This window comes from Streptomyces piniterrae, assembly GCF_005048155.1.
GTDB classification, from domain to species: Bacteria; Actinomycetota; Actinomycetes; order Streptomycetales; family Streptomycetaceae; genus Streptomyces; species Streptomyces piniterrae.
In genome coordinates, this window is sequence record NZ_SUMB01000005.1 from 224,796 (window position 1) to 282,466 (window position 57,671).

Consider the following 57,671-nt stretch of genomic DNA (forward strand, 5'->3'; position numbering starts at 1 on the left):
CGGTCCTACTGCCGGTAGAAGATCCGGTCCGCGTACGCGCCCATCACCCGGGCGTTCCAGTCGTGTCCGCCGTCGACGTTCCCGGAGCGCAGCAGCGGCGGGTCGATGCCCCGCTCGGCCAGCGCGGCCGCCGCCGTCGCCACCACGGCCTGCATGATCGCGCTGGTGACGACCGTGGAGGCGGGCGCGAACGGCGCGTCGATGCCGGGCAGCGTCAGCTCCGCGTCACCGACCGGGATCCGGCTGTCGAGCACGATGTCGCAGTGGTCCTTGAGGTACGTGCCCGAGGCGTGCCGGGACTTGGTCTCCTCGGCGTACGCCACCGACGTCACACCGACGACCTTGATGCCGAGCGCACGGGCGTTCATCGCCATCTCCACGGGCAGCGCATTGCGCCCGGACAGCGAGATGATCACCAGGACGTCGCCCGGCTCCAGTGGACTGGTGTCCAGCACCGCCCCGGCCAGCCCGTCGACCCGCTCCAGCGCGCTGCCGAGGGTCGCCGGCCGTACGTCCACGCCCACGACCCCGGGGACGGACAGCAGGTTCATGACCGCCAGGCCGCCCGCGCGGTAGACGGTGTCCTGCGCGGGGAGCGAGGAGTGTCCCGCGCCGAAGGAGAAGACCCGGCCGCCCGCCTCGACGGTGTCGGCGATCAGCCTTCCGGCCTCGGTGATCCGGCCGCCCTCCTGGTCGCGGACCCGCCGCAGCAGGGTGATCGCGGCGTCGAAGTACTGCCCGGCCGGCCGGTCGCCCGGGTCGCTCCGGTCGCCTGCGCTGCTCCCGTTGCTCCCGCCGCTGTCAACCATGGGTGTGGGGCCCCTCTCGTTTTGTCGGGTGTCGTCGGCCGTGGTGACATCCCGGGAATTCCCGTCTTCCGCCTCGGATTCCCGGGGCGCCGCGCCGGATTCCACCGGCGTACGGACGGCCTCCGCACGGTGCGTATGCGCCGCTCACCCAGGCGGAATCCGCAGGGCGGGCGGTCGTGGCGCGGATCACGTTGCGGTCTGGACCAGTGCCGTGTCAATACAGGCGCGACGTCCGGTGTGCGGACGAGTAGGCACCGTTGTCAGTGGGATGCGTCAGAATTGGGTTCAGGGCCACCGCACGACATATCGAGGGGCACGCATGTCCGGACTGATCGACACCACGGAGATGTATCTCCGCACCATCCTCGAATTGGAAGAGGAAGGTGTGGTGCCCATGCGCGCCCGCATCGCGGAGCGGCTCGAACAGAGCGGCCCGACGGTCAGCCAGACCGTGGCGCGCATGGAGCGAGACGGCCTGCTGACGGTCGCGGGTGACCGCCATCTGGAGCTGACCGAAGAGGGCCGGCGGCTGGCCACCCGCGTGATGCGCAAGCACCGCCTCGCCGAGTGCCTGCTCGTCGACGTCATCGGGCTGGAGTGGGAGCAGGTGCACGCCGAGGCGTGCCGCTGGGAGCATGTGATGAGCGAGGCGGTCGAGCGCCGCGTCGTGGAACTGCTGCGCCATCCGACGGAGTCGCCGTACGGCAACCCCATCCCCGGCCTGGAGGAGCTCGGCGAGTCCTCCGAGGCTGACCCGTTCCTGGACGCGGGCATGGTGAGCCTGATGGATCTGGACGCCGGGTCCGACGGCAAGACGGTCGTGGTGCGCCGCATCGGCGAGCCGATCCAGGCGGACGCCCAGCTGATGTACACGCTGCGGCGGGCCGGTGTGCAGCCGGGCGCGGTGGTGAGCGTGACCGAGTCGCCGGCCGGCGTGCTGGTCGGCAGCAGTGGCGAGGCCGCCGAGCTGGACGCCGAGATCGCCTCGCATGTGTTCGTGGCCAAGCGGTAGGGCCTGACCAAGTGGCCAGGGCCGGACCGGCCCTGGCCGCCGCGGCTCGTCCGGGGTGCGTGCGGTGGCGGTGCCGTCGGGGCTCGAGCGGTAGCGGTCGGGCCGTCATGCCCCCGCCGGGGCTTGGGTCTTGACGGCCGTGTGCCGCTCTCATGGCCGGCGCGGGGGCCGGTTCGGCGGTGGTGGTACGGGGCGCGAGGCCGTCCCCTTCGCTTCTCTTTTCCGCATTCTTTCCGTCTGCCTTCGTGAGCCCGTTGAACTGCGCCGATGCGCCGTTCGGCGGGCTTCGCAAGTGCATGCGCGTTGAACGGTCTTGTGCGAATCGGTGCGATACGGCCGGTGTCGTGCCACGCTTGCGCTGACGCATTGGCATATGTCGGCACGAGGCGGGGGCGCCCGCCGTCGGCTCTCCGGGGTGGGGAGGAGGCTCGTGTGCGTCCACTGGGTCCGCTGAGTCCGATGACGATCAGGGCCCCGGCGCTGCGAGCAGCCGGGGCCCTGCCTCCCCATGTCCCCCCGCAAAGACCCGGAGCCCCGAGCTCCCAGGGTCTTTCCCCTCGGGCCCCCTTCCCGGTAGGGCCCGCCTCCCGGCAGATGTCTCCCCGTGGGGAGCGCGGCCAATCCTTGAGCGCCGTCACTCGAACGAGGGGTGTTGGGCGCGCTGACGGTGCGTTCGAATAGAGGTTCGATAGTGTGGGGCTGCTCAAGGGACGATTGGGGGTGCCAGGGCATATGGTGCGGCGCATCGATGTGACAGGGGCCGGCGGCATTCGGCTTGCCGCCTGGGAGTTCACCGACCCGCCCAAGATCGGTGGCGGGCTGGAGGAGACCGAGCGCGGCCCGGGTGTGCTGCTGCTCCACGGCCTGATGGGGCGCGCGGCGCACTGGGCGGACACCGCGCGCTGGCTCGGCGCGCGATATCGCCCGGTCGGCCTGGACCAGCGCGGGCACGGCCGCAGCGAGAAGCCGGGCGACGGCCCGTACGACCGCTCCGCCTATGTCGACGACGCGATCGCGGCCATCGAGCAGCTCGGCCTGGCCCCGGTCGCCCTCGTCGGTCATGCCATGGGCGCCCTGACGGCGTGGCAGTTAGCGGCCCGCCGACCGGATCTGGTCAGTGCGCTGGTCATCTGCGATATGCGGGCATCGGCGCTCGGCGCGGCGTCGCAGCGTGAGTGGACCGAGTGGTTTCGGTCGTGGCCGGTGCCGTTCGCGACGCTGGCGGATGTCCGCAGGTGGTTCGGCGAGGACGATCCGACGCTCGAGCGGCCGAGGCCCGCGCGCGGTGAGTTCTTCGCCGAGGTGATGGCCGAGCGGGCCGATGGCTGGCGGCCGGTCTTCTCCCGTCGGCAGATGCTGACGGCCCGTGAGACCTGGGTCCATGACGCGCACTGGGAGGAGCTCGGCCAGGTGCCGTGCCCGGCGCTCGTCGTGCGGGGGCTGGACGCCGAGTTGGGGCGTGCGGAGGCGCAGGAGATGGTGCGGGTGCTGCCGCGGGGGGAGTACGCCGAGATCGCCGATGCGGGGCATCTGCTGCCCTGGGAGCGTCCGGAGGAGTGGCGGCGGGTGGTTGAGGGGTTTTTGGGGTCGGTGGTTTGAGAGGGCGGTGGGTTTGAGGGGGCGGTGGTCTGGGGGCGGTGCGCGAAGGGGATCGGTGATCTGAGGCGGGGCGCCGCGTCGGCTGGTGCCGGTGTCAGTGCTGGTGCTGGTGCCGGTGCCGGTGGCTGGCGGTCGGGCGGTGGGCGTCCTGCCACGGGCGGCCGAGGCCGCCCGTGGCGCCGTTGCAGTCCCGCAAATCCTCGCGGAAACAGGACGGCGGGCCTCCACATCGTGCGGCCATCGGGGCGGTGTGCCAGGCGAGTTGGCCGCAACCGGCTTCGTTACGATGCACTGCCGTGGCGCGGTGGTCGCGCGGCTTGGTTAGGGCGGTGCTGCACTGCGCGCCCGGTCGACGGGGAAGGCCCGCAGATGGACCCCTTGCTTCAGGACGATCCGCAATCCCTCGGGCCGTACCGCCTGTTGGGCCGGATCGGCGCCGGCGGCATGGGGCGGGTGTACCTGGCGCGCTCGGCGGGCGGGCGCACCGTCGCGGTCAAGGTCGTCCGGCCGGATCTGGCCCAGGACACCGCGTTCCGCGGGCGGTTCCGGCAGGAGGTCGAGATAGCCCGCGCGGTGTCCGGCCGCTATACGGCGCCGGTCGTCGACGCCGACACGGACGCCGCACTGCCCTGGCTCGCCACCGCGTTCGTCCTCGGGCCGTCGCTGACCGAGGTGGTCGACGAGCACGGGGCGCTGCCCGAGCACAGTGTGCGGGCGCTGGGCGCGGGGCTGGCGGCCGCGCTCACCGAGATCCACTCCGTCGGCCTGGTGCACCGCGACCTCAAGCCGTCCAATGTGCTGCTGGCGGCCGACGGCCCCCGGGTCATCGACTTCGGGATCGCCCGTGCCGTCGACGGAGACCGGATGACCCAGACCGGCGTGGTCGTCGGCTCGCCGGGCTATATCCCGCCGGAGCAGGCCCTCGGCCAGCCGGTCGGCACGCCCGGCGACGTCTTCGCGCTCGGCGCGGTCCTCGCCTACGCCGCCACCGGCCGCACCGCCTACACCGACACCACCCCGGCCGCCGTCCTCTACCAGGTCGTCCACGGCGAGCCGGATCTCACCGGCGTACCGGAGCATCTGCTCGCCCTGGTCACGGCCTGCCTCCAGCGCGATCCCGCCCAACGACCCACCCCCGCCCAGGTGTGGGAGACGCTGGCGCCCAAGGGCACCGGAGAGGTCTTCACCAACTGGCTCCCGGGGGCGGTCGCCTCGACCATCGCCACCCATGCCGCGCGCATCCTCGACCTGGAAACTCCGGAACACGGCACGCCCGTACCGGACGCCGCCGGCCCCGGCGCACCCGGTGGGCAGCAGGGGACGCCCGTGCCGCCCGGTGGGGCTCCGGGCGGATTCGGCACCGCGCCGACGTACGTCCTCGGCGGGGCGTCGAACTCCGGCCGGCCGACGGCTCCGGGCGGTGTGCCCACGGTCGCCGACGCGCCGGCGGCCGCCGCGCCCACCATGCCCGCCGCGCCTTCCCGGCGCCGGTTCTTCGGGCTCGCGGCGGGCGCCGCGGTCGGTGTGGCGGCCCTCGGCGGCGCGGGGATCTGGGCGCTCGGCGGTCAGGACAAGGACAAGGGCGAGGCGGACGGGAAGGGCGCGAACGGCCCGGAGCCCGGGGACGCCGGGGCGGAGAAGTTCACCACCCCGCCGCCCGGGACCGCTCCGCAGGTGCTGTGGCACCGCACCGCCGAGACGGACTCGCTCACCTCCGGCCAGCCGCTGCTGGCGCACAACGGACTGCTGTTGATCAGCGGCGATCCCCTGGTCGCCCGGCATGTCGGCGGCGGCAAGACGAAATGGACGCGCAAGGGCGTGGCGCCCGCCGGGGCGCCGCTGATCTTCGCGGCCGGCAAGCTCTTCTTCGTCAGCACGGAGTACGACGGCGACGTCATCGGGCTCGATCCGGCCACCGGCAAGGAGGTGTGGCGCAGCAGGCTCAACGGCGCGCTGACCGTCGAGCACATCCTCGCCGCCGACGAGCAGCGGATCTACGTCATCGCCTCCGTGCGGACGGAGGACACCACGGTCCATCTCACCGCGATCGCGGCCATCAACATCCGTACCCGCAAGGTCGACTGGCGCAAGCCGCGGGACAAGGGCACCAAGGACTACGACCTCGAAGGCGTAGCCGTGGACGGCCGGCTCGTCTACACCGACGGCCGGCGCAACGTCACCGTCCGGGACACCGCGAACGGCACCCAGCTGTGGACGCAGAAGATCGGCGACGACATCGCCTGGCGCCCGGCCGTGCACGCCAAGCGCGTGTTCCTGGGCGGCGACCGGCTGCGGTCGGTGCACATCGACACCGGCAAGCCCGACTGGTCCCTGTCCTCCGAGGGCCGCCGCAGTTTCTACCAGCCCATGATGGCCGGCGGGGTGCTCTACGCGGGCGACCACAGCGGCGGGGTGTGGGCGGTGGATCCCGTGCGCGGCAAGAAGCAGTGGCTGTGCGAGGACGTCGGCGCGCGCCGGGCGCCGACGGAGTTCGTGCGGGTCGGCGACAGTCTCTACGGCGCCTCGTACGACGATGCCGGCGGGATCTTCGCGCTGGACCCGAAGACCGGCAAGGCCCGTTGGAACTACAACGACAACACCGGGAGCATGGAGGAGTGGCGCATCGCCGCCGCCGGGAAGCGGCTGCTGGCCACCCACGGCGACGAGATCTACGGCCTGCCGGCGGTCTGAGCGGCCGCGCGTGCGGTCATCCCAGGGTCCGGGTGAAGTCGCCGCGCTGGACCCGTGCGGCAAGGGTGTCCTCCTCGGTGAGCAGTGAGCCGTAGCCGGTGACCGCCCAGAGGCTGTCGTCGGCGGGGACCTCGAAGTACGGGACCGGGCGGCCGTCCCGGTGGTCGGTGAGGACCTCCGGGGCGCGACGGGACCGTACGGCGCGTATGCAGGGGTCGCAGGCGGCGACGCGGAGTTGCTCGCGGCGGCCGAGGGGGCGCCAGGGTATGCGGCGGGCGGCGGGGCCGTGCAGCGGGTGGAAGAAGCACAGGGGGAGCGCGTCCGGGGCCTGGGAGAGGGCCGCGCGGCCCTCGGCGACCAGCGCGAACACACCTGCCAGGTCCGGGATTCCGCGCGCCTGGTCCAGGACCGTGCCGGCCGCGGCGTAGGCATCGAGGGCCCGCTCGACGGATGTCGCGGCGCCCTGGGCGGCGTGTGCCTCCTCGCCCAGCCGGATGACCTCTTCGGCGGCGCGGTCGCGGAGCCCGGCCTCGTCGGCCCTGCGCGCGGCGGCGAAGACGGAGCGCGGCAGTGCGAACGGTGTCGAGAGGTCGCGCAGTCGGGCGCGGCGGCGCAGCAGGAGACCGGCCGCGGCGAGCAGCAGCACCGGCCCGACGGCGAGGGCCAGGATCCGGCCGAGCGGGGAGTCGGACGCCTTGCCCGAACCCGTCGTGCCCGCACCGGACGTGCCTGAAGCGGCGCTGCCTGTCGGGGAGTTGAGGTCGGCGGTGGCCTTCTCGTATTCCTTGTCGCCGTCGCCCGCCTTGATGATGTCGATCGCGCGGGCGAGCCGCTTCGGCAGGCCGGCGCCGTGCATGTCGTCCTGGTGGAAGACCGTGGCGGCGGCCGATTGCGCCTGGTGGGCGTCGGCCGGCCATTCGCGGGCGGCGATGTCGTCGTGGTACGTGCCGAGCGTGAGGAGGATGGACGGGCCGCCGCCCATCCGGTCGTGGACCACCTCGGCGAGCTGGCGGGGATCGCCGCCCCAGCTGTCGCCCTCCACCAGCGGCACCAGCGCGACGCGGATCGGCAGGCCGGTGCGCCGGATCCGGTCGATCAGCTCGCGCTGCTGGGCGGGGCCGACAGCGGAGGAGAGGGACGGGTCGACATAGACCGGGGACTTGCGCAGCGCGCCGGCGATCTTCTGCCCCGGGCTCTCGGCCGCCATGCCGGGCGACGCGGCGCAGAGCAGCAGCGCGACGGAGGACGTGGCGACCGCGGCGGCGGTCCGCAGGCGGCGGCGGAGGTCAGTGGACACCGAAGTGCTCCCGTACATCGCTGGTGAGTTGGTCTGTCGAGGCGCCGTCGCCGAGGGCGGCCAGCGGTCCGGGAAGCGTGGGGTAGGGGACATACGGGTCGCCGCCCCCGGTCGTCGAGGACCGTAGCCGGAGCATCGGGCCCGGCGTCTCCCGGCAGGCCTCGCACACCGGGATCACCCGGCCCAGGACGTCGCTGTCTCCGTCAGGTTGTATCTCCCGGCGCCCGCGGGCCGCGCCGTGCAGCGGATTGCGCCCGCAGACGTGTGGTCCGGCGTCCGGGTCCTCGGTCGAGGCCCGGCCCGCGCGGGTCAGCACGATCGCACAGGCGAGGTCGGCGGGGCCGGCGTCGGCGTCGATCCGGCCGTCGCTCTCGCCGTCGATCAGCAGCGCCGCGGCGTCCAGGCACTCCCATGCCCGGCGCCGGCGCTCCTCCGACAGCGAAGTCGCGGACTCCAGGGCGGCGGTGAGGGCGTCGACCTCCCGGCGGGCCGTGCGCCGCAGCCAGGAGAGGGAGGGCCGGTCCGGGGCCTCGGGAGTCCGGGCTCCGGAGACCTCGGGAGTCCGGGCCGGTCCTGACGGCCGGGGACGCAAGCGGCGGCGGCCGGCGCGGCCGACGGCGCACCCCGCTGCCACCAGGCCGAAGAGCAGGCCCGCCGCAAAGGTGCCGACGAGCAGCCCGGCATCGAAGTCCCCGGCGAAGAGGCCGGGCAGCGCCCGCTCCGTGACCGGGTCCTCCGCGGGCGGCGGGGGGTACGGCGGGTGGCCCGGTGCGGCCGGCGGAGTCCTGGCGACGAACGTGAGCAGTGTGTCCAGGCGGGGGCCGAGCCGGGGGTCGGCGGAGCGGGGGTATTCGATCTCGCGCGGGCGCTCGAGGAAGTAGTCGTCGCCGATCCGCGCACCGTAGTTGAAGAGGTCGATCATGCCGGACGCCGGATTGGCGATCACGTAGAGGGCGTCGCGGTGCAGCCGGTCGTGCAGCGACTTGGCCAACAGCTCCGCGCTGCCCCGGGATTCGTCTTCGAGGGGGGTGGGGACGGCCGCGATCAGGACCGGGATCTTCAGCGAGCGGAGCCGGTCGCGGAGGTGGGCGCGCTCGGCGGCGTCCAGCTCGGACGGGGTCTCGGGATCGACGTAGAGCGGGTCGCGGCGCAGGCCGTCGGCGAACCGGTCGATGCGGGCCCGCATATCGGCGGCCGTCGGACGTGCGCCGTCGCCGCTGGTGGTGTCGTCATAGATCTGCGAGGCGGTGAAGGCCAGCAGCCCGGCGACGGCGAGGGCGGCCGCCCCGAGGGGGATCAGACGTGCGCGGGGGAACGGCCCGGGACCGGCCGTGCCGGGGGCGTGCCGGACCCGGTGCCGCTGCCACGCGTAGATCGTGATCAGCAGGGCGGAGAGCGGGATCCCGGTGACCGCGATACCGGTCAGAAAGCTCTGGTCCTCACGGTCGGTGTGGGAGGTGTGCAGATTCGACGGCTCGTCCGACGCGTCCGGGCCGCCGTATCGGGCGCGGGCCGCCTCGGCGCGCTGGGGGGCCTGCCCCGAGACGAGGACGTCGACGAAGTGCCGGAACGTCTCGCGGGCCGTGGCGTCGTACGGCAGCTCGTACAGCGTGGCCGTGCTCGCGTCCTTGGCGGGCAGGCTCACCCCGTAGGTCTCCACCTCGTCCAGCCCCGACTCGCTCACCGCGACATACAGGCCCTTGCGCCCGAGCCGGTCGTGGATACCGGCGAGCAGACCGGAGGTGTCGACGGTGAGGGAGGACCGCGGGAGCACGACGACATACGTCGGAACGCTCAGCCGCCGGGCCTCCCGGGCGAATTCGGGGGCGGTGGAACGAGGGACCTCGCGCGGGATCTGATCGCTGATGTAGACCGGGTTCTCCCGGAGCCGCTCGGCGAGATACGCGGCCTGGGTCGGTGCCTGTTGCCCCACGGGCGCGGCCTGCGCCCCGCCGGCGGTGAACAGCACCGCCAACCAACCCACCACCAGCAGCATTCCGGCGCGCCGCACCGCCCCCACCGCCCCTCGTTCACATCTCGTTGATATCGCTGCCCCGACGCTACCCCTCGCGTCGACCGGCCGGTTGAGCCTGTGGATAACGTCGCGGCAACGCCCGCTCCGCACCGGCCGTTGTCCACAGGCCGCCCGCCCGCACCGGCCCCCTCAGACCGCCTCCCGCTTTCCCCGGGGCAGGAACAGCGCAGGCAGGAGGGCCAGTGCCACCAGCGCCACGGCCCACACGTAGGTGTGCTGGAAGGCTTCGGCGAGTTGTGGCGCCAGGCCGCGCACCGCACCGGCGGGCAGTGCGTGGACGGCCTCCAGGCCGCCGGCCATCGTGCCCGGGAGCCGGTCGGCGATCGCCCCGGCGAGCAGGACGGACATCAGCGCACCGCCGATCGACGACGCGATCTGCGGAATGATGCTCAGCGTCGTGGAGGCGGCCGGGATCCGGTCGTTGTCGACGTTGCGGGTGGCCGAAGCCATGGTCGGCATCATCGTCATACCGACCCCGATGCCCATGACGGCGAGCGCCGCGAGCAGCACCGCGTACGGGGTGTCGGCGGCGACCTGGGTGGTGAAGGCGAGGAACCCGGTGGCGGCCAGGGCCACTCCGGACATGATGAGCCGGCGCGGCGCCACCTTGTCGACCAGCCGGCCGGCGAACTGCATGGTGATGCCGGTGGTCACGACCTGCGGGATGCCCAGCAGCCCGGCGCCGGTCGCGCTCTGCCCGCGGACGACCTGGTAGTAGAGCGGCAGCAGCAGCATCGAGCCGAAGTACCCGCAGACGAACAGTGCCAGGGTGGCCGCCGCCGAGCCGAACGGGCCGTGCCGCAGCAGCCGCAGGTCGATGAGCGGGTCCCGGGCGGTCAGCGCGCGGATCACGAAGGCGACGACGAGGGCGGCGCCGAGCAGGGTGGGCAGCAGGACGCCGGCGGTGGTGAAAGTGTGCCGTTCGGCGCCGGTGCTCAGCCCGTAGATCAGCAGGGCCAGACCGGGGGAGAGGGTCAGCAGGCCGGGCAGGTCGAGCCGGCTGGTGGGCTGTGGGGTGTCGCGCCGGAAGAAGCGGGCGCCCAGGACGAGCGTGAGGACGCCGACCGGGATGTTGATGAGGAAGATCCAGCGCCAGGAGACCTCATCGACCAGGTAGCCGCCGAGGACCGGGCCGATCAACGGGCCGACCAGCACCGGGAGGCCGAGGATGCTCATCATCCGGCCCCGGTGTGCCGGGTCGGAGGCCCGGATGAGGATGGTCATGCCGACCGGCTGGACGGCGCCGCCCGCCAGCCCCTGGAGCACCCGGAAGGCGATCAGCGACTCGGTGTTCCAGGCGAGCCCGGCGAGCGCGGAGCCCAGGGCGAACGCGCCGATCGCCAGCAGATAGAGGCGTTTTGTGCCGAACCGGCCGATCGCCCACGCGGTGAGCGGGATGACGGCGGCCAGCGCGAGGGTGTAGCCGGTGGCCACCCACTGGATGGCGGCCAGCGGGGCGTGGAAGTCCCGGGAGAGCCGGTTGAGGGCGACGTTGACGATCGTGGTGTCGAGCACGGTCATCAGCGAGCCGAGGACGACGACGGACGCCAGGGCGGTGACGCCGTACTCACGGGGGCGGCCGGTGGGCGTGCCGGACCCGGCGGCGGTATCGCCGAGCGTGGGGGCAGCGGGCATGGCGGTACTCCTGAGACGAATGGGGTGCCGGCCGTTCCTCGGCCGGCACCCCAAACCCTCGGACCTCAACCAAACTTGATGTCAAGCGGAGGTCGCCGCACCACTGCCCGGTGCCGTCAGCCCTTGCTGACCGCCGTCAGGATCTCCGGCAGCCGCCGCGCCACCCTGGGCGCGGCCACCCGCAGCCCCAGCTCCGCGACGCCGGCACCGTAGACCACGCCGACCGGCAGCAGCACCCACAACAGGCCGTGCAGGCCCGCGACATGGAGCCAGATCGTCAGCGCCAGCAGCGGCAGACTGAGCCCGGCGCCGATCAGCAGCCCCCCGAAGAGGCTGAACCAGGCGATGGCGCCCTGCCCCGGCGCGACGTTCTTGTTGCCCTCGGAGGGGATCGAGTACGGGAACAGCGCGGAGGACAGCGCCCCGGTGGCCAGCAGCGCGCCCAGCAGCGCCAGCGACAGCCCGTACACCTCCAGGAAGGACGACCACGGGCCGATGAGGGCCGCGGTGCCTATGACGACGAGAGTGACATAGGGGACCGCCACCAGGGCCAGCGTCAGGGCGCGGGCCCGCAGCTCCTGATAGGCGTCGCGCGGGGTGGAGATCGTCGAGGCGACCATCCAGAACGCCGAGGTGTCCTGCCCGAACTGGTTGTACATCTGCAGGCCGAGCAGCGCGGACGCCGAGAACGCGGTGTAGATGCTGCCGTTGCCCTGCACCGACGAGACGACCGGCACCAGCAGGCCGACACCGAGCGCCGTCGCCCACGACATCTTCGACTTCGGGTCGCGCCAGGCGTAGCGCAGCGTCCGCAGCATGACCGTGCCCGTACGCCCGCCCGGCAGCAGCCGCGCCGGCCCGCGGTCACCGGAACCGGACTGCCGTCCGCTGTCCTTCTCGACGGCCTGGAGGGTGGACGAATCCGGCGACGTCATCAGGGCGGTCAGGGTCCGTTGCCACCACCACAGCAGCAGGACCAGCACCACCGCCGTCAGCGACAGGCCCACCGCCGCGCGCCCGTACGCGCCGTGCCCGGCGTCGTCCACGGCGCTTATCGCGGACGCCGGCGGCACCCAGCGCAGGACGTCGCCCAGCGGCTCCAGAACGGACAGCCCGTCCGGGCGGCCCAGCTTCTGGGCGGCGATATTGACGCCCTGCGCACCGATGGCGATGAACAGGCCGCTCAGCACCGCGAGATCGCGGCCGCGGCGGCTGGTCAGCAGCCGCACCGAAGCGGTGGCGACCGCGCGCGCCAGGGACACGCACACCAACACCACCAGGACCACGGCCAGTACGCCGACGGCCGCGGCGACCGGCCCCTCCGCGACCGCGATCACGGAGCCGGCCACCAGCGCGAAGGTGACGACCGGACCGATCCCGACCAGCGAGGCCACCAGCAGCGAGACGATCAGCGGGCGCGGCCGCAGCGGCAGCATCACCAGCCGGGTCGGATCGAGGGTCTCGTCACCGGCGGGGAAGAACAGCGGCATCACCGCCCAGCCCAGCGTGAGGATCCCGGTGAGCAGCACGACCAGCGCGCCCACATGGGCGTTGCCACGCAGCGCGATCAGCCCGAGGACGGCACCGGCCGCGAAGACCAGCCCCACGGCGATCGAGGCGACATAGGCCACCGTGCGGCCCGTCGACTGGCGCAGCCCGTTACGCAGCAGCGACAGCTTCAGCCGTACGAAGACGGAGGTCAGGGAGGGTGCGGCGGCCGGGTGGGCGGCCGCGGATCCGGTGCTCATCGGGCGCCGCCACCGCCCAGCCAGTCCAGCTCCCGCCCCGCGCCGCGGTCGCTCGCGCCGACCAGTTCGAGGAACGCGTCCTGAAGGGACGGGGCCGTGCCGCGCACCTGCGCCAGCGGGCCGTCCGCCCGGATCCGGCCGGCGGCGATCACCGCGACCCAGTCGCACAGCGACTCCACCAGCTCCATCACATGGCTGGAGAAGATCACCGTCGCTCCGGAGGCGGTGTAGCGCTCCAGCACACCGCGGATGGTCTGCGCGGACACCGGGTCGACGCCCTCGAAGGGCTCGTCGAGAAAGAGGATCTCGGGGTTGTGCAGCAGGGCCGCGGCCAGGCCGATCTTCTTGCGCATACCGGTGGAGTAGTCCACCACGAGCTTGTTCTGGGAGCCGGACAGGTCGAGGACGTCCAGCAGCTGGCCGGCCCGTTTGTCGACCTCGTCGCCGGGCAGACCCCGCAACCGCCCTATGTAGCCCAGGAGTTCGCGGCCCGAAAGCCGCTCGAAGAGCCGCAGGCCCTCGGGCAGTACGCCGATCCGGGACTTCACCGCCACCGGGTCCCGCCAGACGTCGTGGCCACCGATCTCGACCAGCCCGGCGTCCGGTCGCAGCAGCCCCGTCACCATGGAGAGGGTGGTGGTCTTGCCCGCGCCGTTGGGGCCGACCAGCCCGATGAAGCGGCCCGCCGGCAGCGTCAGATCGATACCGGAGACGGCGACCTGCTCGCCGAACTTCTTCCACAGGCCCTGGACCCGGACCGCGGGCGGTCCCGCCGTCCCGCTGTCAGGGCCGGCCGACCCGCCCGGAGCGGCGGCCGGTCCGGCCTCTGCCCCGGCCGACCCGGCCCGCTCATCGATCTGCTCCCCGTCGTCCGCCACCGGGCCCGCCCTTCCATGTCCGCGCAGGGGCCGGTCGTGCCCCCGTTCGCGATCCACGATACGGGCGGGTACGGACAATCGGCCCGGCGCCCTCGCGGGCGGCGCCGGGCAGGGCGGCAGGCCCGGCGATCAGTGCCCCCGGACCGCCGCCGCGTCGCGCGCGCAGGCATACGCCAGCGCGCTGGCCAGCTCCTCCGCGTCCGGCAGCCAGCGATTGGAGGCGGTCGGCTGGCGCGCCCACTGCACCGACCCGTGCGTCCCCACCCGGGTCGGCGGCGCCGCGATGTACTCGCCCTCGCCGCGGCAGACCAGATCGAGGGCGGCCGGCGCCCAGCCGATCTCCCGTACCAGCTTGGGCACCTTCACCGAAGCCCCGGGCAGGACGAGGAAGAGCATCCGGCGGCCCGGCGTACGGGTCACGGGGCCGAGCGGCAGCCCCATCCGCTCCATACGGGCCAGCGCCAGGCAGCCGGCCGTCTCGGGCACATCGAGCGCCTCGAACGTCCGGCCCGTCGGGAGCAGGATCGAGGCCCGGGGGTGCTTGCCCCACATCCGGCGGACCGCCGTCGCGCTGCCGCTGGCCAGCCCGGCCCACCCGGGGGCGGTCGGGTGCGCGCCGGGCGCAGCACAGTCGGCCTGGCGGCACGAGCAGCGCGGGAGTTCGCCGTCGTGCTCCAGCCATGCGCCGGGGAACACATCCCAATGGCGCTCTTCCGCATAACGCACCGCAGTGTCTAGCAGCGTCTCGCCGCGCTGCTTGGGGATCTGCGAGGCTCCTGTGACTCCGATGGTTTCATCCACAGAGATGACAACTTCACCGTTCACCAAGGGTTACGGCCGACACGGATCCGCCCCGGCGCATCGTTCTCGCACGTGGGGCGCATGGAAGCATGAGTGGGGGCGCGTGTGCGGTGGCGGTCCCGGGAGCGGGTAGCCACCTGCGTGACGGGCGGAGAGGCCGCCCGGCGGCAGTCCGCGGTGCGCACCAGGGGGGACCCGGGCACGGCGGCGCCGATGTGTACGCGGCACCGCGCGCCAACTCCTTCCCGCAGGTCGACCACCCCACCCTCCGCGCCCGGAAACCGGGCTCGGACCCGGGCGACGCCGGGCACGGGGACGCAACGGACAGCGCCAGCACGCCTCCACGTTGCGCACCCCCGGCAAAGCGGCAATCGCTCGTATCGCATGTACCCCGGATGTCTCGGATATCCCGGATATCTCTGGGGAATTGATCGCGGGGGACGGCGTTCGTGGTGAACGCGCAGCAGTAACAGGGGGTACAAAACATGGCCGCCAGGCCACTCGTCGCGCGGCAGCCCAACGAACGGCTGCAGGCGCTCATCCAAGAAGCCGGCTGCTCCAACGCGGGGCTCGCCCGCCGCGTCAACATGTGCGGCGCGGAACACGGTCTCGATCTGCGCTACGACAAGACCTCCGTGGCCCGCTGGCTGCGGGGCCAGCAGCCGCGCGGCCGGGCCCCGGCCGTCATCGCGGAGGCGCTGGGCCGGAAGCTGGGGCGCACCGTCACCATCGACGAGATCGGGATGGCCGACGGGAAGAACCTCGCGTCAGGGGTGGGGCTGCAGTTCTCGCCGACCGTTCTCGGGGCGATCGAGCAGGTCTGTGAGCTGTGGCGCAGCGATGTCGGGCGCCGCGACTTCCTCAGCGGCTCCTCGGTGGCCGCCTCCGCGCTGGTGGAGCCCAGCCGCGACTGGCTGATCACCGCCGCGGACACCCAGGTCGCCAGGAACGCCGGGGCCAAAGTGGGCAGTTCGGACGTCGAGGCGGTGCGCGCCATGACGACGGCGCTCGGCGAACTCGATCACCGCTTCGGCGCCGGGCATGTCCGTCCGGTCGTCGTGCACTACCTCAACAGCGTGGTCTCCGGGCTGCTCGCGGGCTCGTACCGGGAGTCCGTCGGGCGTGAACTCTTCGCGGCCGTCGCGCGGTTGACGGAACTGGGCGGCTACATGGCCGTCGACACCGGGCAGCCGGGACTCGCTCAGCGCTACTACATCCAGGCGCTGCGGCTGGCCCAGGCGGCCGGCGACCGCGGCTACGGCGGCTATGTGCTCGCCGCGAGCATGAGCCATCTCGCGGCGTCGCTCGGCAACCCACGGGAGATCTCCCAGCTCGCCCGCGCCGCACAGGAAGGCGCGCGGGGGCACGTCACCCCGAGGGCGGAGGCGATGTTCTGCGCGGCGGAGGCGCGCGGGCACGCCCTGATGGGCGACGCACGGGCCTTCCAGGAGGTGGCGGGCCGGGCGGTCGCCGCCATGGAACGCGCCGAGTCCGCCGCCGACTCGGGCGACGACCCGGCCTGGATCGGTCACTTCGACCCGGCGTATCTGGCTGATGAGCTCGCCCACTGCCACCGCGACCTGGGCCAGGCGGGACCGGCCGGGCAGTGCGCGCAGGAGGCGCTGGACGGGCATCCGCCCAGCCGGGCGCGGCGCCGCGCCATCGGGCTGGTGCTGCTGGCCGGCGCCCAGGTGCAGCAACGCGAGATCGAGCAGGCCTGCCATACGGGCACGCAGGCGGTGGAGCTGCTCAACGGGCTGCGTTCGGACCGTGGCGCGGAGTATCTGGAGGACTTCCAGCTGCGGCTGGAGCCCTATCGGGACGAACCGGTGGTACGGGAGTTCAGCGCCCGGCTGGAGCTGCGTGCCGCGGCATGAGGAAGAGCGCGGCCCACCGCACGAGGCAGGGCGCACGGGGGGCGTAAAGGGGGAGGACGGCGTCCGCCGGGGCGGGCCGGAGACACCGGCCCGCCCCGGCGCGTTGCGGGGGCGGGCGGGGTGGTGACCAGGGGACGTGGTCGAACGTCGCTGCGAACCGGTAGCGTGCAGCCGACGATTCCGTAGGTCTGCACGATGGTAGGAGTCCCGGTGACGCAGAGCGGACAGGGTCACGACCCGCAGAATTCTGCGGCCGGTCCCGCCAGAGAGGGCGTGGTGCTGCCCGCCAACGGCGAGCCGTGGGTGCCCGACCAGCAGGCCGCGCCGCCGGCCGGCCAGCCCTGGGGCCAGCCCTGGGGACCGGGCCAGCAGGACGCCCAGCCGTACGGCCAGCCGCCCGCCCAGGGCCAGCTGCCGCCCCAGGGACAGCCGCCTGCCCAGCCGCAGGCGTACGGGCAGGGCAACGGCCAGGGCTACGGTCAGGCCCCCTTCCAGCAGGCCCCGGACCCGATGGCGCAGCCGCTGCCGCCCCAGGGGCAGCCGGCGATGCCGCCCATGCCCCCGGCCGCGCCTGCCGCGATGCCGCCGCAGCCGACCTCCCTGGAGAAGCCGGCCGCCGCGGCCCCGTCCGGCGCGCTGCCGCCCGAGGGCCGGCCCTACGGCGGCCAGCCGCAGCAGCCGTACACCCAGCAGGCGCAGCAGCCGCAGTCGTACGACCAGCCGGCACCGCCCCAGCCCCAGCAGTACGGGCAGCAGCCCCAGGCCCCGTCCGGGCAGCTGGTGCCGGCGACGCCGCAGGCCGGTGCGCCGCTGCCGCCCGCCGCGGGCGACGCCGACAAGACCGCCCTGATACGTCCCATAGGCGCGCAGGGCACCCCCGGTGCCGCGCCGCTGCCCCCCGAGAAGCCCGAGACGCCCGGTGAGTCCACCCAGCTGCTGCGCCGGGTGCAGCCGGCGCAGGGCGGCGCCCCGGGACAGGGCCGGCCGCTGCCGCAGGCCCAGCCGATGCCCGCAGCGGGCGCGGACTCGGAGGCCACCCAGCTCATTCCCCCGGTCGGCACGGGTGTGCCCGGCCCGCCGCCCGGTGCGCCGTACGGGGTCCGTCCCGGTGCGCCCGGGGACCGGCCGACCCCTGCCGAGTTCGAGGGGCTGTTCCGCGACGGGCCGGGCGCGTCCGGAGCGGCCGCACCGGACTCCACCGCGCAGCTGCCGCGCTTCGAGGACCCGGGCCGGCCCCCGTACGGCCAGCAGTTCCCGCAGCAGGGCGGCGGCCACGGCGGCTATGAGACGCCGTCGTCCTACGACGATGACGACCGTGGCGGGCGCCGCCGCGGGCTGGCCCCGGCCGCGATCATCGGCATCATCGTCGTCGTGCTGGCGGGCGCCGGCCTCGGCGTCGGCTGGGCGCTGAGCGGCGCGGGCGACGACTCCGCGAAGAAGGAGACCCCGGGCTCCGGCACGGAGAAGACGGCGAAGCAGAAGCCGGCGCCGGAGCCGTCCGCCGACCCGGCCGAGGGCCAGGCCAAGGAACTCGACGCGTTGCTCGGCGACAGCAACAACAGCCGCGCCTCGGTGATCAGCGCCGTCAACAGCATCAAGACCTGCGACAACCTCGGCGGCGCGGCCAAGGACCTGCGGGCCGCGGCGGCGCAGCGCAACGAGCTGGTGACGCGGCTGAAGCAGCTCCAGGTCGACAAGATCCCGAACAATGCCCAGCTGACCGCGGCGCTGACCAAGGCGTGGCAGTCGTCCGCGTCGGCGGACAACCACTACGCGGCGTGGGCGGGCCAGGTCGCCGGCAAGAAGGGCTGCCCCAAGGGCAAGGCCCGCGTCACCGGGCAGACGGCCCAGGGCAACGCGGCCAGCGGTGAGGCCACCAGGGCCAAGCAGCAGGCGGCGAAGACCTGGAACCCGATCGCCCGGAAGTACGGCCTGACGGAGCGGCGGCCCGAGCAGCTCTGAGGGCCCGAGCAGCGCCGAGAGCCTGAGCAGCGCCGAACGACGCGTGAGGGGGCCGGCCCGGGACGGTCACCGGGCCCCGCCCCTCAGGTGTCCGTACGGCGCCGCTCCAGCGTCTTGGTGACGTTCACGAAGCCGTCCTTGACGGCGACCAACTGGCCGCCCTGTACGGCCTGGTACGTCACCATTCCGTTGACTATGCGCGGGAAGTCCTGGACGGCGAGCATGTCGTCGTCGCGCCAGCGCAGCTTCGGGGTCAGCCCGCCGGTGTCGATGGCGCGGTCGCCGTGGTCCAGCGTCTCCTGGAGGGCGTGCGGGGTGATCTCCTCGACGCCCTCGTCGTCGAGCTGCCGGACCAGCGCCCGCAGCACCGTGTAGGCGATCCAGGTCGTCTGGACGCCCTGGTCGGCCGGGTCGATGCGGTTGTCGCCGAAGGCGAAGTCATTGATGACCTTGCGCATCGGCTCCCACCGGGCGTCGCTCGCGACCGGGTACCAGCCGGTGAGATACGCGCCTTCCAGCGGCCCGGAACCACCGCCCGTACGGTCCACCAGCGACTGGCTGACGCTGCCGAGGACGGAGGCGATGTGCACCTTCGGGTTGTCCTCCTGGAGGCGCCGGAAGGAGTCGAAGAACGCGTCCGTGTGGTCGCCGAGCGAGGCGGTCACACAGGATCCGGCGGCCTTCCCGCCCTTGTCCGAGGTGCCGTAGACGGCCGGATCCGCGCCCACGCCGGTCAGGGCGCGGGTCACCTCGCCCGAGTAGTCGGTGCCGTCCTCGGGTGCCTTGATGTCCTGTGCCGGCTGACGGCTGCCGTTCTCCAGGCCGGAGTTGAGGAGCTCGGGCATCTGGTCGCCCTGGATGGTGTCGGGCCGCACCAGCGCGACGCGCGTGCAACTGCCCGCCAACTGGCGCCCGTTGCCGGCCAGGAGGGAGGCCTGGCCGCCGTTGACGGGGTAGGAGAGCGGGCTGGCGAACTCCTCGTCGGAGGCGCCGTATCCGCCGATGAAGGGGATCCCCTTGACCTCCAGGGGCGACATGAACGAGCGGCCGAACTGGCTGTACGAGCCGACGACGGCGACCGCTCCCCGGTCCGCCGCACGCTGGGCGCACTGCGCGGCGGCCACCGAGTCGTTGCGGTCGTTGCAGGTGAGGACCCGCAGCGGGTGGCCGCTGAGGCCGCCCCGGGAGTTGACCCAGCGGGCGTACGCCTCCGCCATGGCCGGCATACCGGGCATATTGGTCGCCCGGGTGTCCTGGGGCGCCCAGGTCATCACCGTGATCGGGTCCTTCTCCCCGGAGTCCGCCGAGGCGCCCGGGAGGGAGCCGCAGGCGGCGAGTAACGACGTGGTGACGGCCGCGCATGCCACCGCCGAGGCGAGGGCGACCGCGGGAGCACGGGAGAAGGAGCGCGGGGAGGAGCGTCGCCGTCCGGTCATGTTTCGGAAGCTTTCCGCCCCGCCCGGAACTTGTGAGTGACGTCGGCACAACGGATGGTGACGTAGAGGTGAACTCCAGGGGGCTGTGAGAGATCATCGGCGAGGAACGTACGATCGAATACTGTGCAAGGTTCGGAGAAGTCTTCCCGTCGCGGCCGCCGCTCGACCACCATGGGCGGCATGCCACTCAACGACATGCCGTGGTGGCGCTGGCGCAGCAATGTGCGCTCCGCGCTGCACATGCTCTCCGACCCCGTCTTCCAGCACGAGACCTGGCTGACCGGCCGGCCCGGGTACGGAGACGTCACCGACGCCGTCTACCGGCTGGTCGAGGACACCTGGCTGGACAACTGGTCCGCCGACAAATACGTCGGGACGATCTTCCGGGACGCCCAGGAGGCGGCCCTGGTCGATGTCGCGGTGCTGCGGGTGCTGCGCATCATGCACCAGGTCGGCGCGGACGCCCCGGTCGCCGCGTACATGGAGCACCAGGGCTGGCCGGAGGCCGTCCAGGCGGCCCGGGACGCGCATGTGCGGCTGGCGGCGGCGGACGGCGAGGACCCGGACGTCCCGCCGCGCTCCCTGGAGGTGCTCGCCATCATGACCGGCGGCCCGGATGCCTCGGCCTGACCATCCCCGCAGGTGTGGGACCCTATGAGGTCATGAGCGAGTCGCAGCCCACCCAGCCCGGCCGGAACGATCGAATCAGCCCTGACGACCGGAACGGTCAGTACGTCCTGACGCTGTCCTGCCCGGACAAAAAGGGCGTCGTGCACGCCGTCTCCAGTTACCTCTTCTTCACCGGCTGCAACATCGAGGACAGTCAGCAGTTCGGCGACCACGACACCGGGCTGTTCTTCATGCGGGTCCACTTCAGCGCGGAGCCCTCGATGAGCGCCGAGAAGCTGCGGGCCAGCTTCGCTGCGGTGGGCGACTCCTTCCACATGGACTGGCAGATCCACCGGGCCGACGAGAAGATGCGCGTCATCCTGATGGTGTCCAAGTTCGGGCACTGCCTCAACGACCTGCTCTTCCGCTCGCGGATCGGCGCGCTGCCGATCGAGATCGCGGCCGTGGTCTCCAACCACACGGAGTTCTCCGAGCTGGTCGACTCCTACAACATTCCCTTCCACCACATTCCGGTCACCCGCGACACCAAGGCCCAGGCCGAGGCGCAGCTGCTGGAGCTGGTGCGCGCCGAGAACGTCGAGCTGGTGGTGCTCGCCCGCTATATGCAGGTGCTCTCCGACGATCTGTGCAAGGCGCTGTCCGGCCGGATCATCAACATCCACCACTCCTTCCTGCCGAGCTTCAAGGGCGCCAAGCCCTACCACCAGGCGCACGCCCGCGGTGTGAAGCTCATCGGCGCCACCGCGCACTACGTGACGGCGGATCTCGACGAGGGCCCGATCATCGAGCAGGAGGTCGAGCGCGTCGGCCATGAGGTCACGCCGGACCAGCTCGTGGCGATCGGCCGCGATGTGGAGTGCCAGGCCCTGGCCCGCGCCGTGAAGTGGCACAGCGAGCGCCGGGTGCTGCTGAACGGCAGCCGGACCGTCGTCTTCGCGTAGGCCGTAGGGCGCCGCCGCGGGGAGCTCTACGGCCCCCCGCGGCCGCCGTTCACAGGCGGGACAGCGACGCGGTCGCGAAGAGGACATCGCGGATCGCGTCGCGTTCGCCGTTCTGGCCGGCGGCGGCCTCCTCCGGGGAGACATGACCCGCCGCGAGCTGGCAGAACTCTGCGCTGTCCAGGGCGATATGCGCGACCGTGCGTTCCGGTGAACCGAGCGCGGCCGGCGAGTCCAGGGCTATGTACCAGTGGCCGCCGCCGCTGCCCTCGACCTCCAGATGGAGCGTGCGGCCCGGGGCGCCCGCCTCCACCAGGCGCCGCGCCGGGCTCGCGAGTCCGGCCCGCCGGCGGTCGGCCAGCGCGACCGGCAGCAGCCGGGCGGCGAGATCGACGAGCTGATGGAGATGCGCGGCGGCCGGCGGCTCGTACGGATAGTCCACCGCGTCCGCGATGTCGCCGGCGTGCACCCAGCACTCGAAGGCGCGGTCCAGGAACGAATCGCACAGCGGGAGTCTGAACCCGCCGTACGGGACGGAGAGTTCGCCGACGCTGCCGCCCGCGAACGAGACGGTCCTTATCAGGGCGTGGCTCTGGTCGCGCCACGGGCCGTGCGTGGCGAGCGGGCTGGGCTCCTCGCCCGCCGTCCGCCAGTACGTCTCCGTCCGTGTGGTGGGGCCGGGGGTGCCCGGCGGGACGTCGCCGCCCAGCGGGTCGGGCAGGCCCAGTGCCGTCGCGACCATGCCGTCCACCGTCATCAGATGCCCGATGACGCCGGCCACGGTGGTCTCCCGCTCGACCGGGCGCTCACCCTGGAACCAGCGCAGCCGCACCGGGGCGCGCCACTCCGCCTCGCCCATGTCGCGCAGCAGCGCGTCGAGTTTGGCGGCCTCCGCGTCGTACGGCGTGGCCCACTCCGGGACGGGGATCCGGGCAGGGCGGCGGACCAGGCAGTTCTCCAGGACACGCGAGCGCAGCAGCGGATCGAGGTCCAGGCTGTCGGCGGGATGCAGCAGGCCGACGGCGTCCCGCAGCCGCAGCGCCTCGTCCGCGCAGGAGGCGCAGTCCGTGAGATGCGCCTCGACGGCGGCGGTCTCCTCGGGGGAGCAGGCGGCCAGCGCCCAGGCGCCGAGCAGCGACTTGAGGACCTTGTGCGGCGGGGGAGGCGGGGCGGGAGCGGCCGGGGACGCCGGGACCGGGCGGACGGCCGGTGCGGCGGAGTGCCCGGAGGCGGGCTCGGGTCCGCCGTCCTCCAGGTCGCTCGTGGGCGGGGGAGGGTCCGGCAGCGGGCCGTGGTCCTCGGCGGCGGCGCGCGGTGACGGTATGCGCGGCCGTTCACCGGGCCCGCCGGGCGCTCCGCGGTCGTCGAACTCGTCCGGGCCGTTCACAGCGACCTTCCACGGGCCGTGGGCGCGGAAGGCGGCAGCGCCGGGTGGTTGTGGGCGGTGGACAGCAGCTGGAGGCCCAGGCGGAGCCGGCGCCGGGCCTCGTCCTCCGTGACACCGAGTTCGGCGGCCGTCTGGCGGTAGTCCCGCCGCTGGAAGTACGCCAGCTCCAGGGCGTCGCGCAGCGGCGCGGGCATGGACGTGACGATGTAGTCGGCGCGGGCCGCGGTCGACGCCTCATGGATCTTCTGCTCCAGCTCGGCCGGCTCGGGGGCGCCCGGACCGCAGTCGCGGGCCGACGCGGCCTCGGTCTGGCGCAGCCGCCGGACGGCCTGGTGGCGGGTGACGGCCGCCACCCAGGAGCGCAGCGAGCCCTGCTTGGGGTCGTAGGAATCCGGGTGCTCCCAGATGTAGCCGAACACCTCGCGGGTGGTGCGGTCGGCGGCGTCCTCGTCGTCCAGGACACGGTGGGCGAGGCTGTGCACGAGCGAGGCGAAACGGTCGTAGAGCTCGCCGAGCGCGGCTGCTTCGCCGCGGGCGAGCCGCTGCTGCATCCGCCTGTCCCAGCGCGGTGGTGCGTCGTTTCCCATCGGACCCCTATTCCTGTCCGTCGCCGCCGTACTCACACCTCTGCCGACCACCCGGTCCCCGCCGGCGCCTCCTTCTCGGCCTGCCCGGTTTTCCCGGCCTTCCCGGACCTCCCGGCCTTCTCGCGTCCCTCGCCCCTCTCAGAGCTCTCTGGGAGACCCTCTCGGAGCGGGCCGTTCAATCGAATGTAATGGGCGGGTCGGACATCGCACGTCCCTTTGCGGCAAACCGAACCCTCAGGGGGATGCGGATGGTAAAAGCCTCCTCACTTTCTGCTGATGTCGCCGGATCGAAGTGGATCACTGCGGGATCGTTCGTGGCTGTATCGGCCGATGTGTTATCCGTGTGTGACCGGACGCCGAGGGGGACGCCGCGCCGTGCGGGGCATAGCCTTGGAGGAGAACGGCCCGTTGCACCAAGGATTCGGAAGAGTTTCAGGGGTCCTAGGCCGGGCAGTCGACCGGGGGAAGGATGCGTTCCGCATGCAATCGGGGCGCGTTCCGTCCGAAAGCGAGCGAAAGGCTTCGAGCGCGTGTCGTTGAAGGTGGCAGAGGACGAGCAGGGCCGTTGGGCCGTCTTGCAGGTTTCCGGCGAAATGGACCTGGTCACGTCGCCCGCGGTGCGCCAGCATGTGCACGACGCGGTGGCGGACGGCCGGCGAAGCCTGGTGCTCGACCTCTCCCAGGTCCGGTTCTGCGACTCCAGCGGCGTCGGCGTACTGATCGCCGCCCGCCGGCTGATGCGCTCCTGCCAGGGCCGGCTCCGGCTGATCCTCCCCGCACAGGGCGCCGTTGACGGTTCGCACGTCAACCGTGTGCTGGCGGCGCTCGGCGTCCGCCGGCTCTTCGAGGTCTACCCGGACCTGCACACCGCCGTCGACGAAACGGCCCCACCCCTCTCCGCCTGACGGCGCGCCGACCGCCGCACCCGCGCAGGCCGGCTGCCGCGCGCGGCCCCGGCGGGCTGCCCGCACCCCGCCCCGGCCGGCTGCCTGCACCCCGCCCCGGCCTGCTGCCTGCACCCCGCCCCGGCCGCCCGGCTCAGCCCGCCCCGTACGGGAATTCCGCGCGTACGACGAAGCCGCCGTCGGACGTGTGACGCGCCTCCAGCGTCCCGCCGAGGCTCTGGGCGCGCTCGCGCAGCCCCACCAGACCATGGCCGCCCCCGGGAAGCGCGGGGACCGTCGCCGTCGCGTCCGGCGGCCCGTTGCGGATCTCCACCCGCAGCCCCTCGCCCGCCCGGCCGCCGCCCGCCGAGTCCGCCCCGTCCGCCTCCTCCGCCTCGTCTCCTCCGTCCGTGCGGACGGTGTCCACCGGGTTGACGCGGACCCGGACCCGCGCTCCCGGTGCGTGCTTGCGGACGTTGGTGAGCGCCTCCTGGACCGTACGGAAGGCCGCCCGCTCCACCGTCTTGGCGCCACTCGCACCGCCCACCACACCGCTCTCGTACGTCACATCCAGCGCACTGAGCTCGATCAGCCGCGGCAGCTCGTCCAGATCGGGCTGCGGCGCGAGATCGCGGTCCTGCTGGGTGTCGCCCCCGTCCGCCCGCAGCACACCGACCATGTGCCGCAGCTCCTCCAGTGTCCGCACGGACAGTTCGCGGATCGTCGTGGCGCCCGCCCTGGCCGCCGCGTCCTCCGTGGCCAGCTGCACCGCCCCCGCCTGGAGGCTGATCAGGCTCACCTGGTGGGCGACCACATCGTGCATCTCCCGGGCGAGCCGGGCGCGTTCGGTGGTCTTGACCCGGTCCGCCAGCAGCCGGTCCTCGCGGCGCAGGCTGCGGGTCAGGTCCTCGACGCGCACGGCGAGCTCCCGGCGGGTGCGCACCAGGAGACCCAGGGCGATCGGCGCGGCCGACGTGACGCAGGCGTCGATCAGCACCAGGGTGTTCTCGCGGTACGCGGTGGGTTCGAGGTCGGAGATCGGATACGGCAGGAAGTGCGCCGCGACCAGCAGCACCGCGCAGACGCCGAGCCGCGCCCGGCCGGGACGCAGCACGGCGAGCGTGTAGAGGCCGATCATCGGCGCGAACCAGATGTAACCGATGTACAGGCCGGGGAGAGTGAAGAGGAAGACCAGCAGCGGAAAGCGGCGGCGCATCAGCAGCGCCACCGCGGCGACCAGCGAGACCCACAGTTCCAGTGCCGGGTCGAAGCCGTTGACGAGCACCGCGTCGGCGTTGCCGAGGAGGACCGGGACGACGATCGGCGCGATCCGCCGCAGCCGCCGCCCCAGGGGACCGTCGGCGAGCGCCCGTATGCGTCCGTTGAGGCCGCCGGCCATGCTCACCACGCTCCTCGGGGCGCGCCCGACACCAGGCCCGCCCGGTCGGCGACGATGGCCGCCTGGATACGGTTGATACCGCCCAATTTGCCGAGCAGGGCGCGTACATGGTCCTTGACGGTGCTCGGCGCCAGGCCCATCCGGTCGGCTATCTGGGCGTTGCCCAGACCCTCACCGAGCAGCGCCAGCACCTCCGACTCCCGCGGGGTCAGACCGCTGACGGCGCGCGCCGCCGCGGCCTGGTCCTCGGCCGTGAGATAGCCGCCGATCACCGCGCGGGTGACGCCCGGATCCAGCACGCTGCCGCCCGCCGCCAGTGTCCGTACGGCCCGTACCAGCTGCTCCGGGTCGGAGTCCTTGAGCAGGAAACCGGCCGCGCCCTCGCGCAGCGCCGCGGTCAGATACTCCTGGGCGTCGAAGGTGGTCAGCATCGCCACGGCCGGCGGCGCGGCGGTGGCCCGCAGCCGCCGCAGCACGGTCAGGCCGTCCACGTCCGGCATCCGGATGTCCAGCAGGACGACTTCGGCCGCGCTGCGCAGCACGGTGTCCACCGCCTCGGCACCGCTGCAGTCCGCGACCATCTCGATGTCCGGGGCGGTGCCCAGGATCATCCGCAGTCCGGATCTGACGAGCCGTTCATCGTCCACCACAGCGACACGGATCACCGGCCGCCCCTTTCCTCCGTCGCACCCATCCGAGCGCGCGCGACCGCCCTGTCCCGCGCTGCTCCGCCCGCCTTCCACGGGGTACCGCCAAGCGGCGGCCCCGCACCCCCGCCGGTCGGCGGGGGTGATCCCGCGACCTGTGGAGGATGCCGTGGGGAGGCACCAGCGGGCAGAGTTGTTCACATGCTGCACCACTGAAGAGGCCACAAGCCCCGTACGCGTTGCAGTTCACACTGGCGGCCGCCGCGACCCCCACACGCGGCGGCCGTCTTTGGCGTGCGTCGGGCGATTCGGAGGGGAATCGCCCGCCGCACGCCGAAACCGGTCGCCGCTCCGCTTTTGGACCGGCCACTCCGCCCATCGCCCGCAGTTGAGGCTGTCTCCCGCCGCCGGACCTCCCGCCCGGCGGCTCCGCTTACCGCCCGTTTCTAGCGTTCGCTGTAGCGCCCGTCCAGCGCCGTACGGAACGTTTCCGCACGTGCTCCGCCGTACGGGCCGAAGCCGCGGCCGGTCGCCAGCAGCACCACAGAGGTCATCGCCGCCAGCGCGAACGCCGTCGTCACCATCGACAGCGCGCCCTCGGTCGTCTCGAAGGTCCGGTTGAAGAAGTCCGTCACGGCCAGCCACACCACCGTCCGCACGGTGAGGTACAGCTGCACCGCCGCGAACACCACCAGCGCGCCCCGGACATCGCGCCGCCCGCGGACCGCGAGCACCCCGAGAACCAGCAGAACGACGACCGACCCCACGGTGGTGAACTCGACGGTGGCGGCCACATGGAGGTTGCCGAGCACGGAGGCGTCGACCGCGTCGCGCAGATAGCGGCCGGCGTCCATCCCGGGGGACGTGACGTTCCGTACGGTCCACGCCAGCTGCGCCAGCCCGTTGAGGAGGAACAGCACCCCGCTGATCCGGGTGGGCCGGCGCCACCCGGCGTCCGGCTCACCGGAGCCCGGGGCGGCGTCCCGCCCGCCGAGGGCGGTGGCCCCGCCGCGCCGTTCGGTGGCCGGGAACATCACGGTCAGGACGACCAGCGCGGTCAACAGCCCGAGACCGCGGGTGGCCAGCGCCCAGCCGCCCAGCGGGTCGTTGCTGTACTGGTCGCGGTAGGCCGCGTCCAGCAGTCCCACGCCCTCGCGGGCCGACACGGCGAGCAGCAGGAAACCGGACAGCAGCGCGGCGGTACGCACCACCCGCCGCTGCGCCAGCGCCAGCCCCGCGACGACCAGGAACACCACCGTGAACGCCCACTCGTACGGGCCGAGCAGCTGCGCCGCGGGGGACGCGCCGGGGTTGAACAGGCCCTCGACGAAGTCCCAGGTGCTGCCGTCGCTTTCGGCGATCCCGTAGACGGTCCAGCCGAGCATCGCGAGGGCGTACAGCGCCAGACACAGGCCGGTCGCGAGATACGCGCCGCTGTGCTCGGGGGCGGCCCGCCGCGGGTCGTGGCCCGGACGGACGTCCACCGTTCCGCCGTCCTGCATCACCATGGCCGACCCCCGTTCCGCGCGCACCAGCCGCCGCACCGGCCGTTCCCGTACAGCAGCCTCACTGTGTCAAGGACGGTGTAAGAGGCGGTGGAGGTTCCACTCCGTGTGTCGTGGGGTTCTCGCAGCGATTTTGTGCCTTCTGCGCGCACTCGGCATTCGGGACGTTCAGCGCACGACTCGGGACGTTCAGCGCACGACATGGCTGGTGGCCGCGACAAAACCGCGGATCTCCTCGCGGGTGGTGCCGCGCAGCGCGGTCAGCGCCTCCCGGCCCCGGACCCAGTGCAGTTCGGTCACCTCCGACAGCACCCGCTCGGAGCGGTCGAGTATCTCCGGGTCGTCGCTCACCATCTGCGCCCGGAACATCGCCTCCTGGGCCGTGTAGCGGGACTTGTACACCTCCTCGCGCAGCTCGGGGGAGTCCTCGCCGCAGCGCCCCGCGTCGGTCGCGCCGTTCTCGTCGGTCTCGTTCACGACGAACCAGCGGTGGACGAGCACCCGCCGGTAGTCCAGCAGCGCCCCCGCGTACGCGCAGTACGCGTCGATGCGCTCCTGCCGCAGCCGTTCCTCGCGGGCGAACCGCTCGCTGCGGTCGCTCGCCCGCTGCTGGAACACATGGGTGATACCGGAACCGAGCAGGGTTCCGACGACGGCCACGACGCTCGCAACTACTGCCTCCATGACGGCCAGTGGATCATTCCGCCGCCCCGCCGCGCGGCGAAATCGCCTTTGCCGCCAAGGGATCCCAGGTCAGCGGCGTGCTCCCGGGCGGCGGCCGGAGCATGGGGAGCCGCCCCCCGCCGCGCGGCGGCCGTGCGGCAAGATGGCCCCATGGGCATCTTCGGGGGCGAGGGCCGACTGATCGGTGGGCGGTACCGCCTGGGCATACGGCTGGGCCGCGGTGGCATGGGTACGGTCTGGCAGGCCACCGACGAACTTCTGGGCCGCCAAGTCGCGGTCAAGGAGCTGCACTTGGACGAGGGGACGGCCGAGCCCGAGGCGCGGCAGCAGCGCGACCGGGCGATCCGCGAGGCGCGGACGGTGGCCCAGATCAAGCACCCCAATGTGATCGTGATGCACGACGTCGTCGAGCAGGACGGCCAGCCGTGGATCGTGATGGAGCTGGTCGAGGGCAAGTCGCTGGCCGACCGGCTCTACAGCGGCGGCCCCGTCGCGCCCCGCGAGGCCGCCCGGATCGGCCTCGCGCTGCTGGGCGCGCTGCGGGCCGCGCACACCCGCGGGGTGCTGCACCGCGACCTCAAGCCCGCCAACGTCCTCATCGAGGCCGGCACCGGCCGGGTCGTGCTCACCGACTTCGGCATCGCCCAGGTCCCGGGCGTCACCACGGTGAGCGAGCCCGGCGGATTCGTCGGCTCGCCCGAATACACCGCGCCCGAGCGGATGGAGGGCCGCGGCACAGGCCCGGAGGCGGACCTGTGGTCGCTCGGGGTGCTGCTGTGCGCCGCGCTCAACGGTGAATCGCCGTTCCGCCGGGACTCCCTGGGCGGTGTGCTGCACGCCGTCGTGTACGACGAGATCGACATCCCCGAGGCGGCCCGCCCGTTGCGCGCCGTCGTCCAGGGCCTGCTGGAGCGCCTGCCGCAGCGACGGCTGGACATCGCCGAGACCGAGCGGCTGCTGCGCGGCTATCTGCACTCCGGGCGGGCGCCCGAGCGCGGGGCCGGCGGATCCGGCGGTGCGGGCGGCGCGGGCGGCCTGTGGGGGCAGCACGGCGGGGCCGGTCAGGGAGCCGCCGCGGCGGCCGTGGCGGGCGGCCCGGGAGGACCGGGGCCCCGTGCCCTGGGCGGCCCGGTCGGCCCCGGCCCGTCGGGACCCGGCTCCCACGCCCCGCTCCACGACGGCGCCGACGGCGTCCGCCCCGGCGAGCACCCGCCGGCCGAGGAGCAGGCCGACGGCCGTCCGCTGCCCGGCAGCACACCGCGCGCCACCCCGCCCGACCCGCACCCCTTCCAGGGCTTCCACGGGCCCACGCCCCCCGGGCCGGGCCCCGGACACCCGGTGGGCCCGCCCGCAGGGCGCCTCCCCGGTGTCCCGATCCCCGACGCGCTCGACGACCGGGCGCTGGCCGCCGCGGTCCGCCCGCCCACAAGGCGTGCCCGGGCCGCCCTGCTGGTCGCACTGGCGGTGGTGGTGATCGGCGGCGCCGGCGCGGGCCTCACGGCCCTCCTGCTGAACGGGAACGGCGACGACCCCAAGGACACCATCGGCCGCACCCAGCAGGCCTCCCACGGGCGTACCGCGCCGGCCTCCGGCTCCGCGTCCGAAACCCCCCGCCCCAGCGTCACGGTCCCCTCGGAGCCCACCGTGGGCATCACCGCCAAGGCCCCGGCCGGCTACCGCATCGTGCGCGACCCGGTCGGTTTCGCGCTCGCCGTACCGGAAGGCTTCACGCGCTCCTACGAGAACGACCGGGTCTACTACTACTCCCAGGGCAAGCGGTTCCGGATCGGCGTCCAGCTCCAGAAGCAGGTGCCGGAGGGGCCGATCGGCGCGATGCGCACCGCGGACGCCGAGGGCCCGGCCGACTACCGCGGCTACCGCCAGGGGCGGGTCACCGAGACCACCCACAACGGGTACCAGGCCGGGCTCTGGGAGTTCGTCTGGGACGGCAGTGCCACGGACGGCGGGTCGCGGTACACCTACGACCTCAGCTGGAACGAGGGCGGCAAGATGATGGACGTCTGGATCTCGGCCCCGGTCGGTTCGCGCGACGAGGCCAAGCGGCATCTGGACACCGCGGTCGACGCCTTCCAGCTGACCGGTTGATCCGCCGGCCGGCGCACCCGCCGGTCCGATGGGCCCGCCCCGTGCTCGAACGTCTGATCGTTGCCGACTTGAGTCCTGGTGCCGGGTCTTCGTTTCCGGCCGCGATCCCGCTGGTCACAGCGCTTGCGGCCAGCAATCGCTGGCGTGATTGTGGGTACCGCGTGAAAACCTGTTACTGCCGGGTACACAAAGCCCGCGGGGAGGAATACGCTCGCCCGCATGACGGACTCGCAGGACACCGCAACGACTGCCTCCTCCACCGCCGCCGACACCGCCGCCGCTGAGGCTGCCGAAGCGACGGCGCCCGCCGAGGCCGCCGCCCCCATCGAGGGCAACCCGGTCGCCGCGGCCCCGGCCACCGCCCGTACCGCAGCCGACGTCGTCACCCCCGAGCTCGCCGCCCGCCTCACCCGCGGCGTGGTCGGCACCGGCCGGACGGCCAACCACACCCCGTTCACCGGGGAGAAGCTGGCGGACCTGCCGGAGTCCACCCCCGAGGACGTCGCCACCGCCTTCGAGCGGGCCCGCGCCGCCCAGGAACGCTGGGCCAGGGTCCCGGTCAGGCAGCGCGCCGCCGTCCTGCTCCGCTTCCACGACCTGGTGCTGCGCCGCCAGGCCGAGGTGCTCGACCTGATCCAGCTGGAGACCGGCAAGGCCCGGCTGCACGCGCACGAGGAGGTGCAGGCGGTCGCCGTATGCGCCCGCCACTACGGCCGCAAGGCCCCCGCCTACCTCAGGCCCAAGGGCCACACCGGCGTCGTACCGACCCTCACCAAGGTCACCGAACACCGCCACCCGCGCGGCGTCGTCGGACAGATAGCCCCCTGGAACTACCCCCTCGAACTCTCCGTCGGCGACGCCCTGCCGGCCTTCGTCGCCGGCAACGCCGTCGTCATGAAGCCCGACACGGAGACCGCGCTGACCGCGCTGTGGGCCCGTGAGCAGCTGATCGAGGCCGGACTGCCGGAGGACGTCTGGCAGGTGGTGATCGGCGAGGGCCCGGTCGTCGGCCCGGCCGTCGTCCACCACGCCGACTACGTCTCCTTCACCGGCTCGACCCGTACGGGCCGCGAGGTCGCCCAGGGCGCCGCCGCCCGCCTGGTCGGCGTCTCCCTCGAACTCGGCGGCAAGAACGCCATGCTGGTGCTGCACGACGCCGACGTGGAGAAGGCCGCCGCCGGCGCGGTCCGCGGCTGCTTCTCCTCCGCCGGCCAGCTGTGCATCTCCATCGAGCGGCTCTACGTCCACGAGTCCATCGCCGACGACTTCCTCCGGCGGTTCGCCGCCCGTACGAAGGCGATGCGGCTCGGCAACGCCCTCGCCTACGGCGCCGACATGGGCTCCCTGGTCGGCGAGCGCCAGCTGGAGACCGTCACCCGGCATGTCGAGGAGGCCGTGGAGAAGGGCGCCACGCTCGTCGCCGGCGGCCGCCCCCGCCCGGACATCGGCCCCCTCTTCTACGAGCCGACCATCCTCGACGGCGTCCACGCACCGATGGCCGTCTGCGGCGAGGAGACCTTCGGGCCGGTCGTCTCCGTCTACCGCTTCAGCGACGAGGACGAGGCGGTGGCGCTCGCCAACGCCACGCCCTACGGCCTGAATTCCAGCGTCTGGACCAAGGACGGCCGCCGCGGCCGCGCGGTCGCCGCCCGGCTGCGCACCGGCACCGCGAACGTCAACGAGTCCTACGCCGCCGGCTACGGCAGCGTGCAGTCACCCATGGGCGGCATGGGCGACTCGGGCCTCGGCCGCCGGCACGGCTCCGAGGGCATCCTCAAGTACACCGAGGCACAGACCGTCGCCCACCAGCGGCTGATGCCGCTCGCGCCGTCCTTCGGGCTGACGGACGAGAAGTACGCACAGTTCATGACCCGCAGCCTGCGCGCGATGAAGGCGTTCCGGTTGCGCTGAGGTGCCAGTGGCAGCCCAGCCACGGGCGCCACTCCGGTAAAGATCAGCAGGGAGGGCCAGTGCCCCAGGAGAACTCTGTCCAAAACGGCTACGACTACGACGTGATCGTCATCGGCTCGGGCTTCGGCGGCTCCGTGTCCGCCCTGCGGCTGACCGAGAAGGGATACCGCGTCGGCGTCCTCGAAGCCGGACGGCGCTTCACCCGCGAGACGCTCCCCAAGAACTCCTGGGACCTCCGCAACTACCTCTGGGCCCCGGCCCTCGGCTGCTACGGCATCCAGCGCATCCACCTCCTCGGCAAGGTGATGGTCCTGGCGGGCGCCGGGGTCGGCGGCGGTTCGCTGAACTACGCCAACACCCTCTACGTACCGCCGAAACCGTTCTTCGACGACCCGCAGTGGAAGGACATCACCGACTGGCAGGAGGAGTTGAAGCCGTACTACGACCAGGCCCAGCGGATGCTGGGGGTGCGGCTCAACCCGACCATGACCCCGTCCGACGTGCATCTGAAGGCGACCGCGGAGGCCATGGGCGTCGGCGACTCCTTCCATATGGCCCCGGTGGGGGTGTTCTTCGGGGACGGCCAGGACGCCGTCGGCGGGGAGGACGCCGAGGGGCCTAAGGCGTCGCCGGGCGGCGAGGTCGCGGACCCCTACTTCGGCGGTGCGGGCCCCTCCCGCAAGGCGTGCACCGAGTGCGGCGAGTGCATGACGGGCTGCCGCCACGGCGCCAAGAACACCCTCAACGAGAACTACCTGCACCTCGCCGAGAAGGCCGGGGCCGTCATCCACCCGATGACTTCGGTCGTCGCGCTCACCGAGGACTCGCGGGGCGGCTTCGCCGTCCGGACGCTGCCCACGGACAACAAGAAGAAGGGCGAGGGCCGCACGTTCACGGCCCGCCGCGTCGTCGTCGCGGCCGGTACGTACGGCACACAGACCCTCCTGCACCGCATGAAGGACAGCGGCCTGCTGCCGGGCATCTCCGGCCGTCTCGGCGCGCTGACCCGCACCAACTCCGAGGCGCTGGTGGGCGCGCAGACCGACAACCGCCGCTACCGGCGGCGGCACGGCCGGTCGAAGGTCGACTTCACCAAGGGCGTGGCGATCACGTCGTCGATCCACCCCGACGAGAACACCCACATCGAACCGGTCCGCTACGGCAAGGGCTCCAACTCCATGGGCGGCCTGACGATCCTCCAGGTGCCCTACCGCCCCGCCGGCCGCGTCGCGGGCTGGCTGGGCAACCTGGTCCGCCACCCCTGGCTCGCGCTCCGCTCCCTGTCCAACCGCCGCTGGTCGGAGCGGACCATCATCGGGCTGGTCATGCAGTCCCTCGACAACTCCCTGACGACGTACCGGAAGCCGACGGGCCTCGGCAAGGGCCTGCTCACCGCGCGCCAGGGACACGGCGCCCCGAACCCCACCCAGATCCCCGAGGCGACCCGGGCGGCGACGCTGCTGGCCGAGGAGATCAACGGCTTCGCCGGCTCCAACGTCGGCGAGCTGATGGGCACCCCGCTCACCGCGCACTTCCTGGGCGGCTGCCCGATCGGCGACTCCGCGGACTCCGGCGTCATCGACCCCTACCACCGTCTCTACGGCCACCCCGGCATCTCCGTCGTGGACGGCGCCGCGGTCTCCGCCAACCTCGGCGTCAACCCGTCCCTGACGATCACCGCGCAGGCCGAGCGCGCGATGTCCCTGTGGCCGAACAAGGGCGAGCAGGACCCCCGCCCGGCGCCGGGCGCGGCCTACCGGCGGCTGGCACCGGTGGCGCCGGTCCGCCCGGCCGTCCCCCCGAAGGCGTTCGGCGCGCTGAACCTGCCGTTCCTGGAGGTCCCGCCGGTGCCGCCGAAGAAGTCCGTGGTCTGACAGGGCATACGGAACGAGGGGCCGCACCGGGAAACGGTGCGGCCCCTCGCCGTAGTTGCCGCTGACGGATTACGCGGCGGCCGCGCCGTCCGTCTTCCGCCGGCGCACGACGAAGATCGCGCCCGCGCCCACGGCCATGGCGATACCGCCCACCATGCCGATGACCGGCAGCGCGGACGACGCACCGGTCTCGGCGAGGTTGCCGGTCACCGGCAGCTTGCCCAGGCCGTCCTTCGGCTTGGCGTTGTCGACCGGCTTCGCGCCGCCGTGCGTACCCGGCTTGTTGCCGGGCTTGCCGGGCTTGGCCGGCGGGATCTTGCCCGGCTTGCTGCTGGCGGGCAGGATCGTGAAGTCGTACCACTGCTCCTCGGACCAGCCGCAGGAGCCGTCCTTGTTGCTGTAGTCGCCCGCGACCAGCGCGAAGCCGTCACCGGGCTTGGCGCCCTTGTCGGCGCGGATCCGCAGCGTGAGCTCGGCGGTCTGGCGCGCGTCGAGCTGGAACCAGCCGAAGTACTCGCCGTCGGTCCACTCGTCGAACGAGGTCCACTCGCCGGTGTCCGGGTTCTGGTACTCCAGGTCGAGCTGGGTCTTCGGGTGGTCGAAGTCCTCCAGCGGCACCGCGTAGATGACCGGGTAGACCTCGTCCAGCGTCCTGTCGGTGGTGTTGGCCAGCTTCACGGTGAACTGGGACCAGGAACCCCCGGCGACGAGCTTGGACGGCAGGTTGCCGACGGTGACCTTGATGTCGGCCGCGTCGACCTTGCAGTCCTCGTCGTCCGACGGGTCGCCGGGCTCGGTCGGCTTGGCGGTCGGCTCGGCAGGCGCGGTGGGCTTGGTGTCGCCACTGGGGGAGGCGGGGCCGCCCGGCGTGGTGTCACCACCGGTCTCGCCACCGGTCCCGGCGCCCGCGTCGGTCCCGGCGTCGGTCCCGCCCTCCGTGCCGGCGTCGGTGTTCTCGTCCGGAGCGGTCCCGTCACCGGCGGGCGTCTCGGACGGCGCCGTGGTGCCGCCGGTCTGCTCCCCGTCGGGGGCGGTCGTCGGCTCGGCGCTCGCGCTGGACTCGGTCTGCGGGTCGGTCGCATACGCGGCGGGGGCCGCCATCAGGGCGGCGGGGGCTATGACGGCCGTCGCGGCGACGGCCGTCAGGGCACGGCGAAGCTTCATCGAGAAGACCTCTCGGGGTCCAAAATGCCGCAGGGCGGCACAAGTTGATAGCGGGCCGTCGCGGTGGGGCGCGGTATGGCCGTGCGATTGCAGGTACAAGACCAGTCATGGCCGAAAAAGGTTGTTCGGTTGAACGGGAAAACACCTTGTGATGCCGGTCACATCCCACAGCCGCCGCACAGGCAACTCATGGGCGCCCCACAGGCATCGCACAGCCACCGCACGGCAGTCCCACGCCCCACGCACAGCGAAGGGCCCCGGACCGTCCACGGAGGGGGGTTGCGGACGGCCACGGGGCCCTTGGCTTTCGGTGCCGACGTCAGGGCAGCGCCGGCACCGAGGGGCGGCGCTGGGGGGTAGCGCCGCTGGTTCAGGGGTGGTGCTCGATGGTGCGGGGTGCGCTGTGGTGTGGACCAATGACAGTGCGAAGTCCATGCCGTGCGCGGCAAGCGGTTCGTCAAGCATCGTCCTGGATGCGCCTCATCCGGCGCAACCGTTTCGACGGGATGCGGTCGGTCCCGGGCGTCCCCAGGACCGACCACCCCATCGGATGTGACCGGGCTGCTGTCCCCTGCTGACCGGCCACGTGCACCGGAACGAGGTCCCACGACGCGGACCGCGGCAAGCGGCCGGCGTCTCATCGCTCCGGCTGTCCGCCCGTGGGGCGGCGTCTACGCGTAGTCCTGCAGGCCGCGCCTGGCTGGCGTGGCACCGGGATCAACGAAGCCTCTCCGCGGCCGGTCACGCGCCGTACGGGTGAGTCGGCAACCGAACTCAGATCCGGCGGCGTCCCGGCCCCGAACGCCCCGATTCCCGCCGCGCCGCGGCCTTTCGCGGCTTCCGCCGTGGCTCAGATCCGGCCCCGGGAAAGCTCCAGCAGGGTCATCGCCAGCGCGGTGCCCGGCTTGCCCAGCTGGTCCCTGTAGTGGGCCAGGATCTCCATCTCGCGGGAGAGGTTCACCCGCCGGCCGCCGGAGGCGATCCGCTCGCGCTGGATGACGGCCGAGACGGCCATCCGTTCCTGGACGAGACCGATGATCCGGCCGTCGAGATCGTCGATCCGGCTCCGCGCGTCGGCGATCACGCCGGCCGCCTCCGGGACGGGGGCGGTGGGGACTGTGGTCGTGGTCTCGGTGCTCATATCCGTGTCTCCTGGGGTTGTGACCCCGGAGCCGATGGCCGGTCCCGGACGAACGACAGGCGCCCCGGACCTTGTCGGCCCGGGGCGCCTGGGGAAGTCGCTTGTCAGTCGATCAAGCAGCATGACCATGGCAGCCGGATGGGCCGGTGCCATAGGTAAAGACGAAGGTCAGCTGCTGGGACATGAGGCTCAGTATGAGCCCGTTAGAATCGAAAGTCCAACCCCTCTGTTCCACCGCCGGAAGGCCGCCGAAGTGTCATCAGGACCCCCCGCCGCCGCCCCGGACGTCGTCCTCGTAGTCGACTTCGGCGCTCAGTACGCCCAGCTCATCGCCCGCCGCGTCCGCGAGGCCCGGGTCTACAGCGAGATCGTGCCGTCCACCATGCCGGTGGCCGAGATGCTCGCCAAGAACCCGAAGGCGATCATCCTCTCCGGCGGTCCCTCGTCGGTCTACGCCGACCGCGCCCCCCGCCTCGACCGCGCCCTCTTCGAGGCCGGCGTCCCGGTCTTCGGCATGTGCTACGGCTTCCAGCTCATGGCCACCACCCTCGGCGGCACCGTCGACAACACCGGCGCCCGCGAGTACGGCCGCACCCCGCTGACCGTCTCCAGGCCCGGCTCGACGCTCTTCGAGGGCACCCCCGCCGAGCAGTCCGTCTGGATGTCGCACGGCGACGCCTGCTCCGCCGCCCCCGAGGGCTTCACCGTCACCGCGTCCACGGACGTGGTCCCGGTCGCCGCCTTCGAGAACGACGAGAAGAAGCTCTACGGCGTCCAGTACCACCCCGAGGTCCTGCACTCCACGCACGGCCAGCAGGTCCTGGAGCACTTCCTCTACCGCGGCGCCGGCATCCAGCCCAGCTGGACGATGGGGAACATCATCGAGGAGCAGGTCGCCGCGATCCGCGAGCAGGTCGGCACCAAGCGCGCGATCTGCGGCCTGTCCGGCGGCGTGGACTCCGCGGTCGCCGCCGCCCTCGTCCAGAAGGCCATCGGCGACCAGCTGACCTGCGTCTACGTCGACCACGGCCTGATGCGCAAGGGCGAGTCCGAGCAGGTCGAGAAGGACTTCGTGGCGGCCACCGGCGTCCAGCTGAAGGTCGTCGAGGCGGAGGAGCGCTTCCTGAACGCCCTCGCCGGGGTCTCCGAGCCCGAGCAGAAGCGCAAGATCATCGGCCGCGAGTTCATCCGCGTCTTCGAGCAGGCCCAGGCCGAACTGGTCGCCGAGGCCGGCGCCGAGGGCGAGGAAGTGGCGTTCCTGGTCCAGGGCACCCTCTACCCCGACATCGTCGAGTCCGGCGGCGGCACCGGCACCGCCAACATCAAGTCGCACCACAACGTGGGCGGACTCCCCGACGACATCGAGTTCGAGCTCGTCGAGCCGCTGCGGCAGCTGTTCAAGGACGAGGTCCGGATGGTCGGCGCCGAGCTCGGCCTGCCCGACGAGATCGTCCACCGCCAGCCGTTCCCCGGCCCCGGCCTCGGCATCCGCATCGTCGGCGAGGTCACCAAGGACCGCCTCGACCTGCTCCGCGAGGCCGACGCCATCGCCCGCGAGGAGCTCACCGCGGCCGGCCTGGACCGCGAGATCTGGCAGTGCCCGGTCGTCCTCCTGGCCGACGTCCGCTCCGTCGGCGTCCAGGGCGACGGCCGCACCTACGGCCACCCGATCGTGCTGCGCCCGGTCTCCTCCGAGGACGCGATGACCGCGGACTGGACCCGGATGCCGTACGAGGTGCTGGCCCGGATCTCCACCCGCATCACCAACGAGGTCCCGGACGTGAACCGCGTCGTCCTGGACGTCACCAGCAAGCCGCCGGGGACGATCGAGTGGGAGTGATCCCACCCCGTCTCCGACGCCGACGCCGCCGCTCATTCGTTTGGGTGGCGGCGTTGTCGTTTGTGCTCGGTACGCTGTCGATACGGCCCAGAATCCCGTCCATGGGAGGACTTATGACCGCTGAGATCGCGCACCACTGGCCGGTGCCGCCGCAGGACGGTTACACCGTGGACGACCTGCTGACGCTGCCCGACCTCCCGCCGCATACGGAGTTGATCGACGGGAGTCTGGTTTTTGTGAGTCCGCAGCGGATCTTTCACAGCATGGCGATCGACCTGCTGGTGAACGGCCTACGGCGCACCGTGCCGCCTGGGCAAAAGGTGATGCGTGAGATGACCGTCGTGATTGACAGGCACAACGCCCCGGAGCCGGACGTGTTGGTGGTGCGCGCCGCGTCGGTGAGGAGCCGGGAACAGACCTACTTCCAGGTCAGAGACGTACTGCTCGCGATCGAGGTAGTGTCGCCGGACTCTGTGTCCCGCGACACCGACACTAAGCCGCACAAGTACGCCAAAGCGGGGATCCCCTTCTTCTGGCGGGTCGAGATGACCAGTGCTGACGAACTCCCGCTTGTCCACGTATTCGAGCTCGACAAGATCTCGCACACCTACGAATCAATGGGCACTTTCCACAGCCGGCTCAAACTCTCCGCCCCCTTCGACATCGACATCGACCTGACCGCCATCGACGAGCTCTGACGTTGACGCCCGTGCTCCACCCCCACATGATGGATTTCGTATAGCGGCATCGTAGTTCCGTTGCGCGGAAGAAGTGGGGCGCCCCCAATGACCACCATCGCCTTCATCGGCCTAGGCATCATGGGCAGCCCCATGGCCGTGAACCTCGCCAAGGCCGGCCACGCCGTGCGCGGCTGGAACCGCAGCCCCGGCCGGGCGGACGCGCTGGTCGCCGCCGGCGGCACGGAGGCCGCCTCGATCGCGGAGGCGGTCCGGGACGCCGATGTCGTCCTCACCATGGTCCCCGCATCTCCGCAGGTCGAAGCCGTCGCGTACGGCCCCGACGGCATCCTGGCGAACGCCCGCCCCGGCACCCTCCTCATCGACCACTCCTCGATCACCCCGCAGACCTCCATCGACCTCGCCAAGGCCGCGGGCGACAAGGGCATCCGGGTCCTGGACGCCCCCGTATCGGGCGGTGAGGCCGGCGCCGTCGAAGGCGTACTGTCGATCATGGTGGGCGGGGACCGGGCCGACTTCGACGCCGCGCGGCCGGTGCTCGACGCGGTCGGCAGAACCGTCGTGCACTGCGGGCCGCACGGCTCGGGCCAGACCGTCAAGGCCGCCAACCAGCTGATCGTCGCCGTCAACATCCAGGCCTGCGCCGAAGCCGTCGTCTTCCTGGAGAAGTCCGGCGTCGACCTCGCCGCCGCCCTCGACGTCCTGGGCGGCGGACTCGCCGGCTCCACCGTCCTGACCCGCAAGAAGGACAACTTCCTCAACCGCGACTACCGCCCCGGCTTCAAGCTGGAGCTGCACCACAAGGACATGGGGATCGTCACCGACGCCGCCCGCACCGTCGGCGCGACACTCCCCATCGGCGCCGCAGCCGCCCAGCTCATCGCCTCCGCCGTGGCCCGCGGCGACGGCGCCCTCGACCACTCGGCGCTGCTGCGCGGCGTGGAGCTGCTCAGCGGGTACGGCCGCGACTGACGCGGGCCGGGGCGGGCCGCTCAGACCCGTACGGCCGTCGCCAGGCGCTCCAGCGTCGTGGCCATCGCCGGGCCCATCCGCCGCGGATAGCCGGGGAGTTCGATGACCAGACGCGGGAGGCGGGCGCGCGACCAGTCATAGGTGTGGGTGACCCGCGTGCTCCCCGCCTCGTCGGCAGCGGCCAGTTCGTAGCGCCAGCGCTGGCCGCCGACGAACCGCCGACCGCGGAACTCGCCCCAGGTCTCCCACGCGATCAGCCGGTCCCGCTCGTACTCGACCACGACATTCACCGACCGGTACGCGATCCGCCCCTGCGCCATCGCCATGCTGAACCGGTCGCCGGGGCCCAGCAGGGACGGGCCGTCGGGGCGGCCGCGCAGCATGCCCGAGCCGTCCAGCTCGGCGTGCCGGACCGGGTCCCGCAGGACCGCGAAGATCTGCTGCGGCGTGCCGCCGATGTCCTTGCTGACCGATATGGACCTCATGATGTGTCCCTTCTGGTGCACGGGTCGAGGCGTGGCACAGGGAGCCCGGTCGGGTCCGCGGATCGAAATGCCCGCCCGCCGCAATTCGCGGCCGTCACAGCCCTGGCCTCCTCCAGTACCGAAGGGTAGCTTCCGCCCCGAGCGCTGTGCGCAGTGCGTGTGCCGTATGCCGTACGTGCCAGGAGGAGAGCCGCGATGCCCGAGCCGACGCCCATACCCACCGAGCAGCTGCAGTTCGCCATGCCGCCGACGCACACCACCGTCGAGGACGAGCGCCGCCACCGCAAGGAGCGCCTGGCCGTGGCGCTGCGCCTGTTCGGGCGCCTGGGCTTCGAGGAGGGCGTGGCGGGCCACATCACCGCACGCGACCCGGAGTTCACCGACTGCTTCTGGGTCAATCCCTTCGGGATGTCCTTCAAGCACATCACGGTGAGCGATCTGATCCTGGTCAACCGGGAGGGGAAGGTCGTCGAGGGCCGCTACCACGTCAACCAGGCGGCGTTCGCGATCCATTCGCAGGTCCACCAGGCCCGCCCGGACGTCGTCGCGGCGGCCCACAGCCACTCCACGTACGGCAGGGCACTGTCCTCGCTCGGCGAGCTGCTGGACCCGATCACCCAGGACGTCTGCGCGTTCTACGAGTCCCATGCGCTGTACGACGCCTACACCGGCGTCGTCGTGGACGAGGAGGAGGGCCGGCGGATCGCGGCCGCGCTCGGGCCGCACAAGGCCGTGATCCTCCGGAACCACGGACTGCTGACGGTCGGCGACTCGGTGGACGCGGCCGCCTGGTGGTTCATCACGATGGAGCGGTCCTGCCAGGTGCAGCTGGCAGCCAAGGCCGCCGGCAAGCCGGTGCTCATCGACCACCACAACGCCGTCCACACGCGCGAGCAGCTCGGCAACGACCTCGTCGCGTGGATCAACTACCAGCCGCTGTACCAGCAGATCGCGCGCAGCGAGCCCGAGCTCTTCGAGTAGGGGCGGGTGGGGGAGGGCGCTCCGGGGCGGTGCCTGCGGGTCGGTGCCTGCGGTTCGGTGCCCTGCGGACCGGTCCGGACGTCCGGCCATTCGGCCCGTCCGGCCGGCCCGCAGGGCTGCGCTCACCTGACCTCTCCCGCAGCCGGCGTCATCCGACGTCTCCCGCGGCCCGGCTCATACGTGCGGGAACAGGTCGATGAAGGGCCCGAAGCTGGCGGTGATCCCCCGGCTGAAGGGCGAGTCGAAGTCCCACACCAGGAACAACAGGAAGGCGATCAGCGCACTGAAGAGGCCTGCCATCAGCAACTCCCGCCCGGATCGCCGGATTTGCAGAGTGAAGATGACGCCGATGGTGATGGCGCCGCCGGCGATCAGCCCGAACCAGACCATCGAGGGAAGCGTCGAACCGGCCGCGCCGTTACGGGCGTAGCGGGCGCTGTCGGCCAGCGCGACCTGGTCGACGAGGGGCTGGTAGGACTGCCCCTCGAAATCACTGCGCGGATGGTAGTTGGTGACGTCGGCGCGGACCTTCGCCAGCAGATCCGACCCGTGCTGCGGGAGTTCTCCCTTGTCTTCCATCACCTTCCATTCCTTCTTCACCACATAGCTGACGTAGGCGTCGACGTCCGCGCGGATACGTTCCCGCACCGGCGCCGGGTACGCCGCGGCCCGCGCGCTGACCTCGTGCAGGGCCTGCGCCTCGGTCCGTACGGTGTCCTCGGCGGCGCTCCGCGCCTCCCAGACACCGGCGATGGCGAGTCCCAGGACGATCGCGTACACCACCCCCACCATCATCGTCATGTACTCGATGACATCGGGCGTTTCGGACGGATCGTCGTCCTCTCCGATCCGGCGCTGTTTGAGGACCGTGATGGCCAGGACGACGCCGCAGGAAGCGGCCATGGCCAGGGTGAGTGCCAGCCATTGCGACATAGGACCTCCTACGAGGAACGGCGCCCGGAATTGCCGGACGAGGAGCTCGAACGGGGACGGAGGGCGGCGCCGGCCAGCACGGCCGGGGCGGTGATCAGCAGGGTTCTGGTCACCATGGAGCGCCCGTCACGCGGTTTCCCGTGCACCGGCGTGTAGTTGCGGGGGACGACGGGGGAGGGCTTCGGCGGGCTGGGGGTGGGCCGCGGTGACGGCGGGGGCGGGGGTGGCGGGGGTGTCGGCCGGACGCTGCGCACGGGCGGTGGCGGAGGGGGCGGTGGTGGCGGAGGAGGGGGCTTGGGGTGGTACTTGGGAGTGGGGGGCGGTGGCGGCGCGGGCGGGCGCGGCGGCTTGGGCTTGGGAGTGGGCGACGTACACGGAAAGTGCCAGTCGTGCGGCATGGGAAATCCGGTCGGCACGTCGACGGGCGGACTCGTCCCGGCGAAGGCGCAGTTGTCGCCCGTGACGCTCCGGCCGTGGGCCGCCGCCGACGGCGCCGGGCCGCCCAGAGCCGCCGTCACCCCGGCCAGCAGGAGAACGGCGGCGGCAGCGAGGCCCGCACGCAGCCGAGGGGACGGCCCTGGGGAGGCGCGGGGGGCATACGAGGCACGCGAGGCGCCCATGGCAGGTGGGGTGCCAGAGGCGTGCGAGGCACCCGAGGCATGCGAGGCGCGCGCCCCGAGTGGTGTGCGCGGCCTGCCCGTTCCGTGCTTCTGGTGCTTCCCGCGCTTCCCGGGCTCTCCGAGCGTTCTCTGTGCTCTGAGTGTTCCGCGTGTTGCGTGTGTTCGGTGTATTTTCCACACGCCGAAGAGCTTGCGCAGCGCGGAGGCGGCTCAGCCTTCGCCGTCCGCCGGTTCCCCCGAACGTGGGAAGCGGCGCGCCCACGGGCCTTCCTCTCGTACGGATATGCGCATTGCGGGCCGTACAGCCCGGTGTCAACCCGCGAAAATCACAGTCACCCTTCATCAGCTGGACTTTTGGCGGCCGGGCTGGGTGCGTGCGGCACAATTCCCTTGCAAAGAAGAGAAGTTGATCGCGAGTGGCGGCGGGGCGGTAGCGGACGTGTCGGTGGAAGCGGCGGGCAGTGTAGCCGGAACGGGCGAGTCAGGGGGTGGCGCGGAGAGCGGCGACGGCGGCGCGTGTCTGTGCGGACGGTGCCCGCACGGCACCCGTGAGGGGCACCGACAGGCGGTCGCCGCGTTTGTCGCGCTGCGCGAGGACTTCGCCGCCGGCCGCGGCGTGCCGGCCGGACTCGCGCACTCCGCCGGCGCCTCCCGGCAGTGGGTCTCCGACGAACTCGCCCTGTCCGCCCGGGTGCTCGCCGAACGCGGCGTCGCCGAGAAGGTCGCCTGGCTCGCGGCCGTACACCGGCGCACCCTGCTGGCGGTAGGGGCCGCCGTCGTGGCGCTGCTGCTGGGGCAGGCGCTGACCGCCATCGGGTCGGGCTGGACCGTCGGCCGTACGGCGGGGCTGATCGCGGCCGTCGTGATCGCGCTCGTCCTGACGGTGGCGGCCTGGCGGCACCGCGCGCAGGGCGGCGTGCTGGCGCCGCTGATCGGCGAGGACGGGCGGCTGTCCACCTCACGCGCGGTCGCCCTCGGCTGGGTCGCCGCGGTGCTGTACGCGGTGCTGCTGGCGGCCGTCCGGCTGGCGGCCGCCCCCGGCCCCGACGAGCGGCGCCGACTCCTGGCCGGCCTCGACCTCCCCCACTCCGTCGCCCTGCTCGCGATGCTGGCGATCGGATGCGGGGTGGCGGTGCTGGCGTACGGCCTGGTCGCCGCACGGATCCGGACCGGACGGCTGCAGAAGGTCCCCGCCGAACGCCCACGGGCCGCCGACCTGCTGGCGAACGACGCGGGGCGCGGCAGCTTCACGGATGCCCAGTACGCGCTGGTGAACGCGGCCATGGTGGGACTGGTGCTGGTGCGGCTGGCCGACCGCCCCGGTCAACTTCCCGGACTTCCCTGGGGATTGGTGGCCCTGGCGGCGCTCTCCGGAGCGACCTATCTCTCCGGGAAGGTGATGGAGGGCGGCCGGCCGGTCATCCTCTCGGTCGTCCGCTCCCGGGAGCTGGGTGATCTCGCCGCGCCGATCCGCACCGGCGACGACATCGAGATCCGCGGCACCGGCTTCGTCCCGCCGGGCGCCGGAACCCCGCACCGGCTCGCCGGCACCGTCGTACGGATCGGCGCGGTGCATGTCCCCGTCCCCCTGGTCCCGGTCGCGGGCGGATTCGCCAACCCGACGGACGGGGTCCTGACCGTGCCCGTGCCGGTCGATGTCGAACCGGGCCGGGTGAAGGTCAGCGTCGTCACCGCGGCGGGCGTCGAAACCCGCGGCTATCCGATCGACGTACAGGACTGAGCCCGGCAACGCGGGGCCGGCCGGCGCCCGCAGGGTTTCCCCTTCGTGTGCGGCAGCCCTCTGACGTGCGTCGGGTGGCTGAACGCGCCGCGCACGTGCGTACGTATCTCTCCCCATGAGGCGCGGTCGCAGGCACAATCGAGTGCGCCCGATGGCAACGGAGAGGCGGACGTCATGGTTCATGCGAATCGTACGATCGGTACCGATTTGGGGGGAACCGGCCTCGACGGTGCCGGCGCCGGGCTGCGAGGACAGCTCGCGCGGTATGCGCTGCTCCCACTGCGCCTCTTCCTGGGAGGCACCTTCCTCTACGCGGGACTCGACAAGCTGACCGACTCGCGCTTCCTGGCGGCCGGCGGCCCAGGGTCGCTCGGCGAGGTCATGCGCCAGGTGCACGACTCGGCGGCGCTGCCGCAGCTGGTGGAGCTGGCACAGAAGAGCCCGGTGGGCTTCGGCTACGCCATCGCCATCGGCGAACTCGCGGTCGGCATCGGAACCCTCGTCGGGCTGCTGGGCCGGCTGGCGGCGTTCGGCGGAGCACTGATCTCGCTGACGCTGTGGCTCACCGTGAGCTGGTCGACCGAGCCGTACTACTACGGCAGCGACCTCGCCTACCTGATGGCCTGGCTCCCGCTCATATGCGCCGGAACACCGATGCTGTCCCTGGACAGGGCGCTGGAGACCCGCCGCAACCGGCACGGGGCCAAGCTGTTCGGCTGAGCGCCGCCGCCCGTCCCGCGGAATCCACGTGGGCCGCCTCATGACGGATGTGCCGCTCCGTCAGGCGGCCCCGCTTCGTCAGGCCCGGCTGCCTTGTCAGGCGGCCGGGCCGTCTTGTCAGGCTGCGCCGGTTCATGACTGTGCGAGAGATGACGGCGGGTCGTGGCCCAGATGGCGGCGGTGACGCCGGAGAGCACCAGGCCCACAGGAACAGCGAGAAACAGCCACGGACCGGGCGCCCGCCAGACGCCGAGAGCGTCGAGACCGTAGCCCGCGCCGACGGCGACCGCCGTCCCGCCCGAGATCAGACGGCCCGGTTCGAACCGGTGGCGCATCACGAGGAACCTCCCTGACGGGACGGGAGCGCCGGCGGTGCGGGCGCGGGGGCGGACGTGGGGGCGGTGCGGCGGACGTCGACCTGGCCCGCACCGACCTCCAGGTCGAGGTCCAGGACACCGCGCGGTTTCTCGCCCTCCTTGAGGCCGTCGGCGGGCAGCGTGACCGTCCGCCGCTGACCGCCGGCAGAAATGTCGACATCGTCGGCCGCCTCACCGGGCAGGCGTATATCGCCGACGCCCAGGGAGATGGACAGATGAACGGTCACACCCCGAGGCAGCGTCACCTCCAGCCGCCCGGCGCCCACCTCCGCGCTGGTGCGGACCGTACGGCCGCCCTTCAGAGGCAGCCCGCTCAAGTCCAGGCTGCCTTCCCCGGAGCCGAGTTCGTAATGCCGCTGGACGGCGGCAACGCTGCCGGGGGACCAGGTGCGATGCCGCCAGTCGGCGGTGATGTTGTCGGGCAGCGCCGTCGCGCCCGCCAGCAGAACAGCGGTCAGCACCACCATGAAGACCGTGCCGCCGCCCGTCCGGCCCAGCCAGGCGCTGAGCACCAGGCCCAGACCGAACACGACCAGCGCACAGGCCAGCCCCGCCTGCAGGGACGGCGCGAGAGCATCGTGCCGGGAGACGGCGAGAGCGGTGCCGGCGCCGGCGAGCAACGCCAGCAGGAACGTCCACCCCCCGATCGGGCGGCCCGCCCGGCGCGGGGCACGCTCCGCATACCGTGGCACGCCCGCCCCCGGGCGCCCCACGGACCGTGCGCCACCCGCCCCGGAACCGGCGGACTCGCCCACCCCGTGCTGGGGTTCGTAGGTGATGGTGAGAGAACCGTTCTCCGGCCCCCACAGATAGCCCAGACCGGCGAACGCCTCCTTCGACCGTGGATCCCGCCACCAGGACGGACTGTTGGGCGCCGGGGGCGCCTTGGTCTCCGGCGGCGCATCCGCCACGGCCTGCGCGGTAGCGGCGTCCATCGACGCCACGCCCTCCGACTCCGCCTGCCGGCGCTGCCGCGACCAATAGGCCGAACCGGCCACGGCCAGCGACAGCATGATGGCGAAGGACATCACACTGCCCTTGCCGAGCGTCGTCAGAAACAGCGCACAGCCGACCAGAGAGAACAGCAGAGCCGACAGCGCGGAGCCCTCCACACGGCCGGAGAGCAACCTGCGGCCCTCGTTCTCCTCCTCGCCCTCCAGCGGAATCATGAGCCAGGCGAAGCCGTACACGATGAGCCCGAGGCCACCCGACACGGCCAGGACACCCAACACGATCCGGAACACGACCGGGTCGAGATCCCACTGCCGGCCCAGCCCGCCGCACACCCCGGCAACAACCTTGTGCCGCCGGCTGCGGCGCAGCGTGGTCTGCGGCGGGGTGGGGCCGGCGCCGCCGGAGAGCGCCGACTCCTCGGCGGGGGCTGCATCGTTCATGAGGCCATGGTGACAAGGCCGACGGAATCCCGGCATCCGTGGAAACCCTGGCAGATCCCTGAGATTCGCCTCAGGGAACCCCGATATCCCTCGCCAGCCGTCAAAACACCCCGGCCCGTGTCCGTATCGCCCCCATCCCGCCCCACGAGCCGGAACCCGGCCACGGACAGACGGTGGCCGAAGACCGATCCACCCACGTCGGAGACTATCCTTGCGCCCCGGATACGTACGGGTTTCCGGAGGGGCGTGCGGTGACGGAGGCGGCGTCGGTGAACGAGGGGCGACTGGTCGCCGGGCGGTACCGCCTGGTCGAACGGATAGGCCAGGGCGGCATGGGCACCGTCTGGCGGGCCCGGGACGAAGTCCTCGGCCGCCAGGTCGCGGTCAAGCGACTCCACGTATCGGCCCAGCTGGAACCGGACGAACTCGCCACCCGTCACGAACGCACCACCCGCGAGGCACAGGCCGCGGCCCGCATCAACCACCCCAACGTGGTGGGCGTGCACGACGTCGTCGACGACGCCGGCCTGCCCTGCATCGTCATGGAGTACGTCCCGTCCGCCACCCTCGGAGACGTCATCAAGGACGCCGCCCGGGACGGCCGTTCGATGGCACCCCGGGAAGCCGCACGCATCGGACGCGGCATGATCGCCGCCCTCCGCGCCGCACACTCCGCCGGCGTACTGCACCGCGACGTCAAACCGGGCAACGTACTCCTCGGCGAGGACGGCCGGGTCGTCCTCACCGACTTCGGCATCGCGGTCGCCTCCGGCACCTCCACGCTCACCAAAACCGGCGAGCTGGTCGGCTCCATCGACTACTTGGCACCCGAACGGGTCAAGGGCGGCACCCCCGGCCCCGCCTCCGACCTGTGGGCACTCGGCGCGACGCTCTATCAGGCCGTCGAGGGACGCCCCCCTTTCCGCAAACACACCGCCATCGAGACGGCGTACGCCATCGCCATGGACCCGCTGGAGCCGCCCCGCAACGCCGGCCCCCTCACCGCCCTGATCGAGGCACTCCTCGCCAAGGAACCGGACGACCGCCCCACGGCCAAAGCTGTCGAGGAGACGCTCCGGGCCGCAGAGGCCGACGCGGACACGGCACTGCTCGGCCGCGGCACACTGTGGTCGGGCGGCGGATCCGGCAGCGGGGAAACCACATCGGGCGACGGAGCGGGCGCATCCACCAGTCCGGTGCCCTGGCCCCCCACGTCCACCTCGGGCACCGGCCCGGCGCGGACGGCGGATTCCGGCACCCAGACCGTCCTCAAAAGCCGCACGGGGCGACGCCGGGCCGTCGTATGGGGCGTCATGAGCGCGCTCGCCGCCGTCGCGATCACCGGCGGCGTCCTCTACGCCATGGGTTACGTGGACCCCTCCACCGACCAGGCATCGGGAAACACGACACCCACACAGCACCACACCACCAAGAAACCGAAGCCGAGCCCCTCCGCGACCAAACTGCCGCCCACACCCGCCGGCTATCACCGCGTCGAGGAAGAGAAGCTCGGCGTCTCCTTTCCCGTCCCCGACGGCTGGCGGCGCCTCTACAAGCCGGAGAAATACGAGGTCAACTACATCGACCCGTCCGGCCTGGTCGGCGTGAAAATCAGCGTGCTGCCTTTCGCGAGTTCGAACCCCGTCCGCCACTTCGAGCAGGTCGAAGAACAGTTCCGGGCAGGACAGCGGGGGTACCAACGGCTGCGGTTGCAGGACACCACATTCCGGGGCCAGCCCGCGGCGATCTGGGAATTGAAGTTCACCGGATCCGCCCGCGAATTCCGCGCCATGGACCTGGGATTCGGCCGCGAGGGCGAGAACGAGTACGCCATCTACCTGTCCGCGCCCGATGCCGAGTGGACGAGACACCAGCCCATATTCAATGTCGTGCGTGACGGGTTCAGCCCCAAGGAGTGACGAGTGTGGCCCCAAGCCGTGAGGGGCCCAACGCTCAGTAAGACGTCGGGGACGGATCCACATGACCGCCGCCCCGACAACTGACCGACCGCCCCGTTGGCGACATCCGGGTTCCATCAGGGTCGAACCCTGATGCCCCGCCCACCCGCGACGTGTGACGATCGGTGACATGACCACCGCGCCGCCCCGCGCCGGGACGACCTACGCCCCGGCGCCGGACCCCGACGAACCGCCCGTGCGGAAGCTCTACCGCAGCGCCGACGGGCGACTGCTCGGCGGTGTCGCGCGCGGCCTCGCCGGCCATCTCGGGCTGCCCGTCTCCTGGGTGCGGATCGTGTTCGTGGCCCTCTTCATGGCCGAAGGCATGGGGGCGCTGCTCTACGCCGCGTTCTGGTTCTTCGTACCACTCGGAGTCGGCGGCGTGGAGGCCCGGCGCCGCCCACCGGCCGACGACAAACGGCGACTGCTGAGCCGCAAGCCCGACAAGGGCCAGGTCTTCGCACTGATCGCGCTGCTGATCGGCGCCTCGATCGTCGCCTCCAGATTCCAGCTGGGCCAGGCCAACGGCTACCTCTGGCCCGTGCTGCTGATCGGCGCCGGCGTCGCCCTGGTGTGGCGCCAGGCGGACAACTCCCGCCGCGCACAGTGGCTGGAGCTCGGCCGCCGCAACGGCCTGCTGCCGGTGCTGCGCGGTGCGGCCGGCGTCGCACTGGTCGGCATCGGCGTGACCGGCATCGTCGTACTGCAGGGCTCGGTACGGCACCTCGGCTCGATCCTCCAGGCCGCACTCGCCGTCGTCGTCGGCATCGCGCTGCTCGCCGGCCCCTACCTCGTCCGGATAACGCAGGACCTCTCCGAAGAGCGGCTGATGCGCATCCGCGCCCAGGAACGCGCCGAGGTCGCCGCCCACGTCCACGACTCCGTCCTGCACACCCTCACCCTGATCCAGCGCAACGCCGACGACCCCCGGGAGGTCGCCCGCCTCGCCCGCGCCCAGGAGCGCGAACTGCGCGCCTGGCTCTACAAACCCGAAGGCCGCGGCAAAGACGAGGACCAGGAGCCGGAAACCCTCGCCGACGCGGTGCGCACGGCCGCCGCCGAGGTCGAGGACCACCACGGCGTCCCCATCGAGGTCGTGGTCGTCGGCGACTGCCCGCTCGACGAGCCCCTCGGCGCCCAGATGCAGGCCGCCCGCGAGGCGATGGTCAATGCCGCCAAATACGGCGGCGAGAGCGGCGCGGTGCAGGTGTTCGCCGAAGTGGAGGGCCGCACCGTCTTCGTCTCGGTGCGCGACCGCGGCCCCGGATTCGACCTGGACGCAGTCCCCGAGGACCGCATGGGCGTCAGGGAATCCATCATCGGCCGGATGGAACGCAACGGCGGCACGGCCCGGCTCCGCTCAGCCCCCGACGGCGGCACGGTCGTCGAACTGGAAATGGAGCGCAGCGAATGAGCGCACGACCAGTGAAGGCCGCGCCACTGGTCGCGCGACGGCGGCCCTCGGCGACACGGCAGACCGGGACGCGGAATCATGACGAGGCAGACACCGAGGGACAGGCGGACGACATGAGCAGCGACGGCGCACAGAACAAACAGCACACACACCACAACCAGGCCGGCACCACACCGCAGACCGAGGCCCACACCGACCCGGCCGAAGACCGGACCGTACGCGTCGTGCTGGTCGACGATCACCGGATGTTCCGGGCCGGCGTCCAGGCCGAGATCGGCGAAACCGAGCGCACCCGCGTCGAAGTGGTCGGCGAGGCCGCCGACGTCGACCAGGCGATCAGGGTCATCACCGCCACCCGCCCCGAGGTCGTCCTCCTGGACGTCCACCTCCCCGGAGGCGGCGGCGTCGAGGTGCTGCGCCGCAGCGCCGTCATGATGGCCGACCCCGACCGCCCGGTCCGTTTCCTCGCGCTCTCCGTCTCGGACGCCGCCGAGGACGTCATCGGAGTCATCCGCGGCGGCGCCCGCGGCTATGTCACCAAGACCATCACCGGCACGGACCTGGTCAAGGCCATCTTCAGGGTCGCCGACGGCGACGCGGTGTTCTCCCCCCGGCTGGCCGGCTTCGTCCTGGACGCCTTCGCCTCCACCGACGCCCCCCTCGTCGACGAGGAACTGGACTGCCTCACCCAGCGCGAACGCGAAGTACTCCGGCTGATCGCCCGCGGCTACGCGTACAAGGAAGTCGCCAAGCAACTGTTCATCTCGGTGAAGACAGTCGAATCACACGTCTCGGCGGTGCTGCGCAAACTCCAGCTCTCCAACCGCACGGAGCTCACACGCTGGGCGGCGGCCCGACGCCTGGTCTGACACCCCCGATTCGTCTGACACCCCAATCCAACCAATCCAAAAACGCCCCGGCGTGTCGACGGAACGTGGGAACGAATCACTCTCCGTAATCGTTGCCGGAAGAGAAGGAGGCGGCAGGCGAGGCACGCAAGAGGCAACAAGGCACAGCAGTAGCCGCACTCACAGGCCGCGACAGCAGTATCCGCCTCGGTGATCCGAAGGGACGTAAAGGCTAAAAGGACGAAAGGCCCTGCAAAGAAGGGCCGAAGTCGGGCAACCAGATCCACGCGGATCCTCATCTAACGGCGCGGAGAGGCCCGCTGCCGGCGGTGGGGCCGGAACCACGCCCACGTCGTCCGCGTATGTGTCCTGGAAACGAGATCCCGATGAGCCTGACGGGTACGCCCTTCTTCCTCACCTCGATCGCGCTGCTGATCGTCGCCGTTGTGCTGCCGCTCGCGCTGTGGAGCCGAATAGCCGGGCCGCGCCTGGTGCGCGGCCTGGCCCGGCTCACGATGCTGCTGTTCGCGCAGGTCACGGCCATCACGCTGGTCTTCGTCCTGGTCAACAACGCGAACAACCTCTACGACACCTGGGACGACCTGCTCGGCACCGGAAGCCACGTAGAGGCCGCCCGGGACCTCGGTCCGGACGGGATGGGCGGCAAGCAGATCAAGGACGAGCCCAAGCAGCTCCAGTCGTTTCGGCCGGCGGACGACCCCGTGGTGGGCTCCGGCGTCCAGATGACCGACCTCAAGGGCAGGATCTCCGGCGTCAGCGGCGAGGTCTACGTGTGGCTGCCGCCGCAGTACAACGACCCCGCCTACAAGGACAAGAAGTTCCCGGTGGTCGAGCTGCTGCCCGGCTACCCCGGCTCGTCGAAGTCCTGGCTGGGCTCGCTGAAGGCCGGCGAGCAGCTCCGGCCGCTGATGCAGAGCGGCCAGATCAAACCGTTCATCCTGGTCGCGCCCCGGACCAACGTCCTCAGCGGGGTCGACACCGGGTGCGTCAACATCCCGGGGAAGGTCAACGCCGACAGCTGGCTGACCGTCGACGTACGCAAAATGGTCATCGACAACTTCCGGGCCGGCGACAAGCCGGACTCCTGGGGCCTGGCCGGCTACTCGGCGGGCGCCCACTGCGCCACGAAGCTCGCACTGTCCCACCCGGACCGCTACCGGGCCGCGGTCGCGATGTCCGGCTACAACGACCCGGCGATCGAGCCCGATTCGCTCGCCGGCAAGGACCCGAAGCTGCGGATCGAGTCCAACCCGCTGCACATCCTGAAGTCCGCCAACGCTGCCGGGAAGCCGCCGCGTACGGCGCTGTACGTCTCGGGTGCGGCGGGCGACGGCTACCAGGCGGGCATCGGGCTCCAGCAGCTCGCGAAGAAGCCGACGACGGTCTCCGTGCGGATGCTCACCGGGCTCGGCGGTCACACGACGGCCGTGTGGAAGAACCAGGTGCCGGAGGTCTTCCGGTGGCTCGGACGCCAGCTCACGGCGGGCGGCCAAGCCATGCAGTGACATGTGAAGGGACGTGCAGCGGCGGGGAGGGGCGGCGCGGCGGTGCGCAGCGAGCCCGAGCAGTCGGGCGCCCCCCGCTACGCCAGCTTCCCCACTAAGCCAGCCCCCCCCGCTAAGCCAGCACGGAGCCGCTACGCCGACCCGGACCCGCTAAGCCGACCCGCCCCCCCCGCTACGCGGCCGGCCGGGTAGCCCCCGCGAAGGGCATCTGGTCGATGGGGGCGATGCGTACCGGTGCTCCCGGGTGCGGGGCGTGGATCATCTTGCCGTCGCCGATGTAGAGCCCCACGTGGCTGATTCCGGTGTAGAAGAACACCAGGTCGCCGGGGGCGAGTTGGGACCGGTCGATACGCGGCCCCGAGTTGATCTGGGTGTATGTCGTACGGGGCAGCGAGATGCCGCTGGACTTCCACGCCGCCTGTGTCAGCCCGGAGCAGTCGTACGCGGAAGGCCCCGTCGCGCCCCACACGTACGGCTTGCCCAGCGCCGCGTAGGCGAAGGAAACGGCTTGTGCGGCACGGGAGTTGGGCGCCTGCGCCGACGCCCGGGGGAGGCCGGGGGCCCGGCCTTCGCGGGCCGGGCCGACGTCCGCCGAACCGTCCTCGCGCGCCATCCGCCGCCGCTGCTCGTCGGTCAGCCGGTCCAGCAGCTGCTCGGCGGAGCGCAGCTTCCGCACCACGGTGACCCGGTGTTTCCGCAGCGCGGTTTCGTTGTGTTCCAGCCGCTCCGCGGTGGCCTCGGCCCGCTCGCGGACCTGCCGTACGCGGCCCAGCCGGCGCGCGTATCCGGCCACCGCGCCCGCCTGGTGGCTGCCCGCCCGCTCCAGGACCGTGGCGCCGTCCAGATAGCGCTGCGGGTCCGCGGACATCATCAGCCGGACGGTCGGGTCCACACCGCCGGAGCGGTACTCGGTGGCGGCCATGGTGCCCAAGTCGGCACGTGCGGCGTTCAGTTCGCCGGTGCGGCGGGCGGCCTCGTCCTGCAGTGTGCTCAGCTCCTTGCGTGCGGTGTCGGCCTGTTCCTTGGCGCCGTCGTACTTCTGCGTGGCCACCTCTGCCTCCTGGTACAGCGCGTCCACCCGGTCCTTGACCTGGGCGGGAGTGGTGCCGGACGCGGCTTGGCCGGTGCCGTCGAAGACGGTGGCGGTGGCGGCACCGGCCAGGGCCAGGGTGGCGGCCGTACGGGCGGTGCGGGTCGTGCGGGTGCCGCCGGGGAGGACGAACGCGGCGAGCGGGTTCTGCCTGGTCTTGCGGTGCGACGCCACTGGGGCGGTCACTTCCTTCCCTAGGGCCGTACGCGGCCCTGCTGGTCCGGCTGCTCCGGGTGGTCCGGGTGGTTCGACTGCGGCGGGCCGTGGGGTCCGGCGGCGGCCCACAGGGGGAACGGCCGCCGCCGGACCTCTCGGCGGAGGCGGCCGACGAGCCGCCGGGACGGAGACCGGCGACAGCGGGGAGTCGACCGCCTGGAGGAGGACGCTAAACCTGGGCGTCACGGGGGCGAGTTGGGTTGCCCGGCATTGCTCGCTTTCGACCGCGGGCCGTACGCGGCTGACCGCGCCGCCGTCATCCGGGGGCCGGGACCGGCCTGCCGTGACCGAAGGGGCGATTGCGGACGCTCTCCCGGAGGGCGCGTGTTATGACGACCGGCCGGGGGCCGCCCAGGGCTTCACCCCGCCTCCAGCCGCCCCAGGGTGCCCCCAGCCGCACGCCGCCCCAGGGAGCCGCAACCGGTCGCCCCAGGGTGCCCCCGCCTCCGGACCGTCCAGGGTGACGCCCCGCCCCGGAGCCCCGCCGAAGCGGCGGATACGATCCCGCACTATGGACGTAGTAATCAATATCTTCGTCGGCCTGCACATCATCGGCATCGCCTCCCTGCTGGGCGGCTTTCTGACCCAGATGAAGGCGATGAGCGGGGACGGGGCCCGCTTCGTGCCGGCCATGCTGCACGGCGCGCTGACGATGCTGGTCACCGGCATCGTCCTGGTCGGCCTCAACCAGGCCGAGGGCCACCCCCTCAACAACATCAAGCTCGGCATCAAGATGGCCGTGCTCGTGGTGATCCTGGCGCTGGTCTACGTCAAGCGGGACGAGGAGAAGGTCGCCAAGCCGGTCTTCGGCGCGGTCGGCGCGCTCACGGTCGCCAACATCTTCATCGCGGTGCTCTGGACCTGAGCCGCACTCCGGCACCACACCCCCACAGACGACTCACCGCGCGGTCATCACGCTCCGGACTCCGGAGACGATGACCGCGCGGTGGCGTGTGGGGGGTGGCCGTGGGGGGTGGCCTCAGGGGAGGGCCGGGCCTCAGGCCGGGCGGACGCTCCCGTAGATCGGCATGTAGTAGATCGACTCCTCGCGGACGTACGCGCCCGGCTTCGGCGCGTGGATCATCTTGCCGTTGCCTATGTACATCCCGACATGGCTGATGTCGTCGTAGAAGAACACCAGGTCACCGGGCTGGAGATTGCTGGTCGCCACCCGCGTGCCGACCTTCACCTGGTCCCAGGTCGTCCGCGGCAGATCGACACCGGCCGCCTTCCACGCCGCCTGCGTCAGCCCCGAGCAGTCGTACGACGAGGGCCCGGTCGCGCCCCACACATACGGCTTGCCGATCTGCGCGCGGGCGAAGGCGAGCGCCTTCTCGGCCTTGGTCGCGTACGAGCCGTCATCGGTGGAGCCGCCGCCGGTCGAGCCGTCCGACGAACCGTCACCGGAACCGTCGTTCTGGTTCTGCTCCTCCTGCCGCTGACGCTCCCTCTCGGCCTCGGCCTGCTTGCGTGCCAGCTCCTCGGCCTTGCGCTTGGCAGCCGCCTCCCGCTCGCGCTCCAGCTCCGCGAGCCGCGCCTTCTCCTCGGCCGTCAGCCGGGACAGCAGCTGCCGGGCCTCGGACAGCTTGCTCTGGACGGACTGCTTGGACTCCTTCAGCGAATCCTGCGAGTCCTGGAGCTTCTCAAGGCTGCGGGTCGCCTCGGCGCGCTGCCGCGCCGCTGCCGCCGCCTGCTCCTGGTAGTCGGTGACGGCCTGCTTCTCGCGGCCGGTCAGCCGCTCCATGAGATGGCTGCGGTCGAAGAACTGCTGCGGGTCCTTGGCGAGCATCAGCTGCGCCGTCGGGTTCATGCCGCCGGTGCGGTACTGCGCCGAGGCGAACGTGCCCAGCTCGCGCCGAGACTCGTTCATCTTCTCCGCGCGCTTGGCGGCGGCGTCGAGCAGGCTGTTCACGGTCTGCTGCTGCTCGCCGGCCTTCTCCTTGGCGGCGTTGTACTTCTCGGTCGCCGTCTCCGCCTGGTGGTAGAGGTCGTCGACCTTCTGCTTGACCTCTTCGATGCTGGGCTTGGGCGCTCTGGGCGCCGCGTTGGCGGACTGCGAGAGCAGCGTGACCGAGGCGAGGGCGGCAGTGGTGAGCCCGGCCGCTGTGCGGCGGCTCCCGGGCGAGCTGAGAACGCGGGTGCGCGGCTTGCGATGCGACGCCAAGGCCGGCGACTCCTTCCGTGGACCGCCTACCGGGTTAGCTGTCGGGTTCGGGCGGTGTCGCTGGCGGAAGGCTTGCCCTACGGTCCGTACGTCCGCGATTGGCGGCCGCACCGATCGATTCACCCCGGTGGTGCTGGTGGGTCCCCGGCTCCGGGTGCCTTCGTGGCAGGGCCGGACTCGGCGGAGGCGGCCCGTGCTGACGCTGTCGTCCGCGGGGATGCGGGCTGCCCGAGCGTGCACGGTAGCCAACTCGTGTGGCTCCTGTGAAGGCTGATGTTCGATATGCCCGAAACCTTTTCGTGACCTGATAAAGCGTCAGGGATTCTGGCGGCAAATGTCGGATTCGTGGCGGGCTGGAGCCGGGGCCGCAGCCGGACTCGAACGGAACGCATGCGGCGGCGCGGTACGAGGCGGTGCGGGTCGGGTGGTTGGGTGGGTTGGAATGGGCTGGGCGGGTTGGGTCGGTTGGGTGGGTTGCGTCGGTTCGGTCCTGTCCGTCTCGGTCCGACGACTCGTGCGGGAAGGGAGCACGGCTGCGTCAGACGACTCGTGCGGGAACGGAGAACGGCGGCGCGGCTCAGCCCGCACGACACCGAGACCCTGGCACCGAACCGGCCAGGAACCGGTCCAGAACCGGCCCGCAACCGTCCCGAACCGCCTCCGACCTGGCCCGTACCCGCCCGGCACCCGGCTCGCATCCATCCGGCACCCGGCCCGTGCCGGCCCAGCGCAGCCCCTTCGACAGCCCCTGCGCCAGCCCCCGCCCCCGGCTCGCACCGTCCCACATCCCTGACTCCGCAGCGGGCTGTCAGTGGGGCGGCCTAGACTCGGTGGGCGATGAGCAGCCTCTTTGACGACAGCTTCCTGGCGGACCTCGGCCCCAAGGGCGACGAGCCCCCGCCCCCGCCCGAGGACGAGCACGGCCCGGTCCCGGAGGAGATCCCCGCCGATCTCTTCGACGGGAAGTTCGACGCGCCCGTGCCGCGGGAGGCGTACTACCGCGACGGCGCCGCCCGCCCGGCCATCGACCCGGCGGCCCTGCTGGAGGGGCTCAACG

General features: G+C 72.2%; 44 protein-coding genes and 1 riboswitch (1 of these 45 only partly in view). Of the genes, 23 read left to right on the forward strand and 21 right to left on the reverse strand.

The window, feature by feature from the left end; genetic code table 11:
- Window positions 1-5: 5 nt before the first annotated feature.
- Window positions 6-809: an SIS domain-containing protein gene (locus FCH28_RS17355; RefSeq protein WP_136740946.1), complete on the reverse strand. Its 804-nt coding sequence runs from the start codon at window positions 807-809 to the stop codon at window positions 6-8.
- A 319-nt stretch (window positions 810-1,128) separates the two neighbouring features.
- Here FCH28_RS17355 and FCH28_RS17360 point away from each other — a divergent pair, with 319 nt between their 5' ends.
- From FCH28_RS17360 to FCH28_RS17370, 3 genes are all read left to right on the forward strand, one after another.
- Window positions 1,129-1,821, forward strand: a complete 693-nt coding sequence (locus FCH28_RS17360) for an iron-dependent transcriptional repressor DtxR (protein ID WP_136740947.1) — start codon at window positions 1,129-1,131, stop codon at window positions 1,819-1,821.
- Window positions 1,822-2,553: 732 nt separating this feature from the next.
- On the forward strand, window positions 2,554-3,420 hold the full coding sequence (locus FCH28_RS17365) for an alpha/beta fold hydrolase (protein WP_136740948.1): 867 nt from the start codon (window positions 2,554-2,556) through the stop codon (window positions 3,418-3,420).
- A gap of 369 nt (window positions 3,421-3,789) precedes the next feature.
- Window positions 3,790-6,111, forward strand: coding sequence for a serine/threonine-protein kinase (locus FCH28_RS17370; RefSeq protein ID WP_136740949.1), 2,322 nt, complete (start codon window positions 3,790-3,792; stop codon window positions 6,109-6,111).
- Window positions 6,112-6,127: 16 nt separating this feature from the next.
- On the opposite strand, the gene FCH28_RS17375 is transcribed toward FCH28_RS17370, so the two are convergent.
- The 6 genes from FCH28_RS17375 to FCH28_RS17400 form a co-directional block, all read right to left on the reverse strand.
- On the reverse strand, window positions 6,128-7,426 hold the full coding sequence (locus FCH28_RS17375) for a hypothetical protein (RefSeq protein WP_136740950.1): 1,299 nt from the start codon (window positions 7,424-7,426) through the stop codon (window positions 6,128-6,130).
- Window positions 7,398-9,428 carry a hypothetical protein gene (locus FCH28_RS17380; protein ID WP_136740951.1) on the reverse strand — a complete coding sequence of 677 codons (2,031 nt, stop codon included), beginning with the start codon at window positions 9,426-9,428 and terminating at the stop codon, window positions 7,398-7,400. Before FCH28_RS17380 ends, FCH28_RS17375 begins: the two co-directional genes overlap by 29 nt.
- Before the next feature lie 144 nt (window positions 9,429-9,572).
- Window positions 9,573-11,078, reverse strand: coding sequence for a DHA2 family efflux MFS transporter permease subunit (locus tag FCH28_RS17385; protein ID WP_136740952.1), 1,506 nt, complete (start codon window positions 11,076-11,078; stop codon window positions 9,573-9,575).
- Between the two features lie 116 nt (window positions 11,079-11,194).
- A complete protein-coding gene (locus FCH28_RS17390) occupies window positions 11,195-12,826 on the reverse strand; it encodes a transporter (RefSeq protein WP_136740953.1) in 1,632 nt (543 codons plus the stop codon).
- Window positions 12,823-13,683 (reverse strand): ABC transporter ATP-binding protein, encoded by an 861-nt coding sequence (locus FCH28_RS17395; RefSeq protein WP_425471956.1) that lies wholly within the window; start codon window positions 13,681-13,683, stop codon window positions 12,823-12,825. The genes FCH28_RS17390 and FCH28_RS17395 overlap by 4 nt, the downstream gene beginning before the upstream one ends.
- Before the next feature lie 150 nt (window positions 13,684-13,833).
- Complete coding sequence (locus FCH28_RS17400; protein WP_136740955.1) at window positions 13,834-14,505, reverse strand: bifunctional DNA primase/polymerase; 672 nt, start codon at window positions 14,503-14,505, stop codon at window positions 13,834-13,836.
- A gap of 485 nt (window positions 14,506-14,990) precedes the next feature.
- Here FCH28_RS17400 and FCH28_RS17405 point away from each other — a divergent pair, with 485 nt between their 5' ends.
- Both FCH28_RS17405 and FCH28_RS17410 read left to right on the forward strand, forming a co-directional pair.
- Window positions 14,991-16,382 (forward strand): NsdA family TPR-like regulatory protein, encoded by a 1,392-nt coding sequence (locus tag FCH28_RS17405; protein ID WP_136740956.1) that lies wholly within the window; start codon window positions 14,991-14,993, stop codon window positions 16,380-16,382.
- 210 nt (window positions 16,383-16,592) lie between these two features.
- Complete coding sequence (locus tag FCH28_RS17410) at window positions 16,593-18,344, forward strand: hypothetical protein (protein WP_246102939.1); 1,752 nt, start codon at window positions 16,593-16,595, stop codon at window positions 18,342-18,344.
- 83 nt (window positions 18,345-18,427) lie between these two features.
- Here the strand turns inward: FCH28_RS17410 and FCH28_RS17415 are convergent, their stop codons facing one another.
- Complete coding sequence (locus FCH28_RS17415; protein WP_136740957.1) at window positions 18,428-19,780, reverse strand: ABC transporter substrate-binding protein; 1,353 nt, start codon at window positions 19,778-19,780, stop codon at window positions 18,428-18,430.
- 171 nt (window positions 19,781-19,951) lie between these two features.
- On the opposite strand from FCH28_RS17415, the gene FCH28_RS17425 reads away from it, so the two are divergent.
- Window positions 19,952-20,410: an SCO4402 family protein gene (locus FCH28_RS17425; RefSeq protein WP_187363865.1), complete on the forward strand. Its 459-nt coding sequence runs from the start codon at window positions 19,952-19,954 to the stop codon at window positions 20,408-20,410.
- A gap of 32 nt (window positions 20,411-20,442) precedes the next feature.
- Entirely contained in the window at window positions 20,443-21,351 is a 909-nt protein-coding gene (gene purU, locus FCH28_RS17430; protein ID WP_187363854.1) for a formyltetrahydrofolate deformylase, read from the forward strand.
- A gap of 49 nt (window positions 21,352-21,400) precedes the next feature.
- On the opposite strand, the gene FCH28_RS17435 is transcribed toward purU, so the two are convergent.
- Window positions 21,401-22,735: a zf-HC2 domain-containing protein gene (locus FCH28_RS17435; RefSeq protein WP_136740960.1), complete on the reverse strand. Its 1,335-nt coding sequence runs from the start codon at window positions 22,733-22,735 to the stop codon at window positions 21,401-21,403.
- Window positions 22,732-23,322 (reverse strand): sigma-70 family RNA polymerase sigma factor, encoded by a 591-nt coding sequence (locus FCH28_RS17440; protein WP_136740961.1) that lies wholly within the window; start codon window positions 23,320-23,322, stop codon window positions 22,732-22,734. Before FCH28_RS17440 ends, FCH28_RS17435 begins: the two co-directional genes overlap by 4 nt.
- 530 nt (window positions 23,323-23,852) lie before the next feature.
- Between FCH28_RS17440 and FCH28_RS17445 the strand changes: the two genes are divergently transcribed.
- A complete protein-coding gene (locus tag FCH28_RS17445) occupies window positions 23,853-24,227 on the forward strand; it encodes an STAS domain-containing protein (RefSeq protein ID WP_136740962.1) in 375 nt (124 codons plus the stop codon).
- Window positions 24,228-24,360: 133 nt separating this feature from the next.
- Here the strand turns inward: FCH28_RS17445 and FCH28_RS17450 are convergent, their stop codons facing one another.
- From FCH28_RS17450 to FCH28_RS17465, 4 genes are all read right to left on the reverse strand, one after another.
- Window positions 24,361-25,605, reverse strand: coding sequence for a sensor histidine kinase (locus FCH28_RS17450; RefSeq protein WP_136740963.1), 1,245 nt, complete (start codon window positions 25,603-25,605; stop codon window positions 24,361-24,363).
- Between the two features lie 2 nt (window positions 25,606-25,607).
- The gene (locus FCH28_RS17455; protein WP_136740964.1) at window positions 25,608-26,270 is read right to left on the reverse strand and encodes a response regulator; all 663 of its coding nucleotides are present in this window, start codon (window positions 26,268-26,270) and stop codon (window positions 25,608-25,610) included.
- A gap of 428 nt (window positions 26,271-26,698) precedes the next feature.
- Window positions 26,699-27,760 carry a hypothetical protein gene (locus FCH28_RS17460; protein ID WP_136740965.1) on the reverse strand — a complete coding sequence of 354 codons (1,062 nt, stop codon included), beginning with the start codon at window positions 27,758-27,760 and terminating at the stop codon, window positions 26,699-26,701.
- A 186-nt stretch (window positions 27,761-27,946) separates the two neighbouring features.
- Complete coding sequence (locus FCH28_RS17465; RefSeq protein ID WP_136740966.1) at window positions 27,947-28,441, reverse strand: hypothetical protein; 495 nt, start codon at window positions 28,439-28,441, stop codon at window positions 27,947-27,949.
- 150 nt (window positions 28,442-28,591) lie between these two features.
- Here FCH28_RS17465 and FCH28_RS17470 point away from each other — a divergent pair, with 150 nt between their 5' ends.
- The 3 genes from FCH28_RS17470 (at window position 28,592) to FCH28_RS17480 (ending at window position 34,332) form a co-directional block, all read left to right on the forward strand.
- Complete coding sequence (locus tag FCH28_RS17470; protein WP_136740967.1) at window positions 28,592-30,547, forward strand: serine/threonine-protein kinase; 1,956 nt, start codon at window positions 28,592-28,594, stop codon at window positions 30,545-30,547.
- Between the two features lie 219 nt (window positions 30,548-30,766).
- Complete coding sequence (locus FCH28_RS17475) at window positions 30,767-32,458, forward strand: succinic semialdehyde dehydrogenase (protein WP_187363855.1); 1,692 nt, start codon at window positions 30,767-30,769, stop codon at window positions 32,456-32,458.
- Window positions 32,459-32,517: 59 nt separating this feature from the next.
- Window positions 32,518-34,332, forward strand: coding sequence for a GMC oxidoreductase (locus tag FCH28_RS17480; RefSeq protein WP_136740968.1), 1,815 nt, complete (start codon window positions 32,518-32,520; stop codon window positions 34,330-34,332).
- Window positions 34,333-34,401: 69 nt separating this feature from the next.
- Here FCH28_RS17480 and FCH28_RS17485 read toward each other — a convergent pair whose 3' ends face one another.
- Entirely contained in the window at window positions 34,402-35,496 is a 1,095-nt protein-coding gene (locus tag FCH28_RS17485; RefSeq protein ID WP_136740969.1) for an LAETG motif-containing sortase-dependent surface protein, read from the reverse strand.
- Between the two features lie 850 nt (window positions 35,497-36,346).
- Entirely contained in the window at window positions 36,347-36,637 is a 291-nt protein-coding gene (locus tag FCH28_RS17490) for a chorismate mutase (protein ID WP_136740970.1), read from the reverse strand.
- A gap of 253 nt (window positions 36,638-36,890) precedes the next feature.
- On the opposite strand from FCH28_RS17490, the gene guaA reads away from it, so the two are divergent.
- The 3 genes from guaA to FCH28_RS17505 all read left to right on the forward strand — a co-directional run bounded on the left by guaA (window position 36,891) and on the right by FCH28_RS17505 (window position 40,147).
- Window positions 36,891-38,477, forward strand: coding sequence for a glutamine-hydrolyzing GMP synthase (gene guaA / locus FCH28_RS17495; RefSeq protein ID WP_136740971.1), 1,587 nt, complete (start codon window positions 36,891-36,893; stop codon window positions 38,475-38,477).
- A 113-nt stretch (window positions 38,478-38,590) separates the two neighbouring features.
- Window positions 38,591-39,175, forward strand: a complete 585-nt coding sequence (locus FCH28_RS17500) for a Uma2 family endonuclease (protein ID WP_246102940.1) — start codon at window positions 38,591-38,593, stop codon at window positions 39,173-39,175.
- An 87-nt stretch (window positions 39,176-39,262) separates the two neighbouring features.
- Complete coding sequence (locus FCH28_RS17505) at window positions 39,263-40,147, forward strand: 2-hydroxy-3-oxopropionate reductase (protein WP_136740973.1); 885 nt, start codon at window positions 39,263-39,265, stop codon at window positions 40,145-40,147.
- 20 nt (window positions 40,148-40,167) lie between these two features.
- Here the strand turns inward: FCH28_RS17505 and FCH28_RS17510 are convergent, their stop codons facing one another.
- Window positions 40,168-40,632, reverse strand: a complete 465-nt coding sequence (locus FCH28_RS17510; RefSeq protein ID WP_136740974.1) for an SRPBCC family protein — start codon at window positions 40,630-40,632, stop codon at window positions 40,168-40,170.
- Window positions 40,633-40,827: 195 nt separating this feature from the next.
- On the opposite strand from FCH28_RS17510, the gene FCH28_RS17515 reads away from it, so the two are divergent.
- Window positions 40,828-41,613 (forward strand): class II aldolase/adducin family protein, encoded by a 786-nt coding sequence (locus FCH28_RS17515; RefSeq protein ID WP_136740975.1) that lies wholly within the window; start codon window positions 40,828-40,830, stop codon window positions 41,611-41,613.
- Window positions 41,614-41,787: 174 nt separating this feature from the next.
- Here the strand turns inward: FCH28_RS17515 and FCH28_RS17520 are convergent, their stop codons facing one another.
- A complete protein-coding gene (locus FCH28_RS17520) occupies window positions 41,788-42,546 on the reverse strand; it encodes a bestrophin-like domain (RefSeq protein WP_136740976.1) in 759 nt (252 codons plus the stop codon).
- Window positions 42,547-43,575: 1,029 nt separating this feature from the next.
- Here FCH28_RS17520 and FCH28_RS17530 point away from each other — a divergent pair.
- Window positions 43,576-44,907, forward strand: coding sequence for a hypothetical protein (locus FCH28_RS17530; protein WP_425471957.1), 1,332 nt, complete (start codon window positions 43,576-43,578; stop codon window positions 44,905-44,907).
- A 174-nt stretch (window positions 44,908-45,081) separates the two neighbouring features.
- Window positions 45,082-45,627, forward strand: coding sequence for a DoxX family protein (locus FCH28_RS17535; protein ID WP_136740978.1), 546 nt, complete (start codon window positions 45,082-45,084; stop codon window positions 45,625-45,627).
- A 334-nt stretch (window positions 45,628-45,961) separates the two neighbouring features.
- On the opposite strand, the gene FCH28_RS17545 is transcribed toward FCH28_RS17535, so the two are convergent.
- A complete protein-coding gene (locus tag FCH28_RS17545) occupies window positions 45,962-47,398 on the reverse strand; it encodes a PspC domain-containing protein (RefSeq protein ID WP_136740979.1) in 1,437 nt (478 codons plus the stop codon).
- A 251-nt stretch (window positions 47,399-47,649) separates the two neighbouring features.
- On the opposite strand from FCH28_RS17545, the gene FCH28_RS17550 reads away from it, so the two are divergent.
- The 4 genes from FCH28_RS17550 to FCH28_RS17565 all read left to right on the forward strand — a co-directional run bounded on the left by FCH28_RS17550 (window position 47,650) and on the right by FCH28_RS17565 (window position 53,144).
- Window positions 47,650-49,317: a serine/threonine-protein kinase gene (locus tag FCH28_RS17550; protein WP_136740980.1), complete on the forward strand. Its 1,668-nt coding sequence runs from the start codon at window positions 47,650-47,652 to the stop codon at window positions 49,315-49,317.
- Window positions 49,318-49,486: 169 nt separating this feature from the next.
- Window positions 49,487-50,770, forward strand: a complete 1,284-nt coding sequence (locus tag FCH28_RS17555) for an ATP-binding protein (RefSeq protein WP_136740981.1) — start codon at window positions 49,487-49,489, stop codon at window positions 50,768-50,770.
- Window positions 50,771-50,883: 113 nt separating this feature from the next.
- Window positions 50,884-51,639 carry a LuxR C-terminal-related transcriptional regulator gene (locus tag FCH28_RS17560; protein ID WP_425471958.1) on the forward strand — a complete coding sequence of 252 codons (756 nt, stop codon included), beginning with the start codon at window positions 50,884-50,886 and terminating at the stop codon, window positions 51,637-51,639.
- A 365-nt stretch (window positions 51,640-52,004) separates the two neighbouring features.
- Window positions 52,005-53,144 carry an alpha/beta hydrolase gene (locus tag FCH28_RS17565; RefSeq protein ID WP_136740982.1) on the forward strand — a complete coding sequence of 380 codons (1,140 nt, stop codon included), beginning with the start codon at window positions 52,005-52,007 and terminating at the stop codon, window positions 53,142-53,144.
- Window positions 53,145-53,316: 172 nt separating this feature from the next.
- Here FCH28_RS17565 and FCH28_RS17570 read toward each other — a convergent pair whose 3' ends face one another.
- Window positions 53,317-54,420 (reverse strand): NlpC/P60 family protein, encoded by a 1,104-nt coding sequence (locus tag FCH28_RS17570; protein WP_136740983.1) that lies wholly within the window; start codon window positions 54,418-54,420, stop codon window positions 53,317-53,319.
- Between the two features lie 541 nt (window positions 54,421-54,961).
- Between FCH28_RS17570 and FCH28_RS17575 the strand changes: the two genes are divergently transcribed.
- Window positions 54,962-55,315 (forward strand): hypothetical protein, encoded by a 354-nt coding sequence (locus tag FCH28_RS17575; RefSeq protein ID WP_136740984.1) that lies wholly within the window; start codon window positions 54,962-54,964, stop codon window positions 55,313-55,315.
- A 132-nt stretch (window positions 55,316-55,447) separates the two neighbouring features.
- Here FCH28_RS17575 and FCH28_RS17580 read toward each other — a convergent pair whose 3' ends face one another.
- Window positions 55,448-56,614 (reverse strand): C40 family peptidase, encoded by a 1,167-nt coding sequence (locus FCH28_RS17580; protein ID WP_136740985.1) that lies wholly within the window; start codon window positions 56,612-56,614, stop codon window positions 55,448-55,450.
- Between the two features lie 8 nt (window positions 56,615-56,622).
- Window positions 56,623-56,807: riboswitch (cyclic di-AMP (ydaO/yuaA leader) on the reverse strand.
- Between the two features lie 644 nt (window positions 56,808-57,451).
- Between FCH28_RS17580 and pcrA the strand changes: the two genes are divergently transcribed.
- Window positions 57,452-57,671: the beginning of a DNA helicase PcrA gene (gene pcrA, locus FCH28_RS17590; protein ID WP_136740987.1), read on the forward strand. The gene runs 2,288 nt beyond the window's last position; 220 of the gene's 2,508 nt are visible here — the first part of the coding sequence; its start codon is at window positions 57,452-57,454; its stop codon lies off the right edge, out of view.

Bases quoted from the DNA above. Each gene is read 5' to 3' on its own strand.
- FCH28_RS17355 (WP_136740946.1), bottom strand. From the start codon at position 809: ATGGTTGACAGCGGCGGGAGCAACGGGAGCAGCGCAGGCGACCGGAGC.
- FCH28_RS17360 (WP_136740947.1), top strand. From the start codon at position 1,129: ATGTCCGGACTGATCGACACCACGGAGATGTATCTCCGCACCATCCTC.
- FCH28_RS17365 (WP_136740948.1), top strand. From the start codon at position 2,554: ATGGTGCGGCGCATCGATGTGACAGGGGCCGGCGGCATTCGGCTTGCC.
- FCH28_RS17370 (WP_136740949.1), top strand. From the start codon at position 3,790: ATGGACCCCTTGCTTCAGGACGATCCGCAATCCCTCGGGCCGTACCGC.
- FCH28_RS17375 (WP_136740950.1), bottom strand. From the start codon at position 7,426: ATGTACGGGAGCACTTCGGTGTCCACTGACCTCCGCCGCCGCCTGCGG.
- FCH28_RS17385 (WP_136740952.1), bottom strand. From the start codon at position 11,078: ATGCCCGCTGCCCCCACGCTCGGCGATACCGCCGCCGGGTCCGGCACG.
- FCH28_RS17390 (WP_136740953.1), bottom strand. From the start codon at position 12,826: ATGAGCACCGGATCCGCGGCCGCCCACCCGGCCGCCGCACCCTCCCTG.
- FCH28_RS17405 (WP_136740956.1), top strand. From the start codon at position 14,991: ATGGCCGCCAGGCCACTCGTCGCGCGGCAGCCCAACGAACGGCTGCAG.
- FCH28_RS17415 (WP_136740957.1), bottom strand. From the start codon at position 19,780: ATGACCGGACGGCGACGCTCCTCCCCGCGCTCCTTCTCCCGTGCTCCC.
- FCH28_RS17425 (WP_187363865.1), top strand. From the start codon at position 19,952: ATGGGCGGCATGCCACTCAACGACATGCCGTGGTGGCGCTGGCGCAGC.
- purU (WP_187363854.1), top strand. From the start codon at position 20,443: ATGAGCGAGTCGCAGCCCACCCAGCCCGGCCGGAACGATCGAATCAGC.
- FCH28_RS17440 (WP_136740961.1), bottom strand. From the start codon at position 23,322: ATGGGAAACGACGCACCACCGCGCTGGGACAGGCGGATGCAGCAGCGG.
- FCH28_RS17450 (WP_136740963.1), bottom strand. From the start codon at position 25,605: ATGGCCGGCGGCCTCAACGGACGCATACGGGCGCTCGCCGACGGTCCC.
- FCH28_RS17460 (WP_136740965.1), bottom strand. From the start codon at position 27,760: ATGGTGATGCAGGACGGCGGAACGGTGGACGTCCGTCCGGGCCACGAC.
- FCH28_RS17465 (WP_136740966.1), bottom strand. From the start codon at position 28,441: ATGGAGGCAGTAGTTGCGAGCGTCGTGGCCGTCGTCGGAACCCTGCTC.
- FCH28_RS17470 (WP_136740967.1), top strand. From the start codon at position 28,592: ATGGGCATCTTCGGGGGCGAGGGCCGACTGATCGGTGGGCGGTACCGC.
- FCH28_RS17475 (WP_187363855.1), top strand. From the start codon at position 30,767: ATGACGGACTCGCAGGACACCGCAACGACTGCCTCCTCCACCGCCGCC.
- FCH28_RS17485 (WP_136740969.1), bottom strand. From the start codon at position 35,496: ATGAAGCTTCGCCGTGCCCTGACGGCCGTCGCCGCGACGGCCGTCATA.
- FCH28_RS17490 (WP_136740970.1), bottom strand. From the start codon at position 36,637: ATGAGCACCGAGACCACGACCACAGTCCCCACCGCCCCCGTCCCGGAG.
- FCH28_RS17500 (WP_246102940.1), top strand. From the start codon at position 38,591: ATGACCGCTGAGATCGCGCACCACTGGCCGGTGCCGCCGCAGGACGGT.
- FCH28_RS17505 (WP_136740973.1), top strand. From the start codon at position 39,263: ATGACCACCATCGCCTTCATCGGCCTAGGCATCATGGGCAGCCCCATG.
- FCH28_RS17510 (WP_136740974.1), bottom strand. From the start codon at position 40,632: ATGAGGTCCATATCGGTCAGCAAGGACATCGGCGGCACGCCGCAGCAG.
- FCH28_RS17515 (WP_136740975.1), top strand. From the start codon at position 40,828: ATGCCCGAGCCGACGCCCATACCCACCGAGCAGCTGCAGTTCGCCATG.
- FCH28_RS17520 (WP_136740976.1), bottom strand. From the start codon at position 42,546: ATGTCGCAATGGCTGGCACTCACCCTGGCCATGGCCGCTTCCTGCGGC.
- FCH28_RS17535 (WP_136740978.1), top strand. From the start codon at position 45,082: ATGGTTCATGCGAATCGTACGATCGGTACCGATTTGGGGGGAACCGGC.
- FCH28_RS17545 (WP_136740979.1), bottom strand. From the start codon at position 47,398: ATGAACGATGCAGCCCCCGCCGAGGAGTCGGCGCTCTCCGGCGGCGCC.
- FCH28_RS17555 (WP_136740981.1), top strand. From the start codon at position 49,487: ATGACCACCGCGCCGCCCCGCGCCGGGACGACCTACGCCCCGGCGCCG.
- FCH28_RS17560 (WP_425471958.1), top strand. From the start codon at position 50,884: ATGAGCAGCGACGGCGCACAGAACAAACAGCACACACACCACAACCAG.
- FCH28_RS17565 (WP_136740982.1), top strand. From the start codon at position 52,005: ATGAGCCTGACGGGTACGCCCTTCTTCCTCACCTCGATCGCGCTGCTG.
- FCH28_RS17575 (WP_136740984.1), top strand. From the start codon at position 54,962: ATGGACGTAGTAATCAATATCTTCGTCGGCCTGCACATCATCGGCATC.